This is a genomic window from Curtobacterium sp. S6 (genome assembly GCF_000710345.2).
Classification (GTDB): Bacteria; Actinomycetota; Actinomycetes; order Actinomycetales; family Micrococcaceae; genus Rothia.
Genome location: NZ_JHEL01000015.1, coordinates 1,260,485 through 1,316,393, shown reverse-complemented (window position 1 = coordinate 1,316,393; position 55,909 = coordinate 1,260,485). Strand labels below are relative to the sequence as shown.

Sequence of the window (55,909 nt, the reverse complement as noted above, 5' to 3'; positions counted from 1 at the left end):
ATTCCCGTTGCATCGTGGCGTACTGCTTCTTGCCGCGCGGGGTTTCGACCTGAATCGGTTCGTACCCCCAGGCCAGGAGGTCGTAGGGGGCCGCGCGCATGTCCATCTCGCGCACCTGCCAGGCCAGCTCAAAACAGTCCATGAGCAGGGCCGAGTCCACCAGCGGAATCAGCTTGTAGGCCCATTTGTAGATATCCATATTGGCGTGCAGACAGCCGGGCTGCTCCAGGTAGCGCTGATCTTCCCGCGTCGGTTGGATCTCATTGCGCGGCTTGGCTTGCGGCTGGAAGAACCTGAAGGCGTCGAAATGCGTGCAGTGGATGCGGTGGGCCTCGACGACCTCGTCGGTTCCCTCGGAGCCGAGGCGCAGGTCCAGGTATTCGTGCCGAATTTCTTGTTCGTCGGAGCGGTAGGCCATCGCCCACTCGTGCATTCCGAAGCACCCAAAATTGCCCGGCTTGGCCGCGGTGCGGGCCAGGATGTCGCGCGTGAAGTCCACGGCGGTGGAACGGGCGTCGAGGAACGCCCCCAGGTCCACGATGGAGGCCTGCGAGCGCTGTGCCTCGACCTCGTGATCCGCGATCCCCGCAGCGCGCAATTCCGCCTCGGTGGGGCGTCGATAGTATTTCCAGTCCGCTCGGTCGCCCGCGTCGAGAAGGATGACGCCGGGGCCGGGATGCCAGCGGAGGAGCTGCCCCGGTTTCAGGGTGTAGTAGGTGAAGAGGAAATCCTCGACGGGATGTTTGCGGCCGTGATGACGTCGCTCCAGGAACGGTTCGGTGTAGATCGCCGCCCGTTCTCGGTGTTCTTCCGCCAGGGTGCGCCACGAGTCGCCCGTCAGGGCGACGGGCGTGGCGGCCAGGGGTGGTTCGACGTCAGGCACGGTCATCGGGTCAGCGCCCGGTGCCCCCGTAGACCGTGGCCTCTCCTTCGGCATCGAGGTTGAAGGCGGTGTGAACGGCCCGAACGGCGTCGTCCAGAAGGTCTGCCCGCGTGATCACGGAGATGCGGATCTCCGAGGTCGAGATCATGTCGATGTTGACGCCGGCCTTGGACAGGGCGTCGAAGAATTGGAATGAGACCCCGGGGTTGGACTTCATGCCGGCGCCCACGAGCGACAGCTTGCCGATCGCGTCGTTGTACTCGATGTCGGCGAAGCCGATCTCGTCCCTGACTCGCTTCAGGACCTCGATGGCGGTGTCGCCCTGGTCCTGCGGCAGGGTGAAGGAAATATCGGTGCGTGCCTCCGAACGAGTCGAGACGTTCTGGACGATCATGTCCAGGTTGATCTTGGCGTCGTTGAGCGAACCAAAGATTTTCGAGGCGTATCCGGGCACGTCGGGCACGTCGACCACGGTGACCTTTGCCTGGGTCCGGTCGTGCGCCACACCGGAGATGAGGGGCTGTTCCAAGGGGATCTCCTTTGTCAGGTCGTGCGCGTCGGCGTCGGCGTCGGTGGAATTCGGGATGACCCAGGTTCCTTCGAGATCGCTGAATGACGAACGGACATGCAGTTTTATTTTGAAACGTCGAGCGTATTCCACGCAACGGAGGTGGAGGATCTTGGCGCCGTTGGCCGCCATCTCGAGCATCTCTTCGCTCGAGACCTCGTTGAGCTTGTGGGCCGCGTTGACGATGCGCGGGTCGGCCGTGAAGACGCCGTCCACGTCCGAGTAGATCTCGCAGTAATCCGCGCCCAAGGCGGAGGCGAGCGCGACCGCGGTGGTATCCGAGCCTCCGCGTCCGAGGGTGGTGATGTCGCGGGTTTGGCGGTTCATGCCCTGGAACCCCGCGACGATCGCGATGTTTCCGGCCTCGACCGATTCCTGGATGCGGTCGGGGTGGACCTCGACGAGGCGTGCACTGCCGTGGACGCCGTCGGTGATCATGCCGGCCTGGGATCCGGTGAAGGACTGGGCGGAGGCCCCGAGGCCGTGGATGGCGATCGCCAAGACGGACATGGAGATCCGTTCGCCGGCCGTCAGGAGCATGTCGAGCTCGCGGCTCGCCTGGGTTTCATTCGATACTTCGCCGGCGAGGTCCAGGAGCTCGTCGGTGGTGTCGCCCATGGCGGAGACCACCACGACGACGTCGTGGCCCTGGTTCTTCGTCTCGACGACCCTGCGTGCGACGCGTTTGACACCCTCGGCGTCCGACACGGACGAGCCGCCGAATTTCTGAACGATGAGGCTCATGGGGTCTCCCTCGGAGGTGTGGTGTCGGTCAAGGTCGCGCGGGGGTCGCGGCGACGAGGATCCGCGGAATCACCGATGCGGATCGTCCTACAGGTTAGTCGGTGGGGGAGCGTTACGCTCATACGTGAATGCATTCCCACTATGTGACACACGGAGACGCCTCAACGGCAACGTGGGCGTCACAGTTGGGAGCCAGATCACTCGGGATCAGGCCAGGTGCGTCGGCTACGCCCTGGACACGGTGGGAAACTAGGGCATGACTATAAACCAGCGAAACGCTGTTCGAGACATGTTGACGCGCGGCGGCGGGGGAGCTCAGCCCAGGCCCGTAGAAGAATTACGCAAGGGATTCGCCGAGATGATGAGCACTTTTCCCGTGCCTAGCGGTGTAACGCTCACCGACACGACGATCGCCGGGCGTCCCGCGGTCCTGGTTGAGCCCCGGGAGAACCCGCGACCGGGAACAATGTTGTATTTCCACGGCGGATCGTTCGCATTAGGATCCCCCTCCACGGCGATGAGTTTGACGGCTCACCTCGTGCTTCGCACGGGAATTAGGGCACTGTCGGTCGATTACCGGCTTGCGCCGGAAAACCCTTACCCGGCCGGTGTCACGGACTGCTTCAACGCCTATCAGGCGCTCTTGAATCAGGGCGTGGCCCCGCAGGACGCCACCATCCTGGGCGATTCGGCCGGCGGCGGCTTGAGCGTCACGACGGTGTTGGCGGCGAAGAACGCTGGGTTGCCGGTCCCGTCGTGCGTCGTGTGCTTCTCTCCGGGGTTGGATCAACGTCGCTCCGGAGGAAGCTTCGAGTCCAAGCGCGGGATAGATCCGTTTTTTACCCCCGAGGCACTTATTGCTTCGGGGGAGCGGTATCTCGCCGGATCGGACCCCCACACGGAGATGACCTCTCCGGCCGTCTACGCCGACATGAAGGGGTTCCCGCCGCTTTTGTTGCAGGTCGGCTCGGATGAGCTCTTGCTGGATGACTCGGTTCGGTTCGCCGAAAGGGCCCGTGATGCCGAGGTGGATGTGATCTTGGATGTGACGGCCAAGGTTCCGCACGTGTTTCAGGCTTTCGTCGATCACCTGGATGAGGCGGGGGATGCGCTGGACCGGGCGGCCCTTTTTATCCGCCAACATGTGGGGCGTTCCGCGACCGAGTGATCGCACGAGTGGCCCGGCCAGGATGCTTCCCCGGGCGATGTAGCCTGGCCGAATGACCGTATTTGTCGTGACGTATACCTACGTATCGCAACCTCAGGAACTCGCCCGTCTGCGACCGGAGAGGCACGCATTCTTTGGCCGTCTCCAGCAGGACGGCAGTTTGCTCGCTTCCGGCCAGCTCATCGATTCCGATCTCGGTCACGGCATGCTCATGGTGGCCGCCCCATCCGCCGAGCGTGCGGCCGCGACTCTCGATGCCGACCCCTTCGTGCAGGCCGGATTGGTCACCCGACGTTCCATATCCGAGTGGAACCCGACGGCCGGCGCGTGGGTCGCCGGCTGAGGGATTTCGGCCGGTCAGTCTGCCCAGGGGTTGGCGAATTTCTCGCCGCGTCGAGGGGTCGGGTATCGGCGCGGAACGCCAGGCTGTGCGGGTCCTTCCGCGTTGCCTTCGAGGGGAGCCTCCGAGGCCTGTGCGTCGGGAATTTCTGCGGAAGAAGACGTGTCGGGTGCCTCGTTCTCGGGGGCCGGGCCGGCCGATGATTCCGTCGACGCCCGGGACTCCGGGGTGTGAATCGCGGAGGGGTCCTCCTCGGTGGAAGTACTCTCCGCCGTTGCGGTTTCGCGCGGCCCCTGAGCGCTTCCCTCCGCTTTTCGTTGCCCCGCGGTCAGCACGCGGCGGCCTTCCAGGGCGCGGCCCAGGGTGATTTCGTCCGCATATTCGAGGTCGCCACCCACGGGAAGCCCCGAGGCCAGTCGAGACACGGTGATGCCGATCGGAGTCAGCATGCGGGAGAGGTACGTTGCGGTGGCTTCGCCCTCCAGATTGGGATCCATGGCGAGGATGATCTCCTGGATCTCCTCGTCGGCCAGCCTCGTGACGAGCTCGCGGATACGCAACCGGTCGGGTCCGATGCCCTGCATGGGGTTAATGGAACCGCCGAGGACGTGATAGCGGCCCGTGAAGCTTCCCGTTCGTTCGATCGCGGAGACGTCTTTGGGTTCTTCCACGACGCAGATCAGCGAGCCGTCGCGGCGCGCGTCTCGGCAGATCGAGCACTTGGGGCTCTCCGATATGTTGCCGCAGATCTCGCAGAAGGAGACTTTGGTCTTGACCGTCGTGATGGCCGAGGCGAGTTGCGCCATCTCGTCGGCGGGGGAGTTGAGGATGTAGAACGCGATGCGTTGAGCGGACTTGGGTCCGACGCCGGGCAGGCGGCCCAGCTCGTCGATCAGGTCCTGAACGGCTCCTTGATACACGAATCCTCCCTTCTCTGGTCGGCCGGCAACGGCCTCTTCCGATTGTTGTTCTGCCCCGGGCTATCCCCGGTGGTGCGGGCGTTCTTCCAAAACACGGCCGCCGAGAATGGTCTCGATGGCCGCCTGGCCGAAGACCGCCGAATCTTCGACGTCCTCGTCCTGAGCGGATGGCTCAAAGCCTTCCCATTCATCGTCCGGTGGCTCGGGGGCGTTGGGGTCGACCGGGACGTCTCCATAACGCCCACGCGCCATCTGGTGTTCCTGAGGCTGCGTCGAGTTGGCGGCGATGGTTGCTGCGTGCCGTTCGCGGAACGATGGCTTGTACCCCTCGCTCTGGGGGCTCTGGTCAGCTGCGTTCGGGTTCTCGGCGGCTTCGCCCGGCTCGTCGTCGCTTTTGACGGCGTGAAGGTGCCGTTCGGCCTTATCCGTGCGCCGGGATGAGGGGCCCTTCTGGGCGTCCTCGGCGGGCATCTCCGAATCGCCGCCGACCTCCGTCAGGTGTGGAGTTCGTTGACCCCACTTTGATGGGTGTTCGGTGGCTCGATCCTCGGATTCCGGTCCGGAGTAGCGCCACCCGCATTCCCTGCCCTTGACGGGATGCCCGGGCGCCCCGACGCTACGCGCCGCGACCGACCAATCGTGAGCGGGCTCTGCGGGCTCGCGTTCGGGGGCCCGTCCGGGGTGGCCCGAGGGCTCCGCGTGAGCGGGGCTCGGGGCCGGGCCCTGAGACCCGGCGATGTCCCGGGGAGCCTCAGCGCCTGATGCATTGGCGGGAGACACGGGCTCGTCCGTCGCCTCTGCGGGATGGGCCTCGGGAGAGCCCTCGGCCGGGACCACCCGGAGGTGCGCGTGGGAACCGCTCGCCTCGTCGGCGCTTTCCTCCGGGCGAGGGGCCGCATCCGAGCCTGTGGGACCGGCCATGCCAGCGGGTGTGTCACTCTGTGCGGTCTCCGCCGAGGCGTGCGGGCTTCCGGAATCCTCCGGAGGAGCCTGGTCGCCTCGATCCTGATCGGGGGCGGGGTCGTCTCCCGGTATGGGGGCAACCTGCCATCCACTGAAGGATTCTCCCGAGGAGTCATCGGACCACTGCGGTTCCTGGGCGTCTTCGCGCGGTGCGCCGTGCTGCCTCCAGGCGCTCTCCCCGCCGCGTGGACCGTCGGATATGGGGGTCCCGTTATCTGCCGTCGCGGAGGGACGAGGGTTCTGAGCTTCGCCCCGGGGGGAGCCCTGGGCCTGATGGCCGGAGCTGGCTTCGTGAGCCGCGCGTTGCCACGCGTCGTCGCCCGGCCAGTCGTCGGAACCGTTGGCGTCGCGAGGGGCGTCCGGCGGGCCGGCGACCGGGCGGTTCGGCTCGGGGGTGCTGGGCCCGGCGGGGCCGGACGGTCCGCCTTGAGGGCCGTCGTCGAGGGCGACGCGGCAGTCGATGCCGAGGGTGTCCTTGACGGCGTTGGCCAGGGCCGGCGCGAAGCGTTCGACGCGCGACTGTATGCCCGGACCGCTTGATGCGACGTAGAGGACCCCGGCGTCGAATCGGGTCGGCGAACACTCACGGAACGTCGCTTGCCCCACCTTGGAGTACGTGCCGACCGCCGCGATGATGTCGGCCCAGGACCGCTCGATCATGGTCACGGGGGTGCCGTCCCCGGAGCCGGAGCTCGGCCTCGGCACGTTCGGCGCGGGCTCGGGGGAGTCGTTACCCCTCGGCGCGGAATTCTTGGGCGGCGCGGTCCCGGCGGATGGTTCTGGACGGGGAGGCTCCGCCGAGCCCTGGGGTGAAGGCTGCGTCCGTTGGTCTGGTTGTACCTCGGCGACCGACTGGGGCGAGTCCTGTGACGGCGCCGCCGGCCGTGGATCATGCGCGGTGTCGGTGTCCGCCGTGGAATGGGGCGTCTCACCGGAGGTCGGTCCGCCACTCTCCGCGGGGGACTCGGAGGCGCGATTCTGCCGGGCCATCGACAGGGCCGTCTCGCGGGCGCTGGATCCGGGCTCGGCCGTGGGCTGATCCCGTTGGGACGCCAGGTGCTCGGCCGGAGTCTCTGGGGTCGTGACCGCGGCAGGGTCGGTCTGCAACGGCGCGGGGACCGCTCCGACCTCGCCCATATTGACCCGGCGTTCCAGCCGATCCACGCGTGCGTTGACGCCGCGGGAAGAGTCTTCGGCGGTGGGAAGGAGGATCCGTGCGCAGAGCAATTCCAGGTGGAGCTGCGGACTGGTCGCACCGGTCATCTCGGTCAGGGCCGCATTGGAGATATCGGCGGCCCGCGAAAGCTCCGAGGAGCCCAGCTGGGTCGCCTGTGCTCGCATGCGGTCGATTTGGTCTTCGGGCATCCCGTGCAAAATCTGACCCGCGGAGTCGGGCACGGCCTTGATGATGATGAGGTCTCGGAACCGTTCCAGAAGGTCTTCGACGAAGCGACGCGGGTCTTGCCCGGTCTGGACGACTCGATCCACGGCGTGGAAAACGGCAGGGGAGTCCCCTGCGGCAAAGGCGTCGACGACCCCGTCGAGCAACTCGGCGTGCGTGAATCCCAGCAGGGCCACGGCGAGGTCGTACGTGATGCCGTCCTGGTCGGCACCGGCCATCAGCTGGTCCAGGACGGAGAGGGAGTCTCGGACGGAGCCGCCCCCGGCGCGAACGACGAGTGGGAGGACGCCCTGTTCGACCTGGACGTTCTCCTTGGCGCACAAGTCAGTGAGGTATCCGCGGAGAACCTCGGGCGCGACGAGGCGGAAGGGGTAATGGTGCGTCCTGGAACGGATCGTGCCGAGCACCTTATTGGGCTCGGTGGTCGCGAAAATGAATTTGATGTGTTCCGGCGGCTCTTCGACGATCTTGAGGAGGGCGTTGAAGCCTTCCCTCGTGACCATGTGCGCCTCGTCGATGATGAAGATCTTGTACCGGTCCCGGACCGGGGCGAAGGTCGCGCGTTCCCGGAGATCGCGAGCGTGATCGACACCGCCGTGGGAGGCCGCGTCCATCTCGATGACGTCCAGCGAGCCTGCGCCGTCCCGTGCAAGATCCTGGCATGAGGCGCAGACCCCGCAGGGGTGGGCCGTGGGGCCTTCTGCGCAGTTGAGGCAACGGGCCAGGATCCGGGCCGACGTGGTCTTTCCGCAACCGCGCGGGCCCGAGAAGAGGTAGGCATGGTTGACGCGGTTTTTCTGGAGCGCCGTCATGAGAGGCGCGGTCACGTGTTCTTGCCCGATGACGTCGTCAAACGTCTCGGGTCGGTAACGGCGATACAGGGCTGTGCTCACATAGGAAACCCTACTTGCTCCGACTGACACTTTAAGAAGCGTCTCTCGATCCTGTGGATGAGGCGAGCCGGTTCCGCTGTGACCGAGGGGATCGTCGAGTTAACGATAAGACCCCTCGCGCACCCGTCAGAGCCTAAATACCCTTGCTACCTTCCGGTCCTGGGGGATTTTCTAAGATGACGCCACGCGAGGGGCTTCCGATAGTTTAGCCCAGCGCACGGCCGGTGTCACACCGACAAATCGTGGCATGCACCACCTTTGCCGCCCCCGGGTTGGCACGGGGTCGAGGGGATGTGTAAGCTCGTCTCTGTTCGCTTTCGTGAGGTCCGTCGTGACCGAGCAACGCCTGGAGGATTCGCCTAGCGGCCTATGGCGCACGCCTGGAACGCGTGTTGGGTTCACGCCCTCGGGGGTTCAAATCCCCCATCCTCCGCCACGAAGCCCCCGACCCTTGTGGGTCGGGGGTTTTTGCGTATTTATGGTCCGCGTACGTGCTGCCCTTGGCCGCGATGCGCCGAGTGTCGTAACGCCAAAGGACATTTTAGTGACGTTGCTCACGATGTGGAGCGGGTGACCGCAGCGTTGGCCCAGCTCATCATCCGCCTGATTACGGGTGATGTGGCACACAGGCGCCGCTCGAGTGCTCTCGGGGGCCGAGGGCGGTCGAAGCGCCCCGGAGTACCCTCGGAATCGTCGGCGGGCATTCGGCTCTCCCCGTGAAACTCGGGGATAGCGAGCGGGTGAGCGTCGAATGTGGACCGCCGACGTCCTGGGGATTCAACCCTCCTGTCACTGCTCGCGCTACGGGCGAGCGAATCTTCCGGATCACTCAGGAACGGGGCGGCGTCGAAAATTCTTGGCTCGACGCCGCCCTTTCAATGACCGGAAGTCTCCCGGCCTACGCCTTGGTGGCCTCCAGGTTGATCATCCAACGGATGCCGAATTTGTCGGTGAAAGACCCGAACACGTCACCCCACGGAGCCTTGTCGAGCGGCATCGTCACCTCACCGCCTTGAGAGAGCCCTTCGAACCAGCCGCGCGCCTCCTTCTCGTCGGTCTCGGCGTTGCCGAGGATGGCGACCTCCACTTGGGGATTGCCCAGTTGTCGCGGAACGCGGTCCATCACGCCGCCGTCCGAGGCGAGGATGACTAAGCCGTTCGGGGCGGACAGCTGCCCGTGCATGACCTTATCGGCCTCTTCTTCCGGAACGGGCGCCTGAAAATCGGCGAACGTTGAGATGGTTAGTTCGCCGCCGAGGGTCTCGTGATAGAAGCTCAATGCTGCCCGCGCATCGCCGGTAAAGGTGAGATAGGGATTCAAGCGGAGGGACATGATGGTGACTCCTTAGTGAGAGAGCCCGGGCAGGTCCCCGAGCGATGACTCTATGGTGCAACCCTAAGGTGGATGTTGCCGGGGCGGGAAGACCTAGTCACCTCGGTGATTGCGCCACCTCACCAGCAGGATCGAGACGGGGATAGAGACCACCACGATCGCCACCAGTAGCCAGGGGCTGATGCCGCCGACGCTGGCCATGATGAATTCCGTGACCAGGGCGACCATGAAAACGCAGAGGCAAACGAGGAAAATATCGGGAATGTTCTTCACGGGTCCTCCAGCGGCGCGAATCCTCAACGGTTTCGGGGATTGATCCCCTGTGGCACAGACTATCGCCGACTTCGGAAGGACGCCCAGGCCACCGACGGTCTCCGAGGTGAATACCGATCATCCACAATTTCGTCTGGACACCTACGAAAGAGGCCTCCTGTGGGTAACGTAAGCCTCATGGCTAATGATGAACAGCTCGAAAAGATTGCGAACGGATATAAATTCGACGGGGAAGTCGTGCGTCTCGGCGTCGCGATGAGCGAGGGGAATCCTCAGCCCGAGGTTCCCGTCAGCCTGCCCATGTCGATGATGAACCGACACGGACTCGTCGCAGGGGCGACCGGCACGGGCAAGACCAAGACCCTACAATCCATGGCCGAGCAACTCTCGGCAAAGGGCGTTCCGGTATTCCTCGCCGACGTCAAGGGCGACCTTTCGGGGCTGGCCGAGGCCGGGGAAAGCAACGACAAGCTGACCAAACGAAGCCAAGCTATCGGGCAGGACTGGAACGGCCAATCCTTCCCCACGGAGTTCTACTCTCTCGGTGGCGACGGCGCCGGGGTTCCGATCCGCGCCACGATCCATTCCTTCGGCCCCATTCTGTTGTCACGTGTGATGGACCTCAACGAGACGCAGGAATCCAGCCTCCAGCTGGTTTTCCACTACGCCGATCAGCACGAACTCGAGCTGTTTAACCTCGCGGACCTGCGCGCCGTCATTCAGTTCCTGACCTCCGACGAGGGCAAGGAAGCGCTGGCCGAATTGGGTGGTTTGTCCAAGGCCACCGCCGGCGTGATTCTCCGTAAGATCGTCGGTCTGGAGGCCGACGGCATGGACAAATTCTTTGGCGAGCCCGAGTTCGACACCCAGGAGATCTTGCGTACGGCCCAGGACGGTCGGGGCATCATCTCCGCGCTGGAGCTCTCCCACCTCCAGTCCAAGCCGCAGCTCTTCTCGACATTCCTCATGTGGCTTCTCGCCGATCTCTTCGAGGAACTGCCGGAAGTCGGTGACGTGGATAAGCCCAAACTCGTGTTCTTCCTCGACGAGGCCCACCTCTTGTTCAACGGGGCGTCGAAGGCCTTCCTCGAATCGGTCACGCAGACCGTCCGGTTGATTCGCTCCAAAGGCGTCGGAATCTTCTTCATCACCCAGACCCCCAAGGACGTGCCGGGCGACGTCCTGGGGCAATTGGCAAACCGCGTGCAACACGCATTGCGGGCCTTCACCCCCGAGGATGCCAAAGCGCTCAAGGCCACGGTCTCGACCTTCCCGAAATCCTCGTACGACCTCGAGGAGCTGCTGACATCGGCGGGCATTGGCGAGGCCGTGGTCACCGTCATGACGGATACGGGAGCGCCCTCGCCCGTGGCGTGGACGCGCATGTTCGCCCCCGAATCCCGGATGGCGCCCGCCTCGGCCTCGACCATCGACCAGATCGTTCAGAACAGCGATCTCGCGCCGAAGTACTCAAAGGTCGTGGATTCCTATTCGGCTTTCGAAAAGTTGTCGGAGAAGGAGGCCGGCCAGGCTGAAGCCCGGGAGCAGGAACCCGCCCAAGCCAAGCAGCAACCGAGCGAGGACCAGCAACGCGCGCGGGACGAGGCCAAACAGGAGAAGGACGAGGACCGTGAACGGCGCAAGCGCAACGATGCCATGATGCGTGTGGGAACCAACGTGGCATCCCAGCTGGGCCGGGAGCTCGTCCGGGGTATCTTCGGTAACTCTCGCGGCCGACGTCGCAAGGGAGGGCTCTTCGGGTAACGCCTGGATCCCTCCGAGAACGCGAAACGGCCCCCGGTGTTCACCGGGGGCCGTTTCACATCAATCACTCGCACCTATGAGGTAATAAAGACTCTAATCAGGGATCCTGGATGGCGACTGTGCAGAGCCTTGAATGCATCGGAAAGAATACATTGAGGTGGCTACATGGCCGTCCTCATTGCGGGGAACGACGTCCTCGCAGGTCAGCGTAGATCGTCGAGCCACTGATCCAGCGTCGGCCCCACCAGATCGGCGCCCGCGGGCGCCAGCAGGGTTCCGTCCCCCAGGCCGGCTAACGGGGGTTCTTGGATCTCGACGGGGCGTGCGTCGTCGCGATGGGCCAGGACCGCTTCGGTCAGTGCCGGAAGGCGCATGGCATCGGGGCCGCAGACCGTCACCACGCCGTCCCCGTGTTCCCCGAGGGCTGCCTCGACCAAGTACCGGGCGACGCTCGCGGCCGCGGCGGGCTGGATGTACCAGTCCTGGCTCGTGACCTCGTGGTCCGCGACCGACACGGCCGCCGGGTTGAGGGCGAATTCGAACCACTGCGAACTGCGGACGATCGTTGAGGTGAGGCCCGAGTCCAGCACGAGCTTCTCCTGGCGCGCGCGGGCGTCGTAGAACGGGAAGTTCTGGAGGCCAGCATCCTGGACGCCGTTGATCGAGAGCATGACGAGCCGGCCGACCTTCGCGGAGCCGGCCGCGTCAAGGAGGTTCTGGGCTCCGCGCAGAATCGGGGAGACCGGGTCATCGGCCGTGGGGTCGCCGACCTGGGACGCGTCGATCACGGCGTCCACGTCCGTCAGCTTCTCTCGGAGGCCCTCGCCGGTGAGCAAGTCCGCTCCGGTCGAGCGGCTGAGCGCCACGACATCAAGGTCCTTGTTCTCCGCTTCTTCGACGATGAGCTTGCCGATCGAGCCGGTGGCGCCGGCAATAGCAATGCGGTTCATGTGATGCACCTTTCCGTCCGCGTGGGTGGTTCTGCTCCCACGGTAGCCCGTCGTCGGGTGTTTCCCCAGGTCTTGTGGGGGTGGCCCGGGGCCTCACCTCGTGAGATGGACCGAGAATTTGGTCGTCACCGATGCCGACGCACGGGTAATCTGGTGCTTTGCTCGAGGAGCAGAAGATCACAGATACATCGATCACCACCAGCACGTAAAGGAATGCCAGACCACATGGCACACACAGATCCGTCGCAGAAGAGCACCTCCCCCTGGATCATCGCGATCGCAGCCATGATGCTGTTCTCGATGTTTTTCGGGGCGGGGAACCTGATCATCCCGCCCATCGTCGGGGTCGAATCCGGTGAACACTTCCTTCCGGCCATTCTCGGATTCATCAGCACGGGTGTCCTGCTTCCCGTCCTGGCCGTGATCGCCGTCGCGATCACGGGCAACGACGTGCAGGATCTCGCCCGCCGCGGAGGACGCATCTTCGGCCTGATCTTCCCGATCCTGGCTTACCTGTCGATCGGTGCGTTCTACGCGTTGCCACGAACCGCCACCGTCAGTTTCTCGTCGGCGGTCACGCCCGTCTTCGGTTGGGAATCCACCGGGGCGGCCGCCGGATTCTCCGCGGTGTTCTTCATCATCGCGTTCTTGATGTGTCTGGACCCGAACGGGCTGGTCGATAAGCTCGGCAAATACCTGACCCCCGCGTTGCTCGTTCTCCTGGCGATCCTGATCGTCCTCGCCATTTTCACGATGGATCACGGGACCGGGCAGGCCTCCGGCGACTACGCGACGCACGCGGGGGCCACCGGATTCGTCAACGGTTACCTCACCATGGATTCCATTGCCGCGCTCGCGTTCGGCATCCTGGTGGTCTCGGCCCTTCGCCACAAGGGAATGCCTGCCGGACCGAAGCTCGTGCGAGGCGTCGGGCTGTCGGCCATCATCGCCGGAGTTTTCCTCGGCGTGATCTATCTTGGCCTGGGCTACATCGGAAACTTCATCCCCAATGGGTCCGGCTATCAGGACGGAGCCGCCCTCCTCGCCGACGCCGCCGCACAGACCATGGGGACGCCCGGAACGATCGTCTTCGGCCTGATCGTGTTGCTGGCCTGCCTGTCGACCGCGGTTGGCCTGTTGGGCGCGACCTCCGAGTACTTCCACAAAATGGTTCCGAAGGTCTCCTACCGTGCCTGGTTGGTCATCTTCTGCCTGATCTCCTGCGCGGTCTCGACCACGGGCCTGGAAACGGTGCTGGCCATCGCCGCGCCCATCGTCGGTTTCCTCTATCCGCCGGCGATCACGCTGATCCTGCTGACCTTGATCGAACCGCTCGTTCGCCGACGCCTGCACTGGACCTTCGTTCTGGCGCTCGCGGTAGCCACCATCTGGGCCGCGCTGATGACCTTGGCGTCGCTCAACGTCGGGGCCTCCCTGATCACGCCGCTGATCGGATGGTCGCCGGGGCATTCGCAGGACCTTGGCTGGTTCCTCCCGACGCTGATCGCGGCGGTGATTGGTGCGATCCTCGACCTTGCCGGCGGCGCTCGGAAGGGCGTCCCCCTGGGAGGGGAATCCATCTCCGAGGCGGAAGCGCGAACCGACGCCGGCGAAACCGAAGCGGCGCGCTAAAACCGCAACCGGTGCGCACCGCCCGCGCATGAAAGAGCGGCCCCCGACGTATCGGGGGCCGCTCTCTGTCAATCACTCGCACCTATGAGGTACTTCCAGCATAGGAATCGACCCTGTACCGAGCCTGTGCAGGACTGTCGAAGAACCCCGGAGTCCGAGCAGAGAACCCTCAATTCTCCTGGTCCGCGAATTCGGCGCGCATCTTCCGCTTATTGAGCTTTCCGACCGACGTACGGGGGAGCCCCTCGGAAATGATGACTTGATCGGGAAGCTGCCACTTGGCAAAGCGGGTGGCGAGAAGGTCATAGATGCTCTGCTCGGTCACGGAGGCTCCATCGCGGGGGACCACGTAGGCCACGGGCCGTTCTTCCCACGTTTCATCGGGGACGCCGATGACCGCAGCCTCGCCGACGTCGGGGTGATCGAGGATCGTATTCTCCATGTCGATCGACGAGATCCATTCGCCACCGGACTTGATGACATCCTTCAGCCGATCCGTGAGCTTGATATAGCCCCTCCGATCGATCACGCCGGCATCGCCAGAGCGCCACCAGCCGTCGCTGAAACTGTCTTCGGTGTCCGGGCGATTGACGTACGACGTCGTGATCCAGGGGCCGCGGACCAGCAGCTCACCGGCGGATTCGCCATCGTGAGGCTGCTCGCGGCCGTCGAGATCGACGATCTTGACCTCGGCTCCCAGCATCGGGATCCCCTGCGATCTTTTGATGTCCCAGGCTTCATCTTCGCTGAGGTCGTGGAGCGCGGGCGGGAGATCCCGGTTGGTGGACACGAGCGGCGAGGTCTCCGAGGCCCCGTAGGCGTGGACGACGTCGGCGCCCGTGACCTCCTTGAACCCCCGCATCATGGACAGGGCCGGCTCGCTGGCTCCGCAAATGATGCTGAGCCCGGTCAGGTCGGGCGGCTCGGGCAGCGAGCGATAGTAATCGAGCAGGGGAGTCAGGATGGAGGGCGCCGCGTTGGTCACCGTGACCGACTCGGCCGCCAAGGCGTCGCCGAGCACGGCGACGTCCTTCGCCTGCCACCGGCCGGGCAAGACGATGCGGGCCCCGGCCGAGACCGCCGATTGGGGGAAACCCCAGCACATGACGTGGAACATCGGCGTCAGAAGCATGACCGTTGAGTTGTACCCGATCCTCATGGACGCGATCGTCGCGAGCGAGTGGAGGTACATGGCCCGGTGGGAATATAAAATTCCCTTGGGGCGACCTGTGGTGCCCGTGGTGTATCCCGCGTACGCGGCCGAGGTTTCCTCGACCCATTCGAAGGGGTAGTCACCCGGGTGCTTGCCCATGATGTCTTCGAGATACACGACGTTGGGGAGGGAAGTCTCCACCTCGCCGGAGGGGTGATCGGACATGACGATCCAGCCTTTGACCCGCTCGGCGTCCCGGTGTTTTTCGGCGATCGGTAGCAACGACTCGTCCACGCAGATCCAGTCGGCCTCGGAATGGTCGATCACGTAGCCCAAGTCCTCGGCCGCCAGGCGCAGGTTCAGCTGGAGCATCGTCGCGGCTAGGCCGGGGACCGCGAAATAGAGTTCCAGATGGCGTCGTGAATTCCAATCGAGCACACCCACGGTGTCGCCGGGACCGATGCCGATCTCGGTCAGGGCGTGGGCCATCTGCCCGATGCGGCCGAATTCCTCGGAGTACGTGGAACGGTGCCAGGTGCCGTCCAAGTCCCGATGGGTGATGGTGTTCTCGGGAAAGGTCTGTGCCGAATACCGGAACAGGGAAATCATGTTGAGCGGGTAGTCGTCGCCCGTCGTCGCGGACCGTCCGTGGAGCATGGGTACCTCGTCACTGTCGTCGGCGTCGTCGCCGGATACTGGTGCGCAAAACCCTACGCGTCAGTGACCCATGACACAAAGTGTTTCTCACGAGGTGATGAGCCTACCGGGACACGGGCTCCGCGGTGAGGTCCGTCGGGGCCTCGGGATCGAAGGTTCCGAACCGGTTCAGGATGCCCAATTCGGATTCGGAGAGCTGCCGCGGCGTGAGCTTGACGGGATCGACCCCGACCAGGACGTTGACGCCATCGAAGACGACGGCCTCCTCCTGGATTCCGCGGAAGGTGATGCCGTACGACGAGCCTCCGATCCTTCCGACGCCGAGCTCGATGACCAGCTCGGGTCCGTACATGACCGGTTTGCGGTAGTTGATCTCCGTGCGCACCACGACCGTCGGATTGATATCGCGGTCCCACCCGTTGAGGGAGCGTAGCCACAGGATGCGAGACTCTTCGACCAGGGTCAGGATGCGGGCATTGTTCACGTGGCCCATGAGGTCCTGATCCGACCAACGGATCTCGACCGGCTGTGCGAAGGCGGGGTATTCGGTCATGAGGAAATGGTCCTTTCGTGGGGAGGCGTCTTGTCGATCCTAGTCAGTCGGGGGATCTGCGCGCGCTTCGACCGTCCCGCGGCGTCGCGCTGTTGCCCCCCCAGGGTCGAGTTGATGACGGGCCACCGGTAGGCTGGCGGCATGACATCGACAGTAAATGCCGTTGCCAACCGCCCCTCCGACACCGTCGCCCTGGGCCATGCCCAAGGGGCCGAAACCTCTCTCGGCGCGTTTCCCGAGGCCGGAATGTTCGCCGTGGCCGCCGCCGAGCCCGAGCAGACGGGCGTCGCCGGCTGGGCCGTGGAGGTCATGGAAGGCCTCGGTTCCTGGGGCGCCGGGCTGTTGATTGCCCTGGAAAACCTGTTCCCGCCGTTGCCGTCGGAAGTGATTCTCCCGCTCGCGGGATTCGCCGCGAGCCGTGGCGACCTGCATCTGGCCGCAGCGCTGCTTCTGACGACGCTCGGATCGGTTCTGGGCGCGGTGGCGCTGTACTACGCCGGTTTCGTGTTCGGGCTCGAACGGATACGGCGTATCGCCGGGCGCGTGCCCCTGGTCAAGGTGGAGGACGTCGACCGCACCATGTCCTGGTTTCACCGGCACGGGAACCGGGCGGTGTTCTTTGGACGGATGATTCCGCTGTTTCGCTCCCTGGTATCGATTCCCGCCGGAGTGGACCGCATGCCGCTGGGAACCTTCTTGGTCTTGACGACCCTCGGTAGCGCGATCTGGAATTCCCTGTTCGTGCTCGCCGGCTATTACCTGGGAGAGAAGTGGCACGTCGTCGAGGACTATGCCGGAATCTTCCAGAAGATCGTGATCGGTGTGGTGATGCTCGCCGTGGCGACGTGGCTGGTCAAGAAATTCCGTGCACGAGGTGCAAATGGGCCCCCTAGTCGAAATAATGGGGCCTGACTGGCAGTTATGCCCGGTGACGAGAGGAGCACATGATGGGTTTGAAAATCGTAGTCGGCGGAGATAACGCCGGATATCACTACAAAGAGGCGCTCAAGGCGGATCTGGAGGCCGATGAGCGCGTGGACGAGGTCATCGATGTCGGGGTCACCGGGACCGACGACGGCACCTTCTACCCGAATGTCGCCACGGCGGCCGGGGAAAAGGTCATGGCCTCCGAGGCCGATCGGGCGCTGCTGATCTGCGGCACCGGCCTGGGCGTGGCCATCTCGGCGAATAAGGTCAAGGGCATCCGCGCCGTGACGGCCCACGACATCTACTCGGTTCAGCGTTCGGTGCTGTCCAATAACGCGCAGGTCCTCTGCATGGGCGAGCGAGTCATCGGGCTCGAGCTGGCGAGGACGCTCGTCGACGAGTGGCTCGGCCTCGAATTCGACCCGAACTCCTCGTCGGCCGCCAAGGTCGACGCGATCTGCGCCTACGAAGGCGACTAGGGCTGTGAGAGCGATTTAGGCGAGCGGGGCGTCTCGGCTCTTGAGGGCCGAGACGCCCCGCAAGCCATCACGCACCACGACGTCCCGTTGCCCCCGTCGAGCGGGTGGCGACGGGGCGTCGTCGCTGTCTTCGGCCCGGTGTTTAGGCGTCGCGGCGGGCGGCCTCGGAGGGCGCCGCCTCGAGGAACGCCGGTGCGTTGAATCCCGCGGCCCGGAATGCCTGGTCCACGGCCTCGGCGACGGGTACGACCGAATCCACCGGGACCAGGGCGATGGCCGACCCGCCAAAGCCGCCACCGGTCATGCGGGCGCCGATGGCCCCGGCGCCGCGCGCGGCGTCCACGGCGAGGTCCAGCTCGGGAGAGCTGACCCGGTAGTCGTCCCTCAGCGAGACGTGCGAAGCGTCCAGCAGTTCGCCGAGGCGAACCCAGGCGGGGTCCTCGGCCGAAGGGGCCTCCGAGGCGAAGAGCTCCTTGCACCGCTCGACGCGGAAGACCTCGGTCCACACGTGGCGAACGAGCCCGGTCATGGATTCGGCGTCGTGGCCCTCCGGCATCTCGATGGCGCCGCGCTCTAGCGTCTCGTCCCACCGACGGAGCATGGTCTCGAGGTCTGCCTCGGTGACTTCTTCGCCCAGTGCGTCCCGCAGCGTCGGCACCCCGAGGGCGCGAGCCGCGGCCTCGCAGCCCGCCCGGCGATGGGCGTATTGGCCATCGGCCAAACGATGCGGGGCCCGGGTATCGATGACCAGCAGGACCAGGCCGGCACCGGCGACGTCGATCGGGATGGGCCGCGAGGAAAAATCACGGCAGTCGATGGTCAGCACGGAGCCCTCGCTGGCGCGCAACGAAATGGACTGGTCCATTCCGCCGGTGCTGGCACCGGCGATCTCGTTTTCGGCCCGGATGCAGGCGGCCGCCAGTCGGGCTCGACCGGCATCGGTCGCGGCCAACGGCTCTCGGCCGTGGTCGGTCGCCGATGCCAAGGCATCGATGGCCAATGCCACGGAGCACTCCAAGGCGGCGGACGACGAGAGCCCGGCCCCCATGGGTACCGCGGAGTCGATGACGAGATCCGCCCCGGAGGCTTCACGGCCCGCGGTTCCACCCGCAATTCCTTCGTGGCTCATGGCCCAGGGGACACCGGCGACGTAAGTCAACCATCCAGAGAGCGTTCCCGGGGCCAGCTCGGAGAGATGAACCGATTGCGGTTCGCCCGGCTCCTGCGCCGAGGCGGCCCGGATCAGGTCGTCGGTGCGCGGTGCCACCGCAACGTACGTCCGGTGCGGCAGGGCCAGCGGGACGACCGTCCCTCCGTTGTAGTCCACGTGTTCACCGATGAGGTTAACCCTCCCGGGCGCCGAGAAGACGCCCCACGGTTCCGCGCCGTGGGCTTCGACGAACGCGGCCCTCACGGCTTGGACGCTCTCCTCCGCGGAGGGGGCACTATTCCACTCGATATCGGTCACGGTGCGATCTCCCTCAGTCGTTGGGCGATGCGTTCGGGGGTGGTGTCGTTAATCCAAGCGCCCATGGCGGACTCCGAGCCCGCCAAGTACTTGAGCTTTCCTGGCGCCCGCAACAGGGAGAAGACGTGCAACCTCATGCGAGAGATGTCGTCGCCTCCGCGCACCGGGGCCTGATGCCAGGCCGCGATGTAGGGAAGGTGCTCGACGGATTCGAAGAAGCGATTCAGGCGAGCCAGGAGGTCGAGGTACAGATCCGTCAGCTCGTCCTTCTCGGCGTCGGTGAGCTCGGTAAAATCGCGGGCGGCCCGGCGTGGCATGACCATGAATTCGACCGGCCACTTGGCGGCAAACGGAACGTAGGCCACCCAGGAGGCGGTCTCGGCGACGACGCGCACGGGATCGGTCAGCTCGGCCTCCAGGACGTCTCCCAGAAGGTCCCCTCCGGTTCGCTGCCGCCATTCCCGTGCTTGTCGGGCAACGTCGGCGGTCTCCGGGGGGAGGTAGGGGTAGGCGTAGATCTGTCCGTGCGGATGATGGAGGGTGACTCCGATCTCTTCCCCGCGATTTTCGAAGGGGACGACCTGGGCGACGCCGTCCAGGCGCGAGAGCTCGCGGGTGCGATGGGTCCACGCCTCGATGACGGTCCGGGCCCGCCGATGCCCGAGTTCGGCGAACGAGCCCTCCCAGTCGGAGGTGAAGCACACGACCTCGCAGCGACCCGCGGGGGAGGTTTCGTGGAAGAGGGGCTCGTCGCGGTACACCTCGAGGGGGCCTTGGAGTGAGGGGAAACGGTTCTCGAACACCACCACGTCGTATTCCGGTTCGGGAATTTCGGACGGGACGGTGCCGCGGCCCGCCGGGGCCAAAGGGTCCTCATCGGCGGGAGGCAGGAAGGTGCGGTTCATTCGGTGCGCCGCCAGTGCCACGTGAGAGCCGGTCAGCGGGTCGATGCGGATGCTCGCGGCATCGTGAGGAGGCATGACCCGTGCGTCGAGCGGGCGGGGATCATGGACCTCCCGCGTCGCGGCGCCGGAGAGATGGGGTTCCGTATCGTCGAAAAAGATGATTTCTCGGCCGTCGGCCAAAGTCCCCCGGGTGATTCGCGGCGAAACCGTCTCTGTCATGATGCAATGACCACCTTCTGTACCTTGTCTTCCAGAAATTCGCGGGCCTCCGCGGGAATGCCCGAGTCCGTCACGACGACGTCCACCTCGGACCACTCGGCGAACCCCGCGAGGCCCGTGGTGCCCCACTTGGTGTGGTCGAAGATCGCCACCACGGTGCGCGCCGATTCGATGAGCGCCCGGTTGGTGCGGGCCTCGGCGAGATTCGGCGTGGTGAGCCCCGACGGGCCCGCTCCGTGGGCGCCGACGAACAGGATGTCCACGTGGAGCCTCGTCATGGTGAGGTCGGCGACGGGGCCGACCAACGCGTCGGACGGGGTGCGTTGTCCGCCCGTGAGAAGGACGTGATGGGGATTGGCGGGGGCCTGCCCGGGGGAGACGTGCTCGGCCGTAAAAAATTCCTCGGCGACGGGCAGGGAATTGGTCACGATCGTCAGGTTGGTGATGCCTCGGCGGCCGGTCAGCTCTTGGGCCAGGCGGGTGCACGTGGTCCCCGCCGAGAACCCCAGGGATTGATCGGAGGAGACCATCTCGGCGGCGGAGGATGCGATGGAGCGTTTGGCATCCGCGTTGCGCGACATCTTGTCCGCGTAGGCCGGTTCGAGGACCGACGTCGTGGCCTCGGCCCCGCCGTGGATTCGATTGAGTAGCCCCTGGTCATCCAGATCCGCAAGGTCGCGGCGGACCGTCATGGGGGAGACGTTCAAGATCTCGGCGAGGTCCTGGACGTGGACTGCCCCGTGTTTCTCGACCTCTTGGACGATCCGCTTCCTGCGTTGTTCGGCGAGCATGGTCACCCCTTTCGGACACCCCAGCGTATGAACCAGCATCAGTATGCCACGAAACGAACAATAGTAAACATCGCCTCGTCAGCGGGGGGATTCTCATAGTGGTGCCGATGAGCGGTTGACAGCCCCCAACCTGCGTGTAAGCTGAATGCAAAATTCAACAAATGTGAACATCAACGCACAATTCTGTGCGTGATCGAACTTTCCAGGAGGCAAGCGATGTTGCTTGCAGATGCCAGTAGTAGCATCCGGCTGTCCCTTTCATGGGTCGACTATCTGATGCTCTTCCTCTACTTTGCGACCGTGATCGCCATCGGCATCGCGGCCAAGCGCCGGGTCAAGACCAGCATGGACTTCTTCCTCTCGGGTCGTTCCATGCCGGCCTGGATCACCGGCCTCGCTTTCGTCTCGGCGAACCTCGGGGCCACCGAAATCCTGGGCATGGCGGCCAACGGCGCCGAAATCGGCATGGCCACGTTGCACTACTACATCATCGGCGCGGTGCCCGCGATGGTCTTCTTGGGCCTGGTCATGATGCCCTTCTACTACGGCTCCAAGGTTCGTTCGGTGCCGCAGTTCATGTTGCGTCGCTTCGGCAAGGCGGCGCACGCCGTCAACTCGATTGCCTTCGCGGTGTCCAACGTGCTGATCGCCGGCATCAACCTCTACGCGATGGCCATCATCATCGAGGCGATGTTGGGCTGGCCCCAGTGGGTTGCGATCGTGGTCTCCGCGGGCTTCGTGCTGCTGTACATCACCCTCGGCGGGCTCTCGGGTGCCATCTACAACGAGGTCATGCAGTTCTTCGTGATCGTCGCGGGCCTGGTTCCGCTCACGATCGTGGGATTGCATCGCGTGCACGGATGGTCCGGCCTGAAGGAGGCGCTGATGCACACGGAGGGCGTCAGCAGGTTGCACCTCTCCACGTGGCAGGGCACGGGCATCGGCGATGTCACCAACCCGATCGGGGCCAACTGGCTCGCGATCGTGCTGGGCCTCGGCTTCGTCCTGAGCTTCGGTTATTGGACCACCAACTTCACCGAGGTTCAGAGGGCGTTCTCCGCCAAGAACATGTCTGCCGCCCGTCGTACGCCCCTGATCGGCGCTTTCCCGAAGCTGTTCATCCCGTTCATCGTCGTGGTGCCCGGTCTGATCGCGGCGGCGACCGTCGGTAACCAGTTCGCCGACGGCTCGTTGACCTATAACGACGCGATCCCCAAGCTCATTCAGATGTACCTTCCCTCCGGCGTCTTGGGCGTCGCGGTGACGGGTCTGATGGCCTCGTTCATGGCCGGTATGGCCGCCAACGTGTCCAGCTTCAACACGGTGTTCACGTACGACATCTGGCAGGAATACATCAAGCCCAACATGCCCGACCTCTACTACCTGTCGGCGGGCCGGTGGGTCACCGCGGTCGGCGTTGTCATCGGAATCGGCACCGCCTTCTTGGCGGCGCAATTCGGCAACATCATGACGTACATGCAGACCCTGTTCTCGTTCTTCAACGCCCCGCTGTTCGCGGTGTTCATCTTGGGGCTCTTGTGGAAGAGGATGACCCCCGCGGCGGGTCTATGGGGGTACATAGCGGGCATCATCGCCCCGACGATCGTCTGGATCGCGTACCTCAACGACGAGTCGCTCTTCGGGTCGGCCACCGCGGAAACCATGTATGGCGCGATCTACTCCTTCGTGGCCGTGATCGTGGTGTCGGTGATCGTGACCTACATGTCCAAACCGAAGCCGCTGTCCGAACTCAAGGGGTTGGTCTACGGTGTAGGCACCGTCGACATGAAGTCCGACGTCGTCGCCGGCGACGCCGCCTGGTACCGCTCGCCGGCACTTTTGGGCACCGCCGCCCTGGTGCTCTGCGTGCTCCTCTACCTGCCCTTCCTGTAAACACTCACACTGACTAGGAGAAATACGATGAGCGACAACGTTTCTGAGACTCCGGACCTTGTGAGGCTGAGCGAGGGGGAGAAAAACGAACTGATTCGGCACACCCGACGCACGGATCTGCGCCGAATCATCGGTGGGCTGTTCGTGATCTACGGCGTCCTGGTGACCCTGATGGGCATCATCGATCCCGCCGCGGACACCGCCAAGACCGGTGGCATCCACATCAACCTCTGGACGGGCATCTGCATGCTGATCGTCGGCGGGTTGTTCTTCCTCTGGGATCGGCTCGCGCCGGTTCCGGCGGAAGACATCGTGGCCAGCGCGGAGTCCGTGGAGATCAAGAAGGCCGAGGGCGAAGGGAAGCTGGACTAGTGTTCGGCTCCTGCCAGGGAGAGGTCCACGAGATCGCCGGCCATGGTTTCTCGGCGGCCATCGCGGAGGTAGGCGCCAGCTTGGTGTCCCTCCGCGGGCCGTCGGGGCATCTCGTGCGGACCACTCCGGCCGACGGTCTTCGGCCCGGCTGCAACGGCGCGATCCTCGCGCCCTGGCCGAATCGCATCCGAGACGGTGCGTACGAATTTCATGGCCGGACCCATCAACTGCCGCTGAGCGAACCGGAACGCCATAATGCGGCTCACGGGCTCGCGCTGTGGGAACGCTGGAGCGTGGTCGAATCCCGGCCCGACGGTCTGGTGCTCTGCCTGGACCTGGTGCCCCAGCCCGGGTATCCGTTCGCGATCCGCCTTGAGGTCGAGTACGAGCTGACGGAGCAGGGCCTGGACTGGACGGTCATCGCGACCAACGCGGGTTCGGACCCGGCCCCTTACGCGGTCGCGGGGCATCCGTACCTCGTGGCCGACGGGGGAGACGGGTCCACGCCCGGATCCGTGGGCGACTGGCGACTAAAGATTCCTGCCGGGGTATATATTGAGGCCGATCCGGAGCGGTTATTGCCGGTGGACACCCGATCCGTGAACGGCACGGAGGCCGACTTCCGGGAGAGCCGGCGGTTAGGGGAGACGCCCTACGACGTCGCCCTCGGCGGAATATCCCGGCAGGCCGACGGAAAGTTCCGGTGCGAACTGACCGACCCCCAGGGCGGGGGAGTTTTTCTGGAATGCGGCGGCGAGATCGGCTGGATTCAGGTTTACACGGATGACCAGCCGAACGGGCTGCCGGGACGACGCGCGGTGGCCGTCGAGCCCATGAGCGCACCGGCGGATTCGTTCCGGTCCGGGCAGGATCTGACCGTGCTCGCGCCGGGCGACATCCACCGGGCCTGGTGGCGCATCGGTCCCATCACGGGCGGGGAGCCCTCAGGATCCTAAGACAGCAAAGCGGCGGCACCCTCGGGGTGCCGCCGCTTTGTCGTGGCCGGCGTTGCTTCCGTCCGGGGGTCAGCCTTCCCTGGTGGGGGCGGCGTCTTCCGAGGAGGCTTCGCGCAGTTTCGCCTTCTTGCGCTCGCGGAGAACCTCGAGGCCGATCGGCACCACCGAGAGCAACACCAAGACGATGACGATGATGTCCACGTGCTCGCGGATGAAGGTCACGTTGCCGAGCCAGACGCCGGCGAAGGTCAGCAGGACGCACCACAGGAGCGCCCCGATGATGTTCCACTTGGCGAAGTCGGCGTAGCGATACTTGGCGATGCCCGCGGTCAGCGGCACGAAGGTCCGCACGATCGGTACGAACCGGGCGAGGATCAGCGCCTTGCCGCCGTACTTATCGAAGAAGTCGTGAGCCCGGTCGAGATTTTGGTAGTTGAGGATGCGGCCCTTTTCGGAAAACAGGCGCCGCCCGAAGAAATGGCCCAACATGTAGCCGACCTGATCGCCGAGGATCGCCGCCACGGAGACCGAGGCCAGGAGGACCCAAAGGTTCAGCCCGAGCTGTTCGTGGAGCAGGCCCGTGGTGAAGAGGAGGGAGTCCCCCGGAAGAAACGGAAAAAGCACCCCGGACTCGATGAACACCATGAGCGATACGAGCCCGAGAACCCACGGACCCGCGCTGGAGAGTACGTCTTCCAGATTGAAGCCCAGCAGGCCCACCGACGGAGTGGGCAACATGTTCAATGCCTGAACGTGCTGGGGCAGGTGGATACCGAGATCCGCGATGACTGACATGCACATACCTTGTGTCGAAGAAAGAGGGGAACGCCGAGGTTAGTCTACTGGAGGCAACCTGTGTAGGCGCTGTGCGGGTGCCCGAGGTTTGATGCCGGTGGGTGGTTTTCCACAGGGGTGCTCGGACCCGTTCGAGGCTCTGTCAGACTGGAGGCATGACCGTTGCTTCACAGGATTCCGAGCTGTATCACCGCGCCATCGCCCACCTCCGAGCCTTGACCGGCCGGGAGGACGCCGAATTTCATCCGGGGCAATTCGAGTCGATCCGAGCCCTGGTCGAGGACCGGGCCAGGGCCCTGGTGGTTCAACGGACGGGCTGGGGCAAGTCCGCTGTGTACTTCATCGCATCGCTGCTGATGCGGGAGCTCGGCGGCGGGCCCGCACTGATCGTCTCGCCCCTTCTGGCGCTCATGAGGGACCAAGTCTCCGCGGCGGAACGCGCCGGAGTCCGCGCCGCGGCGGTGAACTCGGCCAACGCGACGGAGTGGAACGACATCCGCTCACGCATCGAGGCGGGCGACCTCGATGTCCTTCTCGTCAGCCCGGAACGGCTCAATAATCCGCGATTCCGCGACGAATGGATGCCCACCCTCATGCGGAGCTGTTCCCTGTTGGTGATCGACGAGGCCCATTGCATCTCCGACTGGGGGCACGACTTCCGGCCCGACTATCGACGCATCCGCGACCTCATCGCGAGGCTCCCCCAGGGGGTCCCGGTGCTCGCGACCACGGCGACCGCGAACCACCGCGTGGTGGCGGATGTCCAGGAGCAATTGGGCGTCTCCGTTCAGCGGCGCGCAGAGGGCGACGGGCAGGTCTCGGCGGGCGGGGACCGGAACGGGGATCCCGGGACCGCGGAAACCGACGGCATCTTCACCCTCAGGGGGCCGCTCTCCCGCCACAGCCTCCGGCTCGGGGTCCTTAACCTGCCGGACAACGCGGCTCGCATCGCGTGGCTCATCGAGCATCTCCGGGATCTCCCCGGTAGCGGCATCGTCTACGCCCTGACGATTTCGGCGGCGGAAGACACCGCGCGGATCCTCACGGAGTCGGGATACGAGGTTCGTGCCTACACCGGTCGCACGGACACGTCGGAACGCGAAGAGGCCGAGGCGGCGCTGAAGGGCAACGCGGTGAAGGCCCTCGTGGCAACCAGCGCCCTCGGCATGGGCTTCGATAAGCCGGATCTTGGATTCGTGGTGCATCTGGGCGCGCCGTCATCTCCGGTGGCGTATTACCAACAGGTCGGTCGTGCGGGTCGTGCGACGGACAGCGCCGACGTCCTCCTTCTGCCGGGCCGTGAGGACCCGGAGATCTGGAAGTACTTCGCCACGGCGTCGATGCCGACCCAGGAGAACGCCGAAGCGGTCCTCGGTGCGCTCGCGAGCGCCGGTCGGCCGATGTCCGTGGCGGCATTGGAGTCGGCGGTCAACGTCAAGAGAACTTCCCTGGAGCTGCTGCTTAAGGTGCTGTCGGTCGAAGACGCCGTCGAACGCGTCCAGGGAGGCTGGGAAGCGACCGGTCGGCCGTGGCGCTACGACGCCGAACGATACGAGCGCATCGCGGAGGCACGACGCCGGGAACAGACGGCCATGCTCGACTACGAATCGGGGTCGACGTGTCGGATGCAGTTCCTCGCGGATCAATTGGACGACACCACCGCGGAGCCTTGCGGCCGATGCGACGTCTGCGCGGGGCCGTGGTACCCGAGCGATGTCGACGCCGAGTCGTCGCGACGCGCCAAACACGGGTTGGTCCGCGTCGGCGTTCCGGTCGAGCCGCGCGCGCAATGGCCCAGCGGCCTGACCAAGCTGGGGATCGACCGCAAGGGCAAGATCCCCGAATCGGAGCGCGCCGAGCGCGGACGTGCCCTGGCCCGGCTGACGGACCTCGGGTGGGGCAATCGCCTCCGAGAGATCTTCGCCCGTGATGAAGCCGGCAGGCCCCTCGACATGGAGGTTCCTCCCGACGTCGGTAAGGCGTGCGTCGGGGTGCTTGCCGAGTGGGACTGGTCAGCCCGGCCCGTGGGAGTGGTCTCGGTTCCTTCGTCCTCGCGTCCCCGCCTCGTCGACTCCCTGGCCCGGGGGCTGTCGGGCGCCGGGAGATTGCCGTATCTCGGATCGCTGGAGATCTCACCGGATGCCGCGGCGCGTGCGCCCCAGCGCGGCGGCAATAGTGCGTTCAGCGCGGCCGCCGTGTGGGGGCGGTTCAGCGTGGGGCCCGAGCTAGCGAATCGGCTCGAGGGGCTCAGGGGGCCGGTGCTCCTGGTCGATGACCTGATCGATTCCCGGTGGACGATGACCATGGCCGCGCGAGAGCTGCGCCTGGCCGGCGCGGAGGGCGTTCTTCCGTTCGGGCTGGCGCTCCAAGGGTGAACGCGGGATCGAGCGTGGCAGGACGCCTGGGCCGGCTCAGCGCTCGGAAGCTCGCTTGGTCTTGGCGGTGGCCACCGCGTTCCACGGGTCCTCCGGCCACGGATGCTTGATGTACCGACCGCGATTTTCGGCGCGGACCTGCGGATAGACGTTGGTCCAGAAATTCGAGAGATCCTGCGTGACCGCCAGGGGTCGCCTCGCCGGAGAGAGCAGGTGCAGAACCACCGGGACTCGTCCATCACAGATTCTCGGTCCTTCGGCCCATCCGAAGCATTCTTGTAATTTCACGGCCAAAACCGGCGCGGCAGGCTCGGCCTCGTGGTCCTCCGGCGCGGGGTACGTCAATCGCACCGAGGACCCGCTCGGCACCGAGATGCGTTCGGGCGCCATATCGTCCAGGCGGGATGCTTCCGGCCACGGGAGGAGGCCCCGCAGGGCCGAGACCGTGTCCACCGACGTGGGCGAGCCGCCCGAGGCGATGGCGTCGAGGCCCTGCGCGAGCCAGGTGTCCGCGGTGGCGGCGAGCGTCGGTAGATCGACCCTGGGCCACGGATCGCCGAACACCGCGTGAATGAGCCCCACACGCGCCCTCAACGTTTCAAAGGCTGGCGAGGGCGAGAGGAAGTCCTTGAAGCCGACGCGATCGATCGCGTCCCTGACGGCGCGGCGTCCCGCCTCGAGCGATGGACGCCGCGGAGCCGACGACAGCTCGATCGCTCCCAGCGCGGTGACGTCTCGGGACGTGACCTTGCCGCCCCGACGAGACGCGTCGAAGGTCGCGACCTCCTCGTCGCGGAGCATCTCCGCCGCGGCGAGTTCCGCGGTGTCGGGATCCAAGACCGCGGCGGCTCGGATGACCGGGCCCCGTGGACCAGGGCGACGTCGGCCACCGCCAACCACTCCTGTCCTGCGAGGCTCGACCCCCGGGGCAGTGCCGCCCCGGTTCCGGAGGTCATGAGGTATTCGTCGCCGCGGTCGCGACGCCGTGCAATACGGTCGGGGAAAGCGAGGGCGGTGACGAGCGCCGTCGACTGCTCGGTCGCGTGCCCGCCCTGGTCTTTCGCGCCGACCTCGCGCATGAGCCGTTCGACCTCCTTCCGCCAGGTCGCGCCACCCTCCCGCTTCAGGCTCCTGACGGCGGCCCAGAGATCGGCGCCGGGGGCTCTCGAGTCCGAGTCGATGGCCGCGAGGACTTCGGCCGCGGCCCGGGGGCCGACGAGGTCTGCGCCGTCGAACAGCGCCCTCGCGAGCCGGGGATCGGTGGGAACCGCGGCAAGGCGTCGCCCGGTCTCGGTCGCGTGGCCATCCTCGTCGATCGCCCCCAGGGTGCGGAGCAGCGATCGGGCATTCTCGTGGGACCGGGGCGGAAGCGGGTCCGGAAGGCGCAGTCCTTCCCCGCCGGGGGCACCCCAGCACGCCAGGTCGAGGACCGCGGAGGTGAGGTCGCTGGTCGCTATCTCCGGGGGCGTGGAGGCGGGCCGGGCGGCGAAGTCCGCCGAGCTCAGGCAGCGTACGACCGTGCCGGGGGCTTCGCGGGCGGCACGACCCCCGCGTTGAATCATCGAGTCCTTCGAGGCCCCCACGGTGACGAGCCCGCTCATCCCGCGGAGCGTGTCCAGCCGCTGTTGCCGGTCCAGGCCCGCGTCGATCACGAGTCGCACCCCTGGGACGGTCACGGCGGATTCGGCCACGTTCGTGGAAACGATGACGCGCCGGGGCCCGTCGCCGACCGGCCGCGGTGAAAGGATGCGCTGCTGTTCCGCGGCGGGAGTTCGCCCGGTCAAGGTCATGATCTCGACGTCCCTCGGAGCGAGCCCTCGAATGAGTCCCGAGACCCGGTCGATCTCCCGGGCGCCCGGCAGGAAGACCAGGGCGTCGCCATCGGCGGCATCGAGCTGCGCCACGACGGTCTCGGCGACGTGGCTCAAGAATCCGGGCGTCACGCCCCGAAGATCCAGGGGCGGCGTGGGCGACGGCGCCCATCGTTGCGTCAGATCATGGGTCCGGACGGTGGCCGAGGCGATGCGCGCGGGCCCGGCCTCCGTGCCCAGCAGGTCGGCCCAGCGCGATGCGTCGAGGGTCGCGGACATGGCGATGACCGACAAATCGTCCCGCATCTGCGCGAGCTGGGTCGTCATGCCCACGGCCAGGTCCGAGTCCAGGTGTCGTTCGTGCACCTCGTCCAGCACGATGCAGCCCACGTCGGCCATCTCCGGGTCGCGGATCAAGCGCCGGAGCAAGACGCCGGTGGTCACGAATTCGACCCGGGTTGCCGCGGAGTGTTTCCGCTCCCCGCGCACGGTATAACCGCTGAGGTCGCCGACCGGGGTGCCCGAGAGCTGCGCCAGGCGATGGGCCGCGGATCTTGCCGCGATGCGTCGAGGTTGGGTGACCAGAACCTTGCGCGCCGCCCCGGTTCCGTGGGCGTCGGCCGTGGCAAGGTTTGCCATCAGCGGCGGGATCACGGTGGTCTTCCCCGACCCCGGCGGCGCCTCGACGACGGCGCGGCGCACGCCCTCATCGCGCCACCACCGGGTCAACAACGGAAGGAGTTGCGCGGCGGGCAGGGCGTCGGCGATGTCGTCGAGGGGGAAAGTCTTCACGTCAGGTCTCCGTGGCCGAAGGCGACCGGCCGGGGCTAGCCCGGAAGATTCTCGAAGAGGGCCTTCGCGGTCACGAGGTCCTGCCAGCCCATGCCCACGGTCTTGAACAGGGCCGGGCGGGACGTCGTGCGCTTTCCCTCGGAGACCATGGTGGACAGGTCGCGGAGGTCTTCCCTGCGAAGGAGGTGCCGCTGAATCGCGATCGCGGCGTCGCCGGCTTCGCGCAGTGCGGTGTCGACGTCTTCGACGTAGAACGCGGCCCGGCGGGCCAACGCGTCGTCCGTCTCCCGGGCGTCCGGCGTGTGCGATCCCATCGCCACGACGACGGCGCCGTCCCGCACGGCTTCCCCATCGAAGAGCGGCTCGCTGGCCGCGGTGCAACAGGTGATGATGTCGGCGCCGGCCACGTCGTCTTCCGAGGCGGTCCGGGCGTTGAAGCCCTCCGCGTTCAGGGCCGCGACCAGACGATCCGTTTTATTTCCGCTGCGCCCGACGATGCCGACCCGCGAGATTTCGCGCACGGCGGCCACGGCCCGGACGTGGTACTCGGCCTGGGGGCCGGTCCCGAAGACGAGCAGATCCGAGGCGTCCGGGGCGGCGAGAATGTCGACACCCAACGCGGAGACGGCCGGCGTGCGAATCGCGGTGAGCGCGACGCCGTCGATCAGCGCGAGCGGGGCGAGCGTGTCCGCGTCGAAGAGGAGGTACTGGCCCTGGATCTTGGGGAGGCCGCGCTGAGGATTTCCCGGCCCCACGGTGAGGATCTTGACCCCCGCGTAGTCGCCAAACTCGCTCGGCATCATGAGGAATTCGCCGTGGGTGAGCCCAGCCGAGGTGCGGGTGTGGGCCTGCGAAGGGTCGAATCCCTGCAGAAGGGCCTGCTTGAGGGCGTCAACCGCCGCTCTCATGGGCAGATGAGCCAGGACCTGCTCGGCGTTGACGGTGCGAATATCGGGAGACGACAACTCGGACATGAAACCTCCACGGCCGCTCGCGATGAGTCGGCCGGCTAAGCGATGGACTGCGATGCGAGTCTACCGACCCGGATGCGAAGGGGCGGCCTTTCCTCGGGGTAGTACGATTTTTCAACCGATGAGCTGAATGGGGCCGCGGGCATGGTGACCCGCACGCGAAAAAGCCCCCACATCCCGGTATATCAAGGATGTGAGGGCTTCTCACTGAGCGGTGACGGAGGGATTTGAACCCTCGGTACGGGGTTACCGTACACGACATTTCGAGTGTCGCACCTTCGGCCGCTCGGACACGTCACCAACTTCGGTTACTTTACCGACTCGGCGAGCCTGACTCAACTTGGGGCCGTCCGATTCTCCGCTGCGGACCTGTTGGCTTGCTCACTCGACGGGGCCCAGGATGTAGCCATCGACCAGTTTCGATACCGCCCTGGTCGCGTCCTGAGTGGTCCTGGCCGAGTGGTTCATCTCCCGATCCATCGCGAGCATGAACGTCGCCCCAAAGATGGCAACGGCCATCGACGCGCTGTCCGGCGTAGGGGAGACCTCGTATTTCTCCGAGAGGTCCTCGACCAATTCGGTCACGCGATCGATGATCACGCCGCGTTGTTCCGAGAGCACCGGCGAGCTGGCCTCCCCGTTGGGGCGCCACATCTCGGCGATCGCGAGTCGCGCGAAACCCGGCTGGGTCTCGAGGAACCGCAACGCCGCGATGGTGGCGCGGGTCAAGCGCTCGCGGGGATCATCGACCTCGTCGACCGCGTCGTCGATGCTTTCCAGAACCAGGTTCACGCCGTACCGAAGCAGCCCGTCGACCATCGACTTCTTGGAGCCGAAGTTGTAGTAGACCGTGCCTTTCGAGACGCCGGCCTTGGCCGCGATCTCGTCGACCGTGGTCGCGGTCGGGCCCTTCTCGCTCATGATGACCATGGCCGATTCAAAGAGCTTGAGCTGGGTCCGGGACGTGCGTCCAGGTCGGCGCTTGACCGTGGGTCGGGGTTTGCCAGCGCGTGTTTCCTCCGAGGTGCTCACAGCTCGACCTCCGGATTCAGCTTGGACAGCGTCCACGTCCGGCTCTTGACGGACCCGAGCAGGCTGATCGCCACGCCGAGGATCAAGAAGCCGACGAGGATCAGGACCAGCAGCGGGACCGAGCTTTCATTGACCCCGTAGGCCAGGCGTCGGACACCGGTCAGCGCGTACCCCATGGGCAACACGTGGTGCATCCATTTGAGGGGTTCCGGCAGGGTCTCGTAGGGCATCATGCCGCCACAGGTGACCAACTGGAGTATCAGGAGGATCAACACCAGAAGCTTGCCTGGCGACCCGAGGAGGGATATCAGCCCCTGTCCCAGCGCGCTGAACGTCACGGAGGTCAGTAAGAGGAACCAGAAGGTCAGCCACGGGTGGGTCATCTCGAATCCGAGCCCGAACCGAACCACGGCGAAGAGGACCACGGTCTGGGCAACGGCGACCACGGCAAACGGCCCCCACGAGCCCAGCGCAACGCGGAAACTCGACGTCCCGGACGCGAGGGCCCGATTATTGCTGGCCCGCAAGAACTGACCGGCCATGAGCACGCCGATCCAGAGGGCGAGCACGATGAAGAACGGTCCCATGCCCTCGCCGTAGTTGCGGGCCGAGGCCAGCGAACTGTGGTTATCCGACACGGGGTCGGACATGACCGAGGCCAGCGTCGACTGCTGGTCTCCGTTGAGGTTCGGGACCTGGTTGGTTCCGTCGCGCAGACCCTTGGTCAGGTTCTGCGACCCGCTCGCGAGGTCTCCCGAGCCACCCTGGAGCTGAGATGCCCCCTGATCGAGCTGGGAGGAACCCTGGACGGCCTGATCGGTGCCGTCGGCGAGCTGTTGCGCCCCGTCCCGGGCCTTGACCTGGTTGTCGTAGAGCTGCTGGGAGCCCTGGACCAGCTGTCCTGTTGAACCCGCCAGCGTGCCGGCGCCGTTCTTGAGGTCCTGGGCGCCGTCGTTGACCTTGGCGGCGCCCCCGGAGAGCTCGCCGGTCTTCTGGTCGATGGTTCCGGCCCCGCTCGCGACCTGCTGGGCGGCGTCGTTGGCGTTCTTGGCGCCATCGGCCACGCCGGCCGCACCCTGATCCAGCTGGGCAATTCCGCCCGTCAGCTGCGAGATTTGCGCGGCCACGGTCGAGGATCCGTCGGTGGCGCAGTTCGAGTCGCGCAGTTTCTGCAAAGACGCGGCGGGCCCGGAGCTCTCCGCGGCATTGAGCTTGTCGGTGGCGACGCTAGCCAGGCGATCCTTGGTGTCCTGGCCCGATACCGAGCGGGTGATGTTGTCGGCCTGATCCTGGGTGAGAACCCCCTGCTTCACGAGGGCATTGACCTGCTCCGATGTGGCGGTGGCGGCTTCGGAAGCGACGGCGTTGGAGACGTCGCTGCCGAGCCTTCCGCTCGGATCCGAGGTGTTCGCCGCGGAGAGATCCTGACACATCGCGGTCAGGTTCTGTCCGAGGTCATTGATCCCGGAGGCCTGGACCTGCTGATTCAGCGTGGAGGCGCCCTGGGCGACCTGGCCGGCGCCATCCGAGAGCTTCGCGGTCCCGTCCGCGAGCTGGGAAGAGCCGCCGGCGAGCGTCGAGGTGCCCTGCTTGAGCTGTGCGGAGCCGTCGGCTAGTTGCTGGGTCCCATCCGCGAGGGTCGAGGCGCCGCCGCTGAGCTGTTGGGCACCGCCGTCCAATTGCTGGGTGCCCGAAAGCGCCTGCGCGTTGCCGTCGACCAGCTGGTTCTCGCCGTCGACGAGCGCGTGGGAGCCCTGATTCAGTTGCTGCGCACCGCTGGCCAAGGACGAGGTTCCGTCCTTGAGCTGATCCACGGCGGACGAGAGGTTGACGGCGCCGTCGGAGACCTTCTGGGAACCGTCGGTCGCCTTGGACATCTGCTGATGAATGTCCGTGAAGCTCGCGAGCATCTGCTGGGAGGTCTGGTCGCCGACCTGCGCGGCCACCTCGTCACGGATCGTCGTTCCGGCCTTGGCCACGATGTTGGTGAGCAGGTAGTTGTTGGCGTCATTCGTGACGATTTCCAGGCCGGCCTTCTGGGGATCCACCGTGCCCGGCTTGCCGTTCTCGTCCGGCGCGAAACGGGACGTCGAGAGCAAGCGCTCGGAGAAGTCCTGGGGGATCACGATCGCGAAGTCGGTCTCGCCCTTGGTCACCTGGTCGACGGCCTCGTCGCGGGTCGAGACGTCGTGCCAGTCGAAGGTTCCGGAGTCGTGGAGTTTGTCCTTGACGCTCTGGCCGGTATTCATCTGTTTGCCGTCGGGACCCTTGGCGCCGGCGTCTTCCATGACGATGGCGCCACTGACGTGATCGACCTTGCCGTACGGATCCCAATTGGAATACAGGTAGACGCCCCCGTAGAGCAGGGGGACGCAGGCGAGCGCGACCATGACCAGTTTGGGGAAGACCCCGCCGGTCATGCGCTTGAGTTCACTGAGTGCGAGTCGGATGGCGGTCACGCGCTCTCCTCCTGAATGTGGTTCGATTCGAAAAGCTGGTCGAGGCCCAACCCCGCGGGGACATGGGGAGTTTGGGTCGGGTGCCCGACGACGGCCCTGAGCCCGTGCCAGGATTCGCTGATGTGGGGGACCACCGCGACGACGGTTCGGGGGTGATCCTCGTCGTGGGCGAGCTCGTGCAAGAGCGGAAGCCACGTCGCGGTGTGGTTAGCGTGACGTGAGGGGGTATCGAAGACGAGGAGGTCGGCCGACCGATCGTGGCGAGCCAGCGCGGCCATGAGTCGGATCCGCTGCGTTCCCGTGAGCTGTTCGTCCCAGAGGTTGTCGAGGTCCTCGAGCCCGTTCTGTTCGAGCCACGGCCCGGCTTGGGGGCGGCGCAGAAAGCGGTGGGGCATGTAGGACAGCATCTCGGCGACGTAGTCGCGCACCCGCATGTGGCTCTCCATCTGATTGACCTCGGGAGAATCGACGATCGCGGAGGCCTTGCGCAGGTCCTTGCTCCGGGTGTTGCCGTCCCACGAGACGACGCCGTCCCCGGGCTTCATGCGGCCCGTGAGGGTCAGCGACAGGGCCGAACGTTCGAGCTGCGAATTGGCCTGAACCAGAATGAGCTCACCGAGTTCGACGGTGAATGAGGTCGGATAAATCAGCGGGGCGTGACGCCCCTTCGATTGAAGATCCTCGACTTCGAGCACGGAATTACTCCTTGAAAACGAGTCATCAGGGGGAAAGGGGCCCGAGGCGGGGACTGAGCGAGCGGTGCGAGGACGCGCAGAGGGGGTCGCGGTGCGGGCGGAGCGATGACACGATCCACCTTAGTTGAACTGACCGGTCAGTTCTACCAATGCCTCCGCCACCGGGTGTGATTCTGTGCACCGCGGATGGTGGCGGGCGCCGCGATGGTTAAGAGCCGCGCTTCGCGGCGAAGAAATCTCGCAACATGGCGGCGCACTCTTCGCGCCGGACGTCGGGAAACACCTCGACCCAGTGATTGAGCCGGCGGTCTCGCAGGACGTCGAAGACCGAGCCCACGGCCCCGGCCTTGTCGTCCCAAGCGCCCATCACGAGCCGGGGAATGCGCGCCAAGAGCGTTGCCCCGGCGCACATCGTGCACGGTTCCAGGGTGACGACCAAGGTGCAGTCGTCCAGTCGCCAGCGTCCCAGGCGCTCCGCGGCCGACCGGATCGCGAGGACCTCGGCGTGTGCCACCGGATCCGCGTCGGCCTCTCGGCGGTTATATCCGCGGCCGACGACGTTTCCACCCGCGTCGATGACGACCGCACCGACCGGGACATCTCCGGAAGCCGATGTTCGGTGAGCCTCGGCCAGAGCGAGTCCCATCCACTCGTGATGGAGCTGTGGATTATGCGTCATGGTTCCATTCTCTGCGGTAGTTTGGGAGCCATGCGAGTCAAGATTCTGGACCATCCCCTGGTTACCCATAAGATCACCGTGCTGCGGGATCGTGAGACCACCTCACCACAATTCCGCCAGCTGGTCGACGAACTCGTGACCCTCCTGGCCTACGAGGCCACCCGGAAGATTCGGGTCGAGCCGAAGACGGTGCAGACTCCCGTGGCTCAGGCCGAAGGATCGGTCATCGCCAAGCCTCGGCCCCTGGTGGTGCCGATCTTGCGGGCGGGATTGGGAATGCTCGAGGGGATGACCCGTCTGATCCCCACCGCCGAGGTGGGATTCCTCGGTATGGCGCGCCAGGAAGAGACTTTGGACATCGTGACCTACGCGGAGCGTCTCCCCGACGACCTGACCGGCCGCCAGGTCTACGTCCTGGATCCGATGCTGGCCACCGGCGGCACCCTGATCGAGTCCATCAAGTTCCTGCGCAATCGCGGGGCCGACCACATCACGTGCCTGTGCATCCTGGGCGCCCCCGAGGGGCTTCAGGCCTTGGAACGTGGCGTCGAGGGCATGGAGAACGTGGACGTCTTTCTCGCCGCCCGGGACGAGCGGCTCGACGAGAACGCGTATATCGTTCCGGGTCTCGGTGACGCGGGGGACCGCTTGTACGGGGTTGTGGACTGACCAATACCGCGCGCCGTGTGATAAATACCACTGGTCATAAGTCCGCCGCGTGACGAGGAAGAGCTCCTGGGGCAACAGCCATTGTTCGCCCCGGGAGCTTTTTTGCGCCTTCGACGCGGCCCGGGGTGGGGAAATCGATCGGATGCGGTTCCGGACGAACGGGTCCTCGCGAGCCGAGCGGAATTGTACTCGCGAGTTATGTTCTAACAAACCGCGGTTTCCTGGGGGAATGCTGGGTACCGGGCGGGAGGGAGAAAATATGCGATCCCTCCCCCTTGACATGAACCAACAAATGTGATTTTTACATGCTCCCCGGATTCCCGGGCTCGATAGGGGGCCGCATGGTGGGGGAATCGCGGCGATCCACCGTTTTTCCATCAAGCATGGTTATGCATAATATTTTCGTCAGAATGCATATTTGAGACTGATTGTCCCACAATATGGACGCTTCGTCCGATTGTTACTTGCGGGAACCTGGGAACCGGGGGAGCATGGAGGGGCGGGTCTACGCCCCTCGGCGCGAACAAACGTCCCAGACGTTCCGGGTCGGTGGCGGTCCGCATGGTCGTGTCGCTCGTCGCGGCCCAGTCAATCCCACGGCCCCTGCCGTGGTGTCTACATTGTGGAGAAACGGGGATCTTATGACAGGCGCACCCGGATATGTGCACATCTCACAGCGGAATCGTGCGAACGGGACCAATCCCGCCATGCGTCACGCAACCGTCACGGGCCGCGGAGCCGTGGGAGAGCCAACCGACTACCGTTCCCTGCGCGCCATGAATCCCGCCGCCACGACCCATCAGGGAGAGAACGGCACATCGGTCCGTCCCGTCACCGCCGATAACGAGGCGCGAGGATTCGTGCTGTACGTGGGGCTCAACGAGGACGTGGCCGCCCAGAACGGCACGTCGCTGGTGCGCATGGTGCAGGATATCCGCGCCTATGCGCAGACCCTAGTCCCGCAGGCCGAGTCTTACGCCGCGGTCGCCATCGCCCCCGCCGGCGCGGAGGGCAGCGACCTGGAGGTCGTGCGCGACGCGCTCGGCGACCCGACGGCTCCCAAGAGCCAGGCCGAGGTTGCACCGCTGAGCCACATGCCGAGCTCGGAAACGAAGCCGAACCAGCCGGCCGGTGTCCTGATCGATCTCTCGCGCCGTGAGGTCTTCCTCGACGGCGAGGTGCTCAACCTGACCTACAAGGAATTCGAACTTCTGAATTACCTCGTGGAGAATTCCAGCCGCACCGCCGGGCGCGAGGAATTGCTCGAGTCGCTGTGGCGCGACGCCGATGAAACTCCCAATGAGCGCACCATCGACGTGCACATCCGGCGCTTGCGCTCCAAGCTGGGCCGCTTGTCCAACACGGTGAGGACCGTGCGCGGACAGGGCTACCGCTTTTACGAGCACCCCGAGGTCGTCGTGTGGGCGGCCCCCGAATACTCGATCTGAGCCGCCGCGCGGTTCTTCGCCGTCGAGCGGATGCGCTCAGGGCAACGCCGGCCACCTCCCATACTGGAGGGGGCCGGCGTTGTGTTGCTAGGGGGCGACCCGATCCGGCGCACTGCTCCTTTGTAGACTTGACCCATGAGCCCCCTGATCGATCCCCGTTCCCAAGGCAAAACCCTCATGATCATGCGGCACGCGGAGGCGGACCTGCCGTGGGGCACCAGCGATTTTGACCGGCCCCTCACGCGCAGGGGCCACGAGACCGCGCCGGCCGTGGGGCGGTGGATGCTTCGGGAGGGCGTCGTCCCCGAGATGATCGCCTCCTCGTCCGCGCTGCGGACCCGTCAGACCTGCACCTGGGTGTGCGACGCGCTCGGGGATAAAGCGCCCACCGCGAGCCTTGAGGATCGGCTCTACAACGCCCCCACGCGAAACCTCCTGTCGGTCATCGGCAGAACCCCCGAGACCGTCCACAGCCTGCTGGTGATCGCCCATTTCCCGGCCGTTCAGGAAGCCGTTCTTTCGCTCGCGTCGCGGGATTCGAACTACGAGGCCGTGATGGATGCCTCGTCCGGGTTCCCGCCGGCCGCCCTGGCGGTCATGACCCTGGATAAACCGTGGGCCGCCCTCGACGGCGCCGACGCCCTCTTGCGGGCCTTCGTGACAAGTTGATATCTTTCCGGTGAGGCCGGGCTCTCCGGCCTGCGGACGAGGGAGCAGTACCCGCACCACGACAAGACTGACTCGCGAGAGGCTGATGTCGTCATGGCGTGGATCATTCTGATACTTTCCGGGACCCTGGAGATGGTGTGGGCGGCAGCGCTGTCCGCCTCCCACGGCCTGCGCCGGTGGAAACCCACCGTGCTCTTCCTCGTTGCCCTGCTCGTCAGCCTGGCCGGCCTCGCGTGGTCGATGAGGACCTTGCCGGTGGGCACCGCCTACGCCGTGTGGGTCGGAATTGGCGCGACCCTCACCGTCATCTGGGGATTTGCCACCCGGCAGGAGCGTCCCACCGCGGCAAGGATCGCGTTGCTGGTCCTCCTCGTGGCATCGATCGTCGGCCTGAAGGTGGCGAGCTGACATGGCCTGGATTTTTCTTCTTATCAGCGCGGTTCTCGAAGCGGTGTGGGCCACCGCTCTCAGCGCATCGGACGGCTTCAGCCGCCTCGGGCCCACGGTGCTCTTCGTGGTGTCCTTCGTCTGTAGCATGGCCGGGCTCGCCCAGGCGACCCGGACGATCTCGATGGGGACCGCCTACGCGATGTGGACTGGCATCGGGGCGGCGCTGACGGTTGTCTACGGCATGGCGACGGGCGGGGAGCCCGTGTCGTGGCTCAAGGTGCTCTGCATCCTCGGAATCGTGGGGGCCACGGTGGGGCTCAAGCTCTTGCCGCAGGACGAGGCCGCGGCCCCCGTCCGCAACGACCCCGTCGCGCGGGAATAGCCCTTCGGTGGACCTGTTGGCGATAAGATCGAGGCGTTCCCCCTCGTGAGACTGCCACTTGGGCGATGCCCAGCAAGAGCGGCCAGGTTGTTCGCTTCCTGACCCTCGGTGAGGATAATTCGTGCCCCACAACGCCGCCGGAAGGCCCGAGACCTGGCCGGATGACTGCCGACGCGTCGTGTTCGTCTGCCACCGCATTCCCGAAATGAGCGGCGGCGCGACCTCGACCGAAACCTTGAGCCACGCGTTACGCGAGGCGGGGCTCGCGGTGGAACACGTCTCGATCAAGCCGGGAACCCGTGCTCCCACGGTGCCCACGACCACCATCTTTGACCGGGAGGACCTGCACTTCCGGTCCACGGTCCGCGCCGAGGGCCTGGGGGTTTTGCAACGCATCGCGGGTCTGGCCCGCTTGCCGTGGAAGCGCTGGGACCGGCGGCGCGTCGCCCGTCGGGCCGCCGCCTACTTCGATGATCTGGGACCGGAGACCGTCGTGGTCGTGACCCACGCCAGCGCCTCCTTGGCCTTGGAGGGGCTCGGGGTGCGCCTCCGAGATCGGTCCTTCCCTCTGATCGGTCAGCACCACGCGCAGTACGAGAGCCTCGATGTCGAGGAGAACCTCCGCGACATGGTCGAAGGCCAATTCGGCACGGGCCTGGATGCCTTCACGGCCTTGTCCGAGGGCGACGCCGAGCTCTTCTCCGGAATCATCGACGCGCCGGTCTCCTCGGTGGGCAACCCGATTCGGCCCACCGAGAGGTTCTTGGCGCTCGACCGTCCGGAGGCGGTTGGGCTCGGACGTTTCGTCGACGAAAAGCTCTTCGACCTCATGATTCGGGTCTTTGCCAAGGTCACGGCCGAGCCCGACCTCGCCGATTGGCGGTTGCGGCTCTACGGCGACGGTCCCGAGCGTCAGGTCCTGGAGCGGCAGATCCGCGAGGCCGGCCTGGGCGACCGCGTGGTGCTCGAGGGCTCCACCGACGACGTCGAGTCCGTCTACGAGACCGCGAGCGTCAACCTGGTGACCTGCCGCGCCGAGGGGTTCGGCATGACGATCATCGAGGCGGGCCGGGCGGGGGTCCCCTCGATCGCCTACGATTGCTCGCCGGGGGTCCGTGGGTTGCTGCCCGATGGCGCCGGCGTGCTGGTGACGCCGATGACCGAGGAGGCCTACGAGCGGGCCCTCGCGCGGACGCTGCGGGAGCCCGATCGCCTCCAAGAGATGGGGCAACGGGCCCGGCAGATCGCGAGCCAATACTTTCCCGAGAATCTTGTGGCCCAGTGGGGCGGGATCGTCACCGAGGCTTACGACCGGTGGGCGCAACGCCGCACGCGGTGAGGAACTGGCGGTCGAACCGCTCGGCCGAGAAGTATTCCGCGGCCTGACGCGCTTGTCGCGAGAGCTCGGGGAGCCGGTCCGCCTCGAGGAGCGTGCGGGTCGCGTCCATGAGGCCGTCGGTGCTCTGCCAGGTCAGGCTTGGGTCGAGGCGAGAGACGATCTCGCTCGGCCCCGCGGAGCCGAAGACGAGCGGCACGACCCCGTGGCTCATCGCCTCGACCACGGAAATTCCGAAATGCTCTTGGGTCTCCGGGCGACGAATCGGGTCCCCGTCGACCCCCTGGGCATGCCAATACACGGAAGCGCGGCGAAGGGTCGATTCCAGGTCCTCGCGGGAGACGTTGGTGCGGAACTCGATCGGATGACCGTCCGCCAGCTCGGTGAGCACGCGGAAGAACGCGCGGCTGTGCTCGTCGTCGCCGAGCGCACCTACGAGGACGAACCGCCACCCCCGACGATGCAGGTCCGTCATCTCGCGGAAGGCGCGGACCATGGTGCCCTGGCTCTTCTGGGGGATATCGGGGGAGCCCGGCTGGAAGCGGCCGACCGTCACGATGATCTTCTCGCGCGGTTCCTCGGCGCTCGCGGGGGAGACGCCGCAGGGTGGATAGACCACGGTGGCCTCGCGTCCCCACCGGTCGGCGATGTTCCGGCGGGTGAATTCGGAATTCGCCAAGACGGTCTCGTACGTGTGGACCGCGTGGGGATGCCCGGGATGCAGCAGGATCCGGCGCGCCAGATCAACCAACCCCAGGTAGACCGCGTGGAGTCGGCGCCTCGGGGCGACGTGTAGCCGGTGCGGGAAATGGGTGTAATACACCGTGCGAGAACCGACGCCCGGGATATTGCTCTTAAAGGTCGCGTTGACGAAAAGCCCCAATCGGTGGGCGCGCAGGAATCGTGCTTGGCGCCGATCCAGTAGAAGGTTGCGGACGGCCACGGGGAGGCGCGACCATCGCCCCGATTCTTCGGGGAGCTTCACGAACCGGATGCCGCGGAGACTCATGCCGAAGTGGCTCTCGAGGGCCTGGACGTCCACCTCCGACGGCGAGAAGACCGACACCTCATGGCCCGCGGCGGACAGGGCCGTCGCGGCGCGCAGCACGGTGGCCTCGGCGCCGCCTCCCGCGCTCAGGCGAGGCGAATAGATTCCTGCGACGCGTGATACCACGGGTCCATACCTCCGGGTCCTGTGAAATGGATGGCGGAACAGGGGGTTCGACGCGAAAAGCGCGGCACCGGCGTTGCGGTGCCGCGCTTTTCGTACGTGGCGGAGACGGGGGGATTTGAACCCCCGGTCGAGTTTAACCCCGACCCTTCATTAGCAGTGAAGTCCATTCGGCCGCTCTGGCACGTCTCCATGGTGTTATACCGCCGAGTCCGATACAACGGACGCGCGCATAACAGCCTTATTAGCTTAGCGATAATCGGGGCCCTGGGTCAAAAGGGGATTTGCGCAACGGCACAGTACGCTGGAGTGCATGGGAAGAACTCATCGAATTGTCGTGATTGGAGCCGGTCCCCGCGGACTCTCGATTTTGGAGAGGATCGCGGCGCACGCGGCGTCCGCGCCGGAGAAAAGCCTTGATGTCCACCTCGTGGACCCGTTCCCTCCCGGCCCCGGACACGTGTGGCGAACCGATCAGTCCCGGCTGTTCCTCATGAATACCCCCTCCTTTTTCCCCACGGTTGTCCCGTCGAAAGCCACGGTGGACACGAGTGGTGGTGCCTACGTGGCGCCCATACCGGAGATCCAGGGCCTGACTTTTGAGGCGTGGCGCCGGAGCGTCGCGGAGGACTCGAGCTTTCCCTACATCGGACTCTCGGATGAAGACTTGGCCGAGGTGCGAGAGCTGACGCGCACCGGTTTCCCGTCCCGCAAGCTTTACGGAACGTATCTGGCGGACGTCTTTGCGCGTTTGCGGGCCGGTTTGCCGAAGAACCTGCGGCTGAGCTGCTATTCCCAGGAGGCCGTTCGTGTGGCGCCCGCCGAAACGGAGTCGGCCACGCCCTATCTCGTCGAACTCGGCGACGGGGTCTTGCTCGCGGCGCACTCCGTGGTGCTGGCCTTGGGCCACACCGACGCGAGGTTGCGTGAGGACCAGCGGGACCTCATGGAATTCGCCGAAAGTCGTGGATTGCACTACTGGCCACCGGCGGTCCCGGCCGACGTTCGGTGGGAAGGCCTGCCGGGCGGCACCAATGTTCTGGTGCGGGGCATGGGCCTGAATTTCCACGATGTCTTGGCGCAACTCACGGAGGGTCGTGGAGGTGTCTTCGAGCCGGACCCCGAGAATCCCGAGCGCCTGATCTACCGGGCCTGCGGGCGCGAACCGAAGGTGTGGGTCGGCTCCCGGAGGGGCACCCCGTACCGGGCCAAGGCCCTCCTGGACTCCTACTATCCGCGATCGACGGAGAATCGCTACTTCACCCGGGCCTATGTTGACCGAACCCAGAAGCTCGCGCGCGAGGAAGGCCGGCGGGTGGACTTCGAGGTCGACTACTGGCCGTTGATCAGGCGCGATGCCCAATGGAATTACTACCGGACCCTGGTCAGGGTCAATCCCGGGTCGATCTCCGGGGATCCCCGGGAGTTTCTCGACCGCGTGGACGAGATCTTGTCGGATGTCGAACACGGCAGTTGGTGGAACCGCATGGACCGGTTGGTCTCGGAGCGGATCCCCCGGAATCTGGTCTTCACCCCCGAGCGGTTGACCTGTCCCTTCGAGGGGCAGAGCTTCACGTCCCACGAGGAGTACGCCGCCGCGTTGGTGCACTTCCTCGACCGCGATGTCTCCGCGTCCATCGAGGGCGAAGACAGCCCCCTTAAGATGGCGATCGGTTCTCTTAACCAGGCGCGGGCGGTCGTGAAGTACGCGGTGCGGGATCACGGCATCTCGGACGAATCCTGGGTGCGAGGCCTCGAGCGGGAATTCGGCAGCCTCGTCGACGGGCTGGCCTCGGGGCCGCCCGCCCTGAGGATTCAGCAGATGGCCGCGCTGGCCCGCGCGGGAGTGCTGCGTTTCCTCGGGCCGGACCCCGTCTTCCGCGCCGACGAGGAGGAAGGGTGCTTCATCGCGTCGTCCCCCTGGGTCCGTGACGAGCCCGTGCACTCTGACTGGCTGATCGAGGCCCTCGCCCCGGCGAACGACGTCCGGGTCAGCACCTCGCCCCTCATCGGACGGCTCTTCGAGGACGGCCTGGCGCGCCCCTACCAGATGCACTTCGCGGATGCCGCGGCCCCCGTCCCGACCAAGGGCCTGGAGGTCACGAAGCCGCCCTACCGGCTCGTCTCCGCCTCCGGCGAAGCCGCGGACGGGATCTACGTGCTCGGCCTGCAACTCTCCTCCGTGCAGTGGGGCACCGCGATCGCGGCCGAGGCCGACGCCGCCCTGGAATTCGGGTCCGGGACCGTGGCGGACTCGAACGACATCGTCGCCGACATCCTGGGCTGAGGCCGACCGCTCGGGTCGAAGTCCGCTCACGCACGGGAATAACGGTGGCCCGAGGGGCCGGGGCGGCGGGGTCGTTGTGGAAAATTCAATTTTTGACAACAGGTTGCTACAATTCTGCAATCCATGGGGCGCCCGCGCGGCGCGGGGTGGTCCACCCCGGTGATCTCCCCGTGGTGAAGGCGGGCGACGACGCCGCGTCGCCCGTTGCGCCAAGGCGCACTGAGCATCAACTCGAGGGGACAACGCATGACTACTCTTGATCACATCGATTCCACCCACTTCGATACCGTCGTCATCGGCTTCGGCAAGGCGGGCAAGACGCTTGCTATGGGGCTCGCCGGAGCCGGCCGGAGCGTCGCGCTGATCGAAGAATCCTCGGACATGTACGGGGGCACCTGCATCAACATCGGGTGCGTCCCCACCAAGACGCTGTTGCACGATGCCGAGCTTCACGCCGCGACCGCCTCCGGTCCCCACGATGGGCCGGGAAACTACGCCTCGGCGATGGAGCGGAAGAAGGCGCTTCGGGCCGCGATGAACGCCGCCAACCTGGCCATGGTGGAGAAGCCGGGCGTCGTGGTCATCGACGGCCACGGTGAATTCGTCGGCGAGCGTCGCATCAAGGTCACCGCCGGCTCGGACGAGCTGGAGGTCACCGCCGATCACGTCATCATCAATACCGGCGCCACCCCGCGCGTTCCCAGCCTCAAGGGGTTGCCGGAGAACCCCCTGGACGATCCGAGGGTTCTGCTGAGCACGGGCCTCGTCGACCGGGAGAATCTGCCGGCTCGGTTGGCCGTCCTCGGCGGCGGATTCATCGGGCTGGAACTGGCCAACATGTACACCAAGTTCGGCGCCGAGGTGACGGTCGTGGACATCGCGGACCGCCTCGCCGTGCGCGAGGACCCCGAGGCCTCCGAGGCCCTGGAAGAGGTTCTGACGCAGAACGGCGTGACGTTCCGCTTCGGCACCTCCCTGACCTCCGTCGAGGCTCCCGCCGATCAGGCCGCCCCGTTGACCCTGAACCTGGACGCGAAGGGCGAGGCGCAGACCCTCGAGGCCGACGCGCTGCTCATCTGCACCGGGCGCGTTCCCAACGTCGAGGGCCTGGGCCTCGAGGCGGCGGGCGTCGAGACGACCGAGCGCGGGATCGTGGTCGATGACTTCCTCCGGACCAGCGCCGAGAACGTCTGGGCCGTCGGCGACGTCAACGGCGGGCCGCAGTTCACCTTCGTTTCCTACGACGATCACCGCATCGTCAAGGATCAGCTGCTCGCGGGTAAGGGCGAGTCCGGCCGGTCGCTGGCCGACCGCGGGCCGGTGCCGAACTGCACGTTCATCACCCCGCCGTTTGCCCGCGTCGGCCTCTCGGCCACCGATGCGCGGGAGAAGGCCGAGGCCGAAGGCTGGGACGTCGCCGTCGCCCGGGCCAAGGTGGCCGACATCGCCGTGATGCCCCGGCCCAAGTCCATGGGCGAGGCGCGCGGATTCATGCAGGTTGTCGTGGACCGCAAGAGCGAAAAGATCCTGGGTGCCACGCTGTTCTGCATCGATGCCCAAGAGCTGATCAACACGATCACCCTCGCGATGAAGCACGATCTGCCCTTCACGGCTCTTCGCGATGCGATCTACACGCATCCCTCGACCAGCGAGGGGCTCAACGGTTTGCTGCAGCAGATCTGACCCGTCGCGCCACGCGTCGGCGCGCGCGGTGAGCGGGTTTCGGGCAAATTCAGACCCGGCCCTCAGGGAGCGGCCGGCCGTTAACGGCCGATGGCCCCGGATCGCTGTGATGACAGCGATCCGGGGCCATTTCGGTGGCGGAAGCTATGGGATTTGAACCCATGGTACGGGGTTGCCGCACACCGGTTTTCAAGACCGGCTCCTTCGGCCGCTCGGACAAGCTTCCTCGTCTTCAGGGGATATCCCTACACTGGGGATGATCCCTGAGCACGCGATTGTTGATCTTACCGCTCAGTCCTATGCCTTGTCTAAGGCGTGGGTCCCCGTCACGAAAGGCAGGCACCGAATGAAGGCAGTCGTCGAAAACGAGCATGGCGGACCGGAAGTTCTGACGGTCTCGGAGATTCCCACCCCGGAGCTGGGGCCGGACGACGTCTTGATCGACGTCGCGGCCGCCGGGCTGAACCGGGCCGATGCCTTGCAGCGACAGGGCAAATACCCCGTGCCGGAAGGGGCGTCGAGCGTCTACGGCCTCGAGGTCTCCGGAACGGTCCGAGCGTTGGGTGACGACGCGGCCCGCACCTCGTTCCTCAAGGAAGGCCACAAGGTCGTCGCCCTCCTGGCCGGTGGCGGATACGCCGAGCAGGTCGTGGTGAACCACGCGCAGGTCCTCCCGGCCCCGGCGAATATCGATCTGGAAGAGGCCGCGGGCCTGCCCGAGGTCGCCGCGACGGTCTGGTCGAACCTCTTTGGGCCCGGAGGGCTCAACCCGGACGGTCCCCGAAAGAAGGACGGCGAGCAGTCGGTCCTCATTCATGGCGGGACCGGCGGGATCGGAACCCACGCCCTGCAGCTGTGCCGGGCGCTCGGCTACCACGTCTTCACGACCGTCGGCAGCGCGGAGAAGGTCGCCTGGGTCGAAGACCTCCTCGCGCGCCAGGACGAGGCCAACGCGGCCAAGAATGCGCCGCGGACGCTGGGACAGGCGACCGTCATCAACTATCGCGAGCAGGACTTCTCCGAGATCATCCGGGAACAGACCCAGGGCGTGGGCGTGCGGGCCATCCTGGACGTCGTCGGCGGGAAGTACCTGGAGTCCAACGTCGCCTCGCTCAGCGTGAACGGTCTGCTGACCGTGATCGCGGTGCAGGGCGGCCGGCACGGCTCGATGGATCTGGGCGCCCTCATGACCAAGCGGGCGACGGTCCGGGGAACGACCCTGCGCGCGCTGACCTCGGAGAAGAAAGGCGAAATTCTTCGGCTCATGGCGGGCACCGTGTGGCGCATGGTCTCGGACGGGCTGATCGATCCGCTGGTCGGACGACGGTTCGGGCTCGACGAGGTTCGGGCCGCTCACGAATTCTTCGATTCGGCCGATCAACGGGGAAAAACCGTGCTGGTGATGGGCTGACATAAAAGATTCGTGGTCTCCGCCATATGCCATGATGATTTCAGTCGCATCAATCACTGAAGTCATCGAGGCAATGGAGGCTCACGATGAGTAGCAGCGCATCCGCTGGTTCCGTCGATACACCACCGAAATCCGCCGGTCAGCGGCCGGCAAATCACGTCGATCCGGAGATCCTGGAGAAGGAACACTCCACCTGGACCTGGAAGAAAATCCTGGTGTGGGTCCTGATCGCGCTGGTCGGCGGGTTCAGCTGGGTCATGGTCGCGCTCGTGCGCGGCGAGACGGTCAACGGCATCTGGTTCGTCTTCGCGGCGGTGTGCAGCTATTTCATCGCTTACCGCTTTTACTCGAAGTACATCGAGCGGAAGCTCCTGAAGCCGGACGACCGCCGGGCCACACCGGCCGAGTACAACGAAGACGGCAAGGACTACATGCCGACGGACCGGAGGGTCCTCTACGGCCATCACTTCGCCGCCATCGCCGGGGCCGGGCCCTTGGTTGGGCCGGTCCTGGCCGCGCAGATGGGCTACCTGCCGGGGACCATCTGGATCATCGCGGGCGTCATCCTGGCGGGTGCCGTGCAGGACTACCTGGTTCTGTTCTTCTCGATGCGTCGGGGCGGGCGTTCCCTGGGGCAGATGGCCCGCGACGAGCTCGGCGTCGTCGGCGGATACGCGGCGATCGTCGCGACGCTGGCCATCATGATCATCATTACCGCGATCCTCGCGCTCGTCGTGGTCAATGCCCTGGGAGAGTCGCCGTGGGGGGTCTTCTCCGTCGGCATGACCATCCCGATCGCGCTGTTCATGGGGGTCTACCTTCGGTACATCCGGCCGGGCAAGGTCATGGAGATCTCGCTCATCGGATTCGTGCTGTTGATGGTGGCGATCATCGTCGGCGGCTGGGTCGGCCAGTCGGATCTGGGCGCCCAGATATTTACCCTTGACCGCGTGACGTTGGCGTGGTTCGTGATCATCTACGGCTTCATCGCCGCGGTTTTGCCCGTGTGGCTCCTACTCGCCCCGCGCGACTATCTGTCGACCTTCATGAAGGTCGGAACCATCATCCTCCTGGCCGTCGGCATCATCGTGGTGCGTCCGGAGATCTCCGTTCCCGCCTTCAGCGAGTTCGCCTCCCGGTCGGACGGCCCGGTGTTCAGCGGCTCGCTGTTCCCCTTCCTCTTCGTGACGATCGCCTGCGGGGCCCTCTCCGGGTTCCACGCGCTCATCGCCTCCGGCACGACCCCGAAGATGGTCGAAAAGGAACGCCAGGCGCGCTTCATCGGCTACGGCGGCATGTGCATGGAGTCCTTTGTGGCGATCATGGCGCTGGTCGCGGCCATCACCGTGGATCGCGGGATCTACTTCGCGATGAACTCGGGGCCGGGGTCCACGGGCGGCACGGTCGAGGGTGCTGCTGCCTTCGTGAATTCCCTGGGCCTGACCGGGGTGGACGTCACGCCGGACCAGTTGTCCGCCACGGCCCAGGGGGTCGGCGAGCACACGATCGTTTCCCGAACCGGCGGGGCCCCGACCCTGGCCGTCGGCATGGCCGGCATCATGCACTCGATGATTCCGTCGCTGAACCTCATGAGCTTCTGGTATCACTTCGCGATCATGTTCGAGGCGCTGTTCATCCTCACGGCCGTCGACGCCGGAACCCGCGTCTCGCGTTTCATGCTCTCGGATACCTTGGGCAATTTCATTCCGAAGTTCCGCGACCCTCACTGGCGCGTCGGCGCGTGGGTCACCACCGGGGTCATGGTGCTCGGGTGGGGGTCGATCCTGATCCTGGGAGTGACCGATCCCCTCGGCGGTATCAACACGTTCTATCCCCTCTTCGGCATCGCCAATCAGCTGCTGGCGGCCGTGGGCCTGGCGGTGTGCCTGGCGATCGCGGCCCAGAAGGGTCGTTTCAGGTACCTGTGGATCATCGCGCTTCCGCTGGCCTTCGACGTGGTGGTGACCGTGGTCGGCTCGTGGATGAAGATCTTCTCTTCCGATCCGAAGGTCGGGTACTGGGCGAATTACTTCGCGGCGAAGGACGCGCTCGACACGGGGGCGCAGAAATTCGGAACGGCCAAATCGCCCGCGGAAATCGAGGCGGTGGTCCGGAACACCCTGGTCCAGGGGTCGTTGTCGATCTTGTTCGTGGTGTTGACGCTGATCGTCGTCATCACGGCCGTGATCGTCACGGTCCGGGCCTTCGCGGGCAAGCGAGGAGCGGACCACGAGGATCCGTTCGTGGAGTCCCAGTTCTACGCGCCGTCAGGATTGATCCCCTCGCCGTCGGAACGGGCCCTGGAAAAGGAATGGGCCGAGTACTCGGCCACCCGAGGCGAGGAGCCGGTTGCGGCCTCGCCCGAGCGGTCGTAGCCGGGCCATCGAAAGGAGTGTTCACCATGAAGACGTCATACCTCGCCCGTATCCGGGGCTCGGCGCTCGCCCGTTTCGCCTCGGGGGTCTTGGGCGCCGATAAGTACCAGCGCTACCTCGACTATCACCGACGGTCCGGATGCTCCGAGCCGCCGATGAGCGAAAAGGAATATTGGAGGTCCCTGACGGATCACCAGGAAGCCAACCCCGGGGCGCGGTGCTGCTAGGGTCGCATCGCCGCCGCGTCCCCAGGGGCGAAGAGTGAAGAGAAACAGGGCATGTTCCCCGCACGAAGCGGCGGGGAACATGCCCTGTGGCATGGGGGCGTGCTCCGCCCCGAAAAGCGCCTAGACGGCGGTGAAGGTGCTCAGGTACCGACGGATGCGCTCGTTCTCGGAGGCAAAGAATTCCGCGGGAGCCCCGTCGTAGCCAATGTGCCCGTCGTCCAGGAAGATCACCCGGTCGGCGACCTTTTTCGCGAAGGCGATATTGTGCGTCACGACGACCAACGACCGGTTTTCGTGGGCCAGATCGACCAGGACTTTGATAACCTCGGCCTCGAGTTCGGGGTCCAGGGCCGAGGTCGGCTCGTCGAAAAGCAGGTAATCGGGGGCGACGGCCAAGACCCGAGCGATCGCGACCCGCTGCTGCTGTCCGCCGGACAGGTTATCCGGGTACTCCGAGAGCCGATTGCCCAGGCCGACCTTGTCGAGGAGCTGACGGGCACGCTCGTCGGCCTCCGAGGCCGAGATCCTGCCGTTGAGCACGGGCGGCAACGCGACGTTCTTCAGCACGGTCTGGTTGGGGAACAGGTTGTATCCCTGGAAGACCATGGCCGAATGGCGCCGGATCGCGCGAATCTGGGCGTCCGTCAGGCGCTCGCCGAAGGTCACGGCGTCGTCGTTGATCGTCAGGGACCCGGATTCCGGGACCTCGAGAAGGTCCATGATGCGAAGCAGGGTCGACTTTCCGGAACCGGACGGTCCGAGAATGACGGTGGTCTCTCCGTCGCGGATCGTCAGATCGATGCCGTCCAGGACGGTGTTCTCTCCGTAGCTCTTGGACACGGTGTTCAACTCAAGCATTGGTGCTCCTGACGTAACGCGAGGATGCCTTCTCGACGCGGCTCTGGATGAAGGAGAGGATCGTGAAGATCACCAGGTAGATCACGGCGACTTCCACGTACAACGAGAGCGGCTGGAAATTGGTCGCCGCGATCTGGCGGCCCACCTGGAACACGTCCGACAGCGTGATCACCATGACCAGGGAGGTCCCCTTGACGAGGTCGATGAGGTCGTTGCCCAACGGCGGGAGCGCGATGCGCATCGCTTGGGGCGCGATCACGTGCCGCAGGGTCTGCCAGCTCGTGAAGTTCAGGGTCTTGGCCGCCTCCAACTGGCCGCGCGGGATCGACTGCACGGAGGCACGCAACGTCTCCGCGGCATAGGCCCCGGTGTTCAGGGTGAAGGCGATGATCGCTGAGGTCCACGCGGAGAGCGTGATGCCCACGGCCGGGAGGCCGTAGAAGATGATGAACAGTTGCACGAGGATGGGTGTGCCGCGGAAGAGCCACACGTAGAAGCGAGAGATCCACTGCAGGACCTTCACGCGGCCCATGCGCATCGAGGTTGCCAGCACCGCGACGATCAGGGCAAGGATAAAGGCGATGATGCTCAGCGGGATGGTGACCGAGATGGTCGCCACCAACAGCTGGGGCAGAGACTGTGCCCAGAGATTCAGAATGTCGTTCATAGTTTCGCCTAGCTCACGAGGTGGCGGTCGGGGGAGTGAGGTCCGTCTTGACGTACCTCTCGTAGATCTTCTTCAGGTCGCCGTTGTCCATGTGCGTCCGCAACGACTGATCGATGGCGGTCTTCAGCTCGGTCTGCCCCTTGCCCATCAGCACGGCGGATTCCGAGGGGTCGCCGAGGTTTCCCTCGAGCAAACGCAACTTGTTGTCCGGACGCTGCTCGAAGAAGGCCTGGAAGGTCACGAAGTCGTTTCCGGTCATATCGACGCGCCCGAAGGACACGAGCATCGCGGCCTCGTCGAAGCCCGTGACGGGCACGAGGTTGGCGCCGGCCGCGGCCATCTCCTGGCCGAAGTTCGACGTCTCGGTCTGCGCGGCAGAATGCCCGGAAATCTCGCGGGTGTGCTTGAGGGGTGAGTCCTGCGCGACGCCGACCTTGCCCTGGGTCTCCGCGTAGGGGATCGAGAAGTCGAATTTGGCCTTGCGCTCGTCCGTCGCGGAGAGGTTGTTGATGATCAGGTCGTATCGTCCGGCGTTGACCCCGGCGATCAGCGAATCCCACTGGGTCTCGACGTACTCCGCCTTGACCCCGAGATCGCGGGCGATGAGGTCGCCGATCTCCTTCTCGAAACCGACGAGCTGGCCCGAGGAATCGTGGTAGCCGTAGGGCCGGAAGGTGCCCTCCATGCCGATCCGCACGGTCCCGTTCCGGCGAATCGTCGCCAGATCGGTCCCGGAGGTTGCTGACCCGGAGGCTGACTCGTCCGAGGAGCACGCCGCCAGAATCGACCCGAGCGCCCCGAGGCCGAGCAGGCCCAGCGCGCCGCGTCGGGTGGGTTGGGACATCATGGTTCTCCTCGACCTTCTATGCGGCATCGAGCGCGTGGTCCAGATCCGCGATGAGGTCCTCGACATCTTCGATGCCGACGGCGACGCGAATCAGGTTCTCCGCGATGTCGGAGCGTTCCAGATCCGACGCGGCGTAGGCCCCCTGGGTCATGCCGGCCGGCAGGCACAGCAGCGATTCGATCCCTCCGAGGCTGACGGCGAAGCCGAAGACCGACAGGCGGCCCAGGAAGGCCCGGACATCCCGTCCTTCCGCCAGCTCCATCGAGAACACGGCGCCCTTCCCGTCCGCCTGCCGCTGCTGGATCTCGGCTTCCTCGCTGCTGTGGGAACCGGGGGTGTGGATCGCCGCGACGGCGGGATGCTGTTCGAGGAACTCGATGATCTTCCGCGTGTTCTCCTGCTGCCGGTCCATGCGGAGGGCGAGGGTCTTGACGTTCTGCAAGAGCCGGTAGGAATCGATCGGGGAGAGGATTCCCCCGGAGATCAACTGGGCCTTGAAGAGCTCCTCGGCGAGGGCGTCGTCGTTGGTCGACGCGACGCCGCCCAAGAGGTCTCCGTGTCCGGCGAGGTACTTGGTGGCCGACTGAACCGTGATGTCCGCGCCCAGTTCGAGCGGGCGTTGCAGGTACGGGGTGAGGAACGTGTTGTCCACGATCACGATGGCGCCGTGGCGGTGCGCGAGCTCGGAGATCCGCTGGATATCGGAGACGCGCAGCGTCGGGTTGGCGGGGGTCTCGAGGAAAACGGCCTTGACCGAGTCGTCGAAGTCGGCGTCGGAGAGGGTATTCGGGTCCAAGAGGAAACGGTGATCGACTCCGCGCTTGGGCAATTCGATGGTCGCGAACCGGTAGTTGCCGCCGTAGACCGGCAGGTTCATCAGGACGGTGTCGCCCGCCCTGAGCGTGCCGAGGGCGGCGGCCGTCGCGGCCATGCCGGTGGCGTAGAGGAACGAGTGCTGCGCATTCTCGAGCGAGGCGAGGGTGCGCTGCGCCGAATCGCGCGTGGGATTGCCGCCGCGCTGGTACTCGTATTCCCCTTCCCCGCCCTCGGTGGGCTGGAGGAACGTTGAGGCCGTATAGATCGGGGGCGTGACGGCTCCCTTGTCGATCTCTTCGATCGCGTGGATCGTGCGAGTGGTAAATCCTGCCATGGTGGGCATCCCTTCAGAAGGTGGTGACGAGAAGTCTGTCAGTTCAAAGAACATCTCAGGCCGGAAAATTCCTGCCGTCACCTCTCGCGGCCCCGGTGTGACGCCAGGTTTCGGGGAGCTGAACGTCAGCAGTGAAACCCAGTATCCTCGCCGGCCATGTCCGGCGCGAGGGTTTGATGCCCTGTCGGGGAAGGTTCTGCGAGAATCTTTCAGTGACAGGGTGTCAATAAGATGGAGACCCTGTATCCTGGTGAGGTATACCTAACCCGCCGGTCGGGAGGACGGGAGGATCGTGGGACTCAAGGAATTCGTGCAGGGGCGTCGCGACGAGGCCGACATGGGACACGGTGTCTGGCGCCGTGCCCACGACAGGTTTCGACGTGGCCTGGACCGATTTCACCAGATCCTGGAACGCGTCACCGACGAACAGGCGCTCGAACAGTTGGTGCCCTCCGCCAATCGTCTCGCCGACCTCCTGCCCGAGGTGCGTGAGATCGCCATCGGTGCCCAACTGAGCGCCCCGAGCCAGTCCACGGATATCCCCGCGTCCCGCGAAGGCCACTACTCGGACCTTCACCGGGAATTGTCCAAGGCCGGCAACGCTTTGGCCCAGTGCGCGGAGGCCCTCGCGATGATGCGTTGCGACGGCGCCTGCACCGACGGGTGCGCCCGGGTGGATTCGGTCGAGCGGCGGGTCGTGACGGTCGAGGAGCACGTGGCGGAGGCGGCCAGGATCCTTCGGACCGTTCAGGTCGGCGCCAGCGGCGGCGCCGGAGGGCACTCCGCGGCGTAATCTCCGGGCGGGCCGGGGGCTCCTTTCCCACCTGATCGCCGGTCGCTCCTACAATGATGGGCGTCACGACCATCGCGCCGAGAAGGAGCCACCATGACTCGACTGCGGACGTTCTGCGGCACCATCCTCTTGATGGCGGCCCTTGTGATCCTCTCGGCCTGCGGGGGCCAAACCACCGATATTCCGGAAAGGCCAGCTCACGGGAGTATCTCCGACGGGGCCGACGTGCTCTCCGACGGGGAGGAAGAGCAGCTTAATCGCTTGATCGACGAGCGTAATGGCGACGGTGCGCGGATTGCGATCGTGACCGTCGATGGCGTCGACGGGGACTGGGAGGACTGGACCCGAGACACCGCCAGCCGCTGGGGCGTCGGCGAGAACGGCAAGGACAACGGGGCCCTCATCGCCGTGGACATGGATCAGCGCAAGACGCGCATCGAGGTGGCCGACGGGCTGAAGAAGACGTTCACCGACGACGATGCCTCCACCGTGGTCGACGAAACCCTCGACCCCGGCCTGAAGCAAGGGCACCCGGCCCAGGCCCTCACCGACACCGCTCGGGCCATTTACGATGACGCCGATGGCACGCATCCGGTCGCGGCCGACCACGGCTTCTGGGACCGGTACACGGCGGTTATCGCCCTGGGTGTGTGCCTGTTGGCCGCGGCCCTGGTGGTGTGGGGGTTCATGCGCCGGAGTCACAAGATTCGGGCGGGCGCGGATCGCGAGATCGCCGAGTATGAGCGTTCCCATCCGGGGGATAAGGTCACCAAGGAACAGCGGAAAGCCTTCCGAAGGTATCGCGAAATCCACCGGGAGGAGCCCGAAGGCTTCGAGGATCAGCAGCGACGTCGCGCCGAGGCCCGCCGCGACGGGCGCGAGCTGGACCCGGAGGACGATCCCGCGGTGACGACGCAGTACGCCCCGAGCTTTGCCGCGTGGCTTCCGCTATACGCCGCCAACCCGGCGATGTACAACGGCATATCGTCGTCGGGGGCCAACGGCTCGTCGTATTCCGGCTCGTCCTTCGGCGGGGGCGCGGGGTTCAGCGGCGGCGGGGCGAGCGGCAGCTTCTAGCCCACATCCGCGGCCGGAGGGGTCTGCGCCGCCGCGATGACCTTCATCATGCTGGCGTGCAGGGCCCGGACCTCGGCCTCGTCCATTCCGAGCCGTTCCATCATCTTGCCGGGCACCTTCTCGGCTTCGCGCCTGAGCGCCTTTCCCTCGGGCGTCAGCGAGATCTCGACGGTTCGCGCATCGTCGGCGCTGCGTTCCCGCACGATGTAGCCGTGCCCCTCGAGCCGCTTGAGTAAGGGGGAGAGAGTCCCCGAATCGATGCTCAGGTGGCCCCCGAGCTCTTTGATGGTCAGGGTGGAATGCTCCCACAGCGCGAGCATCACGAGGTATTGCGGGTGTGTCAGGTGCATCGGTTCGAGAACCGGCCGATAGGCCGCGATCACGCTGCGCGAGGCCAGCGTGAGCGCGAAGCAGACCTGGCTCTCGAGGGCCAGGGGATCTTCCTCCGGCTGATTCGACCCCTGCATGCTGCGCTCCCTCTTCCTCGAAATCCTCGTGACGGTCCATTGTAAAGTGGCATCGGCCGAGGTCCGAGCCGTTTGGTGGAATACTTTGTGTACAATACATTGTACGCAATAGATTTGCGCACAATGTATTGAAAGGATGTCATGGGCCCCCAGGACAAGAAGGACTCGTTTTCCCTCGGATTTCGCA

Annotated in this window: 50 protein-coding genes, 4 tRNA genes, 1 other RNA gene and 1 riboswitch (2 of these 56 cut by a window edge); of the genes, 25 read left to right on the top strand and 30 right to left on the bottom strand. The window is 65.7% G+C overall.

Translation table 11 applies throughout. The annotated features are described in order from the left end of the window. Both CURSPS6_RS08240 and CURSPS6_RS08235 read right to left on the bottom strand, forming a co-directional pair. Nucleotides 1-889, bottom strand: partial view of a hypothetical protein gene (locus CURSPS6_RS08240; protein ID WP_030015468.1) — the 5' portion only. 71 nt of this gene lie to the left of the window's left edge; the window shows 889 of its 960 coding nt (coding positions 1-889); it begins with the start codon at nt 887-889; its stop codon lies beyond the left edge, outside the window. Nucleotides 890-893: 4 nt separating this feature from the next. Further along, the gene (locus CURSPS6_RS08235; protein WP_030015467.1) at nt 894-2,195 is read right to left on the bottom strand and encodes an aspartate kinase; all 1,302 of its coding nucleotides are present in this window, start codon (nt 2,193-2,195) and stop codon (nt 894-896) included. Between the two features lie 256 nt (nt 2,196-2,451). Here CURSPS6_RS08235 and CURSPS6_RS08230 point away from each other — a divergent pair, with 256 nt between their 5' ends. Both CURSPS6_RS08230 and CURSPS6_RS08225 read left to right on the top strand, forming a co-directional pair. Continuing rightward, nucleotides 2,452-3,363: an alpha/beta hydrolase gene (locus tag CURSPS6_RS08230; RefSeq protein WP_030015465.1), complete on the top strand. Its 912-nt coding sequence runs from the start codon at nt 2,452-2,454 to the stop codon at nt 3,361-3,363. 52 nt (nt 3,364-3,415) lie between these two features. After that, the gene (locus CURSPS6_RS08225) at nt 3,416-3,706 is read left to right on the top strand and encodes a YciI family protein (RefSeq protein ID WP_035810327.1); all 291 of its coding nucleotides are present in this window, start codon (nt 3,416-3,418) and stop codon (nt 3,704-3,706) included. 14 nt (nt 3,707-3,720) lie between these two features. Here CURSPS6_RS08225 and recR read toward each other — a convergent pair whose 3' ends face one another. From recR to ffs, 3 genes are all read right to left on the bottom strand, one after another. Continuing rightward, entirely contained in the window at nt 3,721-4,623 is a 903-nt protein-coding gene (recR, locus tag CURSPS6_RS08220) for a recombination mediator RecR (protein ID WP_030015462.1), read from the bottom strand. A 60-nt stretch (nt 4,624-4,683) separates the two neighbouring features. Continuing rightward, complete coding sequence (locus tag CURSPS6_RS08215) at nt 4,684-7,881, bottom strand: DNA polymerase III subunit gamma and tau (RefSeq protein WP_030015460.1); 3,198 nt, start codon at nt 7,879-7,881, stop codon at nt 4,684-4,686. Nucleotides 7,882-7,982: 101 nt separating this feature from the next. Further along, nucleotides 7,983-8,081: signal recognition particle sRNA small type (gene ffs / locus CURSPS6_RS12360), an RNA gene on the bottom strand. A 148-nt stretch (nt 8,082-8,229) separates the two neighbouring features. Here ffs and CURSPS6_RS08210 point away from each other — a divergent pair. Beyond that, a tRNA-Ser gene (locus tag CURSPS6_RS08210) sits at nt 8,230-8,317 on the top strand. Nucleotides 8,318-8,779: 462 nt separating this feature from the next. On the opposite strand, the gene CURSPS6_RS08205 is transcribed toward CURSPS6_RS08210, so the two are convergent. Next, the gene (locus CURSPS6_RS08205) at nt 8,780-9,214 is read right to left on the bottom strand and encodes a VOC family protein (RefSeq protein WP_030015459.1); all 435 of its coding nucleotides are present in this window, start codon (nt 9,212-9,214) and stop codon (nt 8,780-8,782) included. Between the two features lie 93 nt (nt 9,215-9,307). Continuing rightward, the gene (locus CURSPS6_RS08200; protein ID WP_030015458.1) at nt 9,308-9,487 is read right to left on the bottom strand and encodes a hypothetical protein; all 180 of its coding nucleotides are present in this window, start codon (nt 9,485-9,487) and stop codon (nt 9,308-9,310) included. 177 nt (nt 9,488-9,664) lie between these two features. Here CURSPS6_RS08200 and CURSPS6_RS08195 point away from each other — a divergent pair, with 177 nt between their 5' ends. Further along, nucleotides 9,665-11,251 carry a helicase HerA-like domain-containing protein gene (locus tag CURSPS6_RS08195; protein ID WP_030015456.1) on the top strand — a complete coding sequence of 529 codons (1,587 nt, stop codon included), beginning with the start codon at nt 9,665-9,667 and terminating at the stop codon, nt 11,249-11,251. A 203-nt stretch (nt 11,252-11,454) separates the two neighbouring features. On the opposite strand, the gene CURSPS6_RS08190 is transcribed toward CURSPS6_RS08195, so the two are convergent. Continuing rightward, on the bottom strand, nt 11,455-12,201 hold the full coding sequence (locus tag CURSPS6_RS08190; RefSeq protein ID WP_035810324.1) for an SDR family oxidoreductase: 747 nt from the start codon (nt 12,199-12,201) through the stop codon (nt 11,455-11,457). A gap of 225 nt (nt 12,202-12,426) precedes the next feature. Here CURSPS6_RS08190 and brnQ point away from each other — a divergent pair, with 225 nt between their 5' ends. After that, nucleotides 12,427-13,833, top strand: a complete 1,407-nt coding sequence (gene brnQ / locus CURSPS6_RS08185; protein ID WP_152978089.1) for a branched-chain amino acid transport system II carrier protein — start codon at nt 12,427-12,429, stop codon at nt 13,831-13,833. Nucleotides 13,834-14,002: 169 nt separating this feature from the next. Here brnQ and CURSPS6_RS08180 read toward each other — a convergent pair whose 3' ends face one another. Continuing rightward, entirely contained in the window at nt 14,003-15,643 is a 1,641-nt protein-coding gene (locus CURSPS6_RS08180; RefSeq protein ID WP_030015451.1) for a long-chain-fatty-acid--CoA ligase, read from the bottom strand. 103 nt (nt 15,644-15,746) lie between these two features. Next, nucleotides 15,747-16,196 (bottom strand): acyl-CoA thioesterase, encoded by a 450-nt coding sequence (locus CURSPS6_RS08175; protein WP_051687752.1) that lies wholly within the window; start codon nt 16,194-16,196, stop codon nt 15,747-15,749. A 141-nt stretch (nt 16,197-16,337) separates the two neighbouring features. On the opposite strand from CURSPS6_RS08175, the gene CURSPS6_RS08170 reads away from it, so the two are divergent. Then, entirely contained in the window at nt 16,338-17,108 is a 771-nt protein-coding gene (locus CURSPS6_RS08170) for a DedA family protein (protein WP_321164029.1), read from the top strand. Between the two features lie 35 nt (nt 17,109-17,143). Further along, on the top strand, nt 17,144-17,602 hold the full coding sequence (locus tag CURSPS6_RS08165; protein WP_030015448.1) for a ribose-5-phosphate isomerase: 459 nt from the start codon (nt 17,144-17,146) through the stop codon (nt 17,600-17,602). 142 nt (nt 17,603-17,744) lie between these two features. Here CURSPS6_RS08165 and galK read toward each other — a convergent pair whose 3' ends face one another. From galK to CURSPS6_RS08150, 3 genes are read right to left on the bottom strand one after another with little or no spacing between them, the layout of a single operon-like run. Beyond that, nucleotides 17,745-19,070 carry a galactokinase gene (gene galK / locus CURSPS6_RS08160; protein ID WP_030015446.1) on the bottom strand — a complete coding sequence of 442 codons (1,326 nt, stop codon included), beginning with the start codon at nt 19,068-19,070 and terminating at the stop codon, nt 17,745-17,747. Next, nucleotides 19,067-20,194: a galactose-1-phosphate uridylyltransferase gene (galT, locus tag CURSPS6_RS08155; protein ID WP_030015445.1), complete on the bottom strand. Its 1,128-nt coding sequence runs from the start codon at nt 20,192-20,194 to the stop codon at nt 19,067-19,069. Before galT ends, galK begins: the two co-directional genes overlap by 4 nt. Further along, a complete protein-coding gene (locus CURSPS6_RS08150; RefSeq protein ID WP_030015444.1) occupies nt 20,191-20,985 on the bottom strand; it encodes a DeoR/GlpR family DNA-binding transcription regulator in 795 nt (264 codons plus the stop codon). Before CURSPS6_RS08150 ends, galT begins: the two co-directional genes overlap by 4 nt. Before the next feature lie 216 nt (nt 20,986-21,201). Here CURSPS6_RS08150 and CURSPS6_RS08145 point away from each other — a divergent pair, with 216 nt between their 5' ends. Genes CURSPS6_RS08145 through CURSPS6_RS08135 form a run of 3 tightly spaced genes read left to right on the top strand, consistent with a single transcriptional unit; the run spans nt 21,202 to nt 24,206 of the window. Beyond that, complete coding sequence (locus tag CURSPS6_RS08145; RefSeq protein ID WP_030015442.1) at nt 21,202-22,878, top strand: sodium:solute symporter family protein; 1,677 nt, start codon at nt 21,202-21,204, stop codon at nt 22,876-22,878. A gap of 27 nt (nt 22,879-22,905) precedes the next feature. Then, a complete protein-coding gene (locus tag CURSPS6_RS08140; protein WP_030015441.1) occupies nt 22,906-23,250 on the top strand; it encodes a hypothetical protein in 345 nt (114 codons plus the stop codon). Then, nucleotides 23,250-24,206 (top strand): aldose 1-epimerase family protein, encoded by a 957-nt coding sequence (locus CURSPS6_RS08135; RefSeq protein WP_051687750.1) that lies wholly within the window; start codon nt 23,250-23,252, stop codon nt 24,204-24,206. Before CURSPS6_RS08140 ends, CURSPS6_RS08135 begins: the two co-directional genes overlap by 1 nt. A 69-nt stretch (nt 24,207-24,275) precedes the next feature. Here CURSPS6_RS08135 and CURSPS6_RS08130 read toward each other — a convergent pair whose 3' ends face one another. After that, on the bottom strand, nt 24,276-25,001 hold the full coding sequence (locus CURSPS6_RS08130) for a VTT domain-containing protein (protein WP_030015439.1): 726 nt from the start codon (nt 24,999-25,001) through the stop codon (nt 24,276-24,278). Between the two features lie 155 nt (nt 25,002-25,156). Between CURSPS6_RS08130 and CURSPS6_RS08125 the strand changes: the two genes are divergently transcribed. Further along, nucleotides 25,157-27,376: a RecQ family ATP-dependent DNA helicase gene (locus CURSPS6_RS08125; protein WP_030015437.1), complete on the top strand. Its 2,220-nt coding sequence runs from the start codon at nt 25,157-25,159 to the stop codon at nt 27,374-27,376. 36 nt (nt 27,377-27,412) lie between these two features. On the opposite strand, the gene CURSPS6_RS12815 is transcribed toward CURSPS6_RS08125, so the two are convergent. From CURSPS6_RS12815 to tadA, 8 genes are all read right to left on the bottom strand, one after another. Then, the gene (locus CURSPS6_RS12815; protein ID WP_235503698.1) at nt 27,413-27,958 is read right to left on the bottom strand and encodes an ATP-dependent helicase C-terminal domain-containing protein; all 546 of its coding nucleotides are present in this window, start codon (nt 27,956-27,958) and stop codon (nt 27,413-27,415) included. A gap of 8 nt (nt 27,959-27,966) precedes the next feature. Then, nucleotides 27,967-29,979: a helicase-related protein gene (locus CURSPS6_RS12355; protein ID WP_030015433.1), complete on the bottom strand. Its 2,013-nt coding sequence runs from the start codon at nt 29,977-29,979 to the stop codon at nt 27,967-27,969. A gap of 35 nt (nt 29,980-30,014) precedes the next feature. After that, nucleotides 30,015-30,953 (bottom strand): ornithine cyclodeaminase family protein, encoded by a 939-nt coding sequence (locus CURSPS6_RS08115; RefSeq protein ID WP_030015432.1) that lies wholly within the window; start codon nt 30,951-30,953, stop codon nt 30,015-30,017. A gap of 209 nt (nt 30,954-31,162) precedes the next feature. Continuing rightward, a tRNA-Ser gene (locus tag CURSPS6_RS08110) sits at nt 31,163-31,250 on the bottom strand. Nucleotides 31,251-31,331: 81 nt separating this feature from the next. Then, nucleotides 31,332-31,982 carry a TetR/AcrR family transcriptional regulator gene (locus CURSPS6_RS08105; RefSeq protein WP_030015431.1) on the bottom strand — a complete coding sequence of 217 codons (651 nt, stop codon included), beginning with the start codon at nt 31,980-31,982 and terminating at the stop codon, nt 31,332-31,334. Continuing rightward, nucleotides 31,979-34,441 carry a YhgE/Pip domain-containing protein gene (locus CURSPS6_RS08100; RefSeq protein WP_030015430.1) on the bottom strand — a complete coding sequence of 821 codons (2,463 nt, stop codon included), beginning with the start codon at nt 34,439-34,441 and terminating at the stop codon, nt 31,979-31,981. The genes CURSPS6_RS08105 and CURSPS6_RS08100 overlap by 4 nt, the downstream gene beginning before the upstream one ends. Beyond that, a complete protein-coding gene (locus CURSPS6_RS08095) occupies nt 34,438-35,136 on the bottom strand; it encodes a hypothetical protein (protein WP_030015429.1) in 699 nt (232 codons plus the stop codon). Before CURSPS6_RS08095 ends, CURSPS6_RS08100 begins: the two co-directional genes overlap by 4 nt. 208 nt (nt 35,137-35,344) lie before the next feature. Beyond that, on the bottom strand, nt 35,345-35,815 hold the full coding sequence (gene tadA, locus CURSPS6_RS08090) for a tRNA adenosine(34) deaminase TadA (RefSeq protein ID WP_030015427.1): 471 nt from the start codon (nt 35,813-35,815) through the stop codon (nt 35,345-35,347). Between the two features lie 30 nt (nt 35,816-35,845). Here tadA and upp point away from each other — a divergent pair, with 30 nt between their 5' ends. The 6 genes from upp to CURSPS6_RS08060 all read left to right on the top strand — a co-directional run bounded on the left by upp (nt 35,846) and on the right by CURSPS6_RS08060 (nt 40,712). After that, nucleotides 35,846-36,484 (top strand): uracil phosphoribosyltransferase, encoded by a 639-nt coding sequence (gene upp / locus CURSPS6_RS08085; protein ID WP_030015426.1) that lies wholly within the window; start codon nt 35,846-35,848, stop codon nt 36,482-36,484. Between the two features lie 641 nt (nt 36,485-37,125). Further along, a complete protein-coding gene (locus CURSPS6_RS08080) occupies nt 37,126-37,932 on the top strand; it encodes a winged helix-turn-helix domain-containing protein (RefSeq protein WP_030015424.1) in 807 nt (268 codons plus the stop codon). Between the two features lie 135 nt (nt 37,933-38,067). After that, entirely contained in the window at nt 38,068-38,601 is a 534-nt protein-coding gene (locus CURSPS6_RS08075; RefSeq protein ID WP_200910874.1) for a SixA phosphatase family protein, read from the top strand. A gap of 10 nt (nt 38,602-38,611) precedes the next feature. Then, nucleotides 38,612-38,678: riboswitch (guanidine-III (ykkC-III) riboswitch) on the top strand. Nucleotides 38,679-38,694: 16 nt separating this feature from the next. Then, entirely contained in the window at nt 38,695-39,009 is a 315-nt protein-coding gene (locus CURSPS6_RS08070; RefSeq protein WP_030015422.1) for a DMT family transporter, read from the top strand. 1 nt (nt 39,010) lies between these two features. Beyond that, entirely contained in the window at nt 39,011-39,373 is a 363-nt protein-coding gene (locus CURSPS6_RS08065) for a DMT family transporter (protein WP_051687749.1), read from the top strand. Between the two features lie 121 nt (nt 39,374-39,494). After that, nucleotides 39,495-40,712 carry a glycosyltransferase gene (locus CURSPS6_RS08060; protein WP_030015418.1) on the top strand — a complete coding sequence of 406 codons (1,218 nt, stop codon included), beginning with the start codon at nt 39,495-39,497 and terminating at the stop codon, nt 40,710-40,712. Here the strand turns inward: CURSPS6_RS08060 and CURSPS6_RS08055 are convergent. Next, on the bottom strand, nt 40,669-41,883 hold the full coding sequence (locus CURSPS6_RS08055; RefSeq protein WP_030015417.1) for a glycosyltransferase: 1,215 nt from the start codon (nt 41,881-41,883) through the stop codon (nt 40,669-40,671). The genes CURSPS6_RS08060 and CURSPS6_RS08055 overlap by 44 nt on opposite strands. A gap of 97 nt (nt 41,884-41,980) precedes the next feature. Beyond that, nucleotides 41,981-42,072 (bottom strand) — tRNA-Ser (locus CURSPS6_RS08050). A gap of 145 nt (nt 42,073-42,217) precedes the next feature. Between CURSPS6_RS08050 and CURSPS6_RS08045 the strand changes: the two genes are divergently transcribed. Further along, nucleotides 42,218-44,167, top strand: coding sequence for an FAD/NAD(P)-binding protein (locus CURSPS6_RS08045; protein WP_235503697.1), 1,950 nt, complete (start codon nt 42,218-42,220; stop codon nt 44,165-44,167). Between the two features lie 246 nt (nt 44,168-44,413). After that, nucleotides 44,414-45,850 (top strand): dihydrolipoyl dehydrogenase family protein, encoded by a 1,437-nt coding sequence (locus CURSPS6_RS08040; protein ID WP_030015414.1) that lies wholly within the window; start codon nt 44,414-44,416, stop codon nt 45,848-45,850. 135 nt (nt 45,851-45,985) lie between these two features. Here CURSPS6_RS08040 and CURSPS6_RS08035 read toward each other — a convergent pair. Then, a tRNA-Ser gene (locus CURSPS6_RS08035) sits at nt 45,986-46,076 on the bottom strand. Nucleotides 46,077-46,196: 120 nt separating this feature from the next. Here CURSPS6_RS08035 and CURSPS6_RS08030 point away from each other — a divergent pair. From CURSPS6_RS08030 to CURSPS6_RS08020, 3 genes are all read left to right on the top strand, one after another. Further along, nucleotides 46,197-47,261 (top strand): NAD(P)H-quinone oxidoreductase, encoded by a 1,065-nt coding sequence (locus CURSPS6_RS08030; protein WP_030015413.1) that lies wholly within the window; start codon nt 46,197-46,199, stop codon nt 47,259-47,261. An 86-nt stretch (nt 47,262-47,347) separates the two neighbouring features. Continuing rightward, entirely contained in the window at nt 47,348-49,636 is a 2,289-nt protein-coding gene (locus CURSPS6_RS08025) for a carbon starvation CstA family protein (protein WP_051687748.1), read from the top strand. A gap of 26 nt (nt 49,637-49,662) precedes the next feature. Further along, nucleotides 49,663-49,863 (top strand): YbdD/YjiX family protein, encoded by a 201-nt coding sequence (locus tag CURSPS6_RS08020; RefSeq protein WP_030015410.1) that lies wholly within the window; start codon nt 49,663-49,665, stop codon nt 49,861-49,863. Nucleotides 49,864-49,983: 120 nt separating this feature from the next. Here the strand turns inward: CURSPS6_RS08020 and CURSPS6_RS08015 are convergent, their stop codons facing one another. The 4 genes from CURSPS6_RS08015 to CURSPS6_RS08000 are packed head-to-tail and all read right to left on the bottom strand — an operon-like array spanning nt 49,984 to nt 53,385. Continuing rightward, nucleotides 49,984-50,721 carry an amino acid ABC transporter ATP-binding protein gene (locus CURSPS6_RS08015; RefSeq protein ID WP_030015409.1) on the bottom strand — a complete coding sequence of 246 codons (738 nt, stop codon included), beginning with the start codon at nt 50,719-50,721 and terminating at the stop codon, nt 49,984-49,986. Beyond that, the gene (locus tag CURSPS6_RS08010; protein WP_030015408.1) at nt 50,714-51,388 is read right to left on the bottom strand and encodes an amino acid ABC transporter permease; all 675 of its coding nucleotides are present in this window, start codon (nt 51,386-51,388) and stop codon (nt 50,714-50,716) included. Before CURSPS6_RS08010 ends, CURSPS6_RS08015 begins: the two co-directional genes overlap by 8 nt. A gap of 13 nt (nt 51,389-51,401) precedes the next feature. Further along, a complete protein-coding gene (locus tag CURSPS6_RS08005) occupies nt 51,402-52,235 on the bottom strand; it encodes a transporter substrate-binding domain-containing protein (protein WP_051687747.1) in 834 nt (277 codons plus the stop codon). A gap of 16 nt (nt 52,236-52,251) precedes the next feature. After that, a complete protein-coding gene (locus CURSPS6_RS08000) occupies nt 52,252-53,385 on the bottom strand; it encodes a trans-sulfuration enzyme family protein (protein WP_030015406.1) in 1,134 nt (377 codons plus the stop codon). Nucleotides 53,386-53,677: 292 nt separating this feature from the next. Here CURSPS6_RS08000 and CURSPS6_RS07995 point away from each other — a divergent pair, with 292 nt between their 5' ends. Both CURSPS6_RS07995 and CURSPS6_RS07990 read left to right on the top strand, forming a co-directional pair. Then, on the top strand, nt 53,678-54,178 hold the full coding sequence (locus tag CURSPS6_RS07995) for a hypothetical protein (protein ID WP_030015405.1): 501 nt from the start codon (nt 53,678-53,680) through the stop codon (nt 54,176-54,178). 93 nt (nt 54,179-54,271) lie between these two features. Beyond that, on the top strand, nt 54,272-55,255 hold the full coding sequence (locus CURSPS6_RS07990; protein ID WP_051687746.1) for a TPM domain-containing protein: 984 nt from the start codon (nt 54,272-54,274) through the stop codon (nt 55,253-55,255). On the opposite strand, the gene CURSPS6_RS07985 is transcribed toward CURSPS6_RS07990, so the two are convergent. After that, the gene (locus tag CURSPS6_RS07985; protein WP_030015403.1) at nt 55,252-55,722 is read right to left on the bottom strand and encodes a MarR family winged helix-turn-helix transcriptional regulator; all 471 of its coding nucleotides are present in this window, start codon (nt 55,720-55,722) and stop codon (nt 55,252-55,254) included. The two genes, CURSPS6_RS07990 and CURSPS6_RS07985, sit on opposite strands and share 4 nt — an antisense overlap. Before the next feature lie 141 nt (nt 55,723-55,863). Here CURSPS6_RS07985 and CURSPS6_RS07980 point away from each other — a divergent pair, with 141 nt between their 5' ends. Then, nucleotides 55,864-55,909: the 5' end (the start) of a hypothetical protein gene (locus CURSPS6_RS07980; RefSeq protein WP_030015402.1), read on the top strand. It continues 161 nt past the right edge of the window; 46 of the gene's 207 nt are visible here — the first part of the coding sequence; the start codon lies at nt 55,864-55,866; its stop codon lies off the right edge, out of view.

Bases quoted from the DNA above. Each gene is read 5' to 3' on its own strand.
- CURSPS6_RS08235 (WP_030015467.1), bottom strand. From the start codon at position 2,195: ATGAGCCTCATCGTTCAGAAATTCGGCGGCTCGTCCGTGTCGGACGCC.
- CURSPS6_RS08230 (WP_030015465.1), top strand. From the start codon at position 2,452: ATGACTATAAACCAGCGAAACGCTGTTCGAGACATGTTGACGCGCGGC.
- CURSPS6_RS08225 (WP_035810327.1), top strand. From the start codon at position 3,416: ATGACCGTATTTGTCGTGACGTATACCTACGTATCGCAACCTCAGGAA.
- CURSPS6_RS08205 (WP_030015459.1), bottom strand. From the start codon at position 9,214: ATGTCCCTCCGCTTGAATCCCTATCTCACCTTTACCGGCGATGCGCGG.
- CURSPS6_RS08195 (WP_030015456.1), top strand. From the start codon at position 9,665: ATGGCTAATGATGAACAGCTCGAAAAGATTGCGAACGGATATAAATTC.
- CURSPS6_RS08190 (WP_035810324.1), bottom strand. From the start codon at position 12,201: ATGAACCGCATTGCTATTGCCGGCGCCACCGGCTCGATCGGCAAGCTC.
- brnQ (WP_152978089.1), top strand. From the start codon at position 12,427: ATGGCACACACAGATCCGTCGCAGAAGAGCACCTCCCCCTGGATCATC.
- CURSPS6_RS08180 (WP_030015451.1), bottom strand. From the start codon at position 15,643: ATGCTCCACGGACGGTCCGCGACGACGGGCGACGACTACCCGCTCAAC.
- CURSPS6_RS08175 (WP_051687752.1), bottom strand. From the start codon at position 16,196: ATGACCGAATACCCCGCCTTCGCACAGCCGGTCGAGATCCGTTGGTCG.
- CURSPS6_RS08170 (WP_321164029.1), top strand. From the start codon at position 16,338: ATGACATCGACAGTAAATGCCGTTGCCAACCGCCCCTCCGACACCGTC.
- CURSPS6_RS08165 (WP_030015448.1), top strand. From the start codon at position 17,144: ATGGGTTTGAAAATCGTAGTCGGCGGAGATAACGCCGGATATCACTAC.
- galT (WP_030015445.1), bottom strand. From the start codon at position 20,194: ATGACAGAGACGGTTTCGCCGCGAATCACCCGGGGGACTTTGGCCGAC.
- CURSPS6_RS08150 (WP_030015444.1), bottom strand. From the start codon at position 20,985: ATGCTCGCCGAACAACGCAGGAAGCGGATCGTCCAAGAGGTCGAGAAA.
- CURSPS6_RS08145 (WP_030015442.1), top strand. From the start codon at position 21,202: ATGTTGCTTGCAGATGCCAGTAGTAGCATCCGGCTGTCCCTTTCATGG.
- CURSPS6_RS08140 (WP_030015441.1), top strand. From the start codon at position 22,906: ATGAGCGACAACGTTTCTGAGACTCCGGACCTTGTGAGGCTGAGCGAG.
- CURSPS6_RS08130 (WP_030015439.1), bottom strand. From the start codon at position 25,001: ATGTCAGTCATCGCGGATCTCGGTATCCACCTGCCCCAGCACGTTCAG.
- CURSPS6_RS08125 (WP_030015437.1), top strand. From the start codon at position 25,157: ATGACCGTTGCTTCACAGGATTCCGAGCTGTATCACCGCGCCATCGCC.
- CURSPS6_RS08115 (WP_030015432.1), bottom strand. From the start codon at position 30,953: ATGTCCGAGTTGTCGTCTCCCGATATTCGCACCGTCAACGCCGAGCAG.
- tadA (WP_030015427.1), bottom strand. From the start codon at position 35,815: ATGACGCATAATCCACAGCTCCATCACGAGTGGATGGGACTCGCTCTG.
- upp (WP_030015426.1), top strand. From the start codon at position 35,846: ATGCGAGTCAAGATTCTGGACCATCCCCTGGTTACCCATAAGATCACC.
- CURSPS6_RS08080 (WP_030015424.1), top strand. From the start codon at position 37,126: ATGACAGGCGCACCCGGATATGTGCACATCTCACAGCGGAATCGTGCG.
- CURSPS6_RS08075 (WP_200910874.1), top strand. From the start codon at position 38,068: ATGAGCCCCCTGATCGATCCCCGTTCCCAAGGCAAAACCCTCATGATC.
- CURSPS6_RS08070 (WP_030015422.1), top strand. From the start codon at position 38,695: ATGGCGTGGATCATTCTGATACTTTCCGGGACCCTGGAGATGGTGTGG.
- CURSPS6_RS08065 (WP_051687749.1), top strand. From the start codon at position 39,011: ATGGCCTGGATTTTTCTTCTTATCAGCGCGGTTCTCGAAGCGGTGTGG.
- CURSPS6_RS08040 (WP_030015414.1), top strand. From the start codon at position 44,414: ATGACTACTCTTGATCACATCGATTCCACCCACTTCGATACCGTCGTC.
- CURSPS6_RS08030 (WP_030015413.1), top strand. From the start codon at position 46,197: ATGAAGGCAGTCGTCGAAAACGAGCATGGCGGACCGGAAGTTCTGACG.
- CURSPS6_RS08025 (WP_051687748.1), top strand. From the start codon at position 47,348: ATGAGTAGCAGCGCATCCGCTGGTTCCGTCGATACACCACCGAAATCC.
- CURSPS6_RS08020 (WP_030015410.1), top strand. From the start codon at position 49,663: ATGAAGACGTCATACCTCGCCCGTATCCGGGGCTCGGCGCTCGCCCGT.
- CURSPS6_RS08015 (WP_030015409.1), bottom strand. From the start codon at position 50,721: ATGCTTGAGTTGAACACCGTGTCCAAGAGCTACGGAGAGAACACCGTC.
- CURSPS6_RS08010 (WP_030015408.1), bottom strand. From the start codon at position 51,388: ATGAACGACATTCTGAATCTCTGGGCACAGTCTCTGCCCCAGCTGTTG.
- CURSPS6_RS08005 (WP_051687747.1), bottom strand. From the start codon at position 52,235: ATGATGTCCCAACCCACCCGACGCGGCGCGCTGGGCCTGCTCGGCCTC.
- CURSPS6_RS08000 (WP_030015406.1), bottom strand. From the start codon at position 53,385: ATGGCAGGATTTACCACTCGCACGATCCACGCGATCGAAGAGATCGAC.
- CURSPS6_RS07990 (WP_051687746.1), top strand. From the start codon at position 54,272: ATGACTCGACTGCGGACGTTCTGCGGCACCATCCTCTTGATGGCGGCC.
- CURSPS6_RS07985 (WP_030015403.1), bottom strand. From the start codon at position 55,722: ATGCAGGGGTCGAATCAGCCGGAGGAAGATCCCCTGGCCCTCGAGAGC.